50 protein-coding genes (1 of these 50 running past the window's edge) are annotated in these 57,671 nt (G+C 31.6%); 24 read left to right on the plus strand and 26 right to left on the minus strand.

What is annotated here, in order from left to right:
- Positions 1-27 precede the first annotated feature (27 nt).
- From ITB9_RS10660 to hemH, 6 genes are read right to left on the minus strand one after another with little or no spacing between them, the layout of a single operon-like run.
- Positions 28-810, minus strand: a complete 783-nt coding sequence (locus tag ITB9_RS10660) for an enoyl-CoA hydratase/isomerase family protein (RefSeq protein ID WP_054852210.1) — start codon at positions 808-810, stop codon at positions 28-30.
- A gap of 46 nt (positions 811-856) precedes the next feature.
- A complete protein-coding gene (locus ITB9_RS10665; protein WP_082396170.1) occupies positions 857-2,308 on the minus strand; it encodes an ATP-binding protein in 1,452 nt (483 codons plus the stop codon).
- Positions 2,309-2,365: 57 nt separating this feature from the next.
- Positions 2,366-2,914: a CopD family protein gene (locus tag ITB9_RS10670; protein ID WP_054852211.1), complete on the minus strand. Its 549-nt coding sequence runs from the start codon at positions 2,912-2,914 to the stop codon at positions 2,366-2,368.
- A complete protein-coding gene (locus tag ITB9_RS10675; protein ID WP_054852212.1) occupies positions 2,914-6,003 on the minus strand; it encodes an exo-alpha-sialidase in 3,090 nt (1,029 codons plus the stop codon). The genes ITB9_RS10670 and ITB9_RS10675 overlap by 1 nt, the downstream gene beginning before the upstream one ends.
- Before the next feature lie 41 nt (positions 6,004-6,044).
- Complete coding sequence (locus tag ITB9_RS10680; RefSeq protein ID WP_028606720.1) at positions 6,045-7,403, minus strand: MATE family efflux transporter; 1,359 nt, start codon at positions 7,401-7,403, stop codon at positions 6,045-6,047.
- Entirely contained in the window at positions 7,403-8,434 is a 1,032-nt protein-coding gene (gene hemH, locus ITB9_RS10685) for a ferrochelatase (RefSeq protein WP_054852213.1), read from the minus strand. Before hemH ends, ITB9_RS10680 begins: the two co-directional genes overlap by 1 nt.
- 154 nt (positions 8,435-8,588) lie before the next feature.
- On the opposite strand from hemH, the gene ITB9_RS10690 reads away from it, so the two are divergent.
- A complete protein-coding gene (locus ITB9_RS10690; RefSeq protein ID WP_054852214.1) occupies positions 8,589-12,071 on the plus strand; it encodes a TraB/GumN family protein in 3,483 nt (1,160 codons plus the stop codon).
- 36 nt (positions 12,072-12,107) lie between these two features.
- Here ITB9_RS10690 and ITB9_RS10695 read toward each other — a convergent pair whose 3' ends face one another.
- Positions 12,108-13,001 (minus strand): helix-turn-helix transcriptional regulator, encoded by an 894-nt coding sequence (locus ITB9_RS10695; protein WP_054852215.1) that lies wholly within the window; start codon positions 12,999-13,001, stop codon positions 12,108-12,110.
- A 195-nt stretch (positions 13,002-13,196) separates the two neighbouring features.
- On the opposite strand from ITB9_RS10695, the gene hemA reads away from it, so the two are divergent.
- The 9 genes from hemA to hemB all read left to right on the plus strand — a co-directional run bounded on the left by hemA (position 13,197) and on the right by hemB (position 21,104).
- The gene (gene hemA, locus ITB9_RS10700) at positions 13,197-14,459 is read left to right on the plus strand and encodes a glutamyl-tRNA reductase (protein ID WP_028288750.1); all 1,263 of its coding nucleotides are present in this window, start codon (positions 13,197-13,199) and stop codon (positions 14,457-14,459) included.
- Complete coding sequence (hemC, locus tag ITB9_RS10705; protein WP_054852216.1) at positions 14,452-16,026, plus strand: hydroxymethylbilane synthase; 1,575 nt, start codon at positions 14,452-14,454, stop codon at positions 16,024-16,026. The genes hemA and hemC overlap by 8 nt, the downstream gene beginning before the upstream one ends.
- Before the next feature lie 89 nt (positions 16,027-16,115).
- Positions 16,116-17,141 carry a uroporphyrinogen decarboxylase gene (gene hemE, locus ITB9_RS10710; RefSeq protein WP_054852217.1) on the plus strand — a complete coding sequence of 342 codons (1,026 nt, stop codon included), beginning with the start codon at positions 16,116-16,118 and terminating at the stop codon, positions 17,139-17,141.
- A gap of 30 nt (positions 17,142-17,171) precedes the next feature.
- Positions 17,172-17,924: an EI24 domain-containing protein gene (locus ITB9_RS10715; protein ID WP_054852218.1), complete on the plus strand. Its 753-nt coding sequence runs from the start codon at positions 17,172-17,174 to the stop codon at positions 17,922-17,924.
- Positions 17,924-18,457, plus strand: a complete 534-nt coding sequence (locus ITB9_RS10720) for a GNAT family N-acetyltransferase (RefSeq protein WP_054852219.1) — start codon at positions 17,924-17,926, stop codon at positions 18,455-18,457. Before ITB9_RS10715 ends, ITB9_RS10720 begins: the two co-directional genes overlap by 1 nt.
- Positions 18,458-18,463: 6 nt before the next feature.
- Positions 18,464-18,811, plus strand: a complete 348-nt coding sequence (locus ITB9_RS10725) for a 5-carboxymethyl-2-hydroxymuconate Delta-isomerase (RefSeq protein ID WP_054852220.1) — start codon at positions 18,464-18,466, stop codon at positions 18,809-18,811.
- Positions 18,812-18,813: 2 nt separating this feature from the next.
- Entirely contained in the window at positions 18,814-19,716 is a 903-nt protein-coding gene (hemF, locus tag ITB9_RS10730; RefSeq protein ID WP_054852221.1) for an oxygen-dependent coproporphyrinogen oxidase, read from the plus strand.
- A 1-nt stretch (position 19,717) separates the two neighbouring features.
- Positions 19,718-20,107, plus strand: coding sequence for a YchJ family protein (locus ITB9_RS10735; protein ID WP_054852222.1), 390 nt, complete (start codon positions 19,718-19,720; stop codon positions 20,105-20,107).
- A 7-nt stretch (positions 20,108-20,114) separates the two neighbouring features.
- Complete coding sequence (gene hemB / locus ITB9_RS10740) at positions 20,115-21,104, plus strand: porphobilinogen synthase (protein WP_054852294.1); 990 nt, start codon at positions 20,115-20,117, stop codon at positions 21,102-21,104.
- 39 nt (positions 21,105-21,143) lie between these two features.
- On the opposite strand, the gene ITB9_RS10745 is transcribed toward hemB, so the two are convergent.
- Together ITB9_RS10745 and ITB9_RS10750 are read right to left on the minus strand one after the other, a co-directional pair.
- Positions 21,144-22,415, minus strand: coding sequence for a hypothetical protein (locus ITB9_RS10745; protein WP_054852223.1), 1,272 nt, complete (start codon positions 22,413-22,415; stop codon positions 21,144-21,146).
- A 17-nt stretch (positions 22,416-22,432) separates the two neighbouring features.
- The gene (locus ITB9_RS10750; protein WP_054852224.1) at positions 22,433-22,855 is read right to left on the minus strand and encodes a hypothetical protein; all 423 of its coding nucleotides are present in this window, start codon (positions 22,853-22,855) and stop codon (positions 22,433-22,435) included.
- Positions 22,856-22,963: 108 nt separating this feature from the next.
- Between ITB9_RS10750 and ITB9_RS10755 the strand changes: the two genes are divergently transcribed.
- From ITB9_RS10755 to ITB9_RS10775, 5 genes are read left to right on the plus strand one after another with little or no spacing between them, the layout of a single operon-like run.
- Positions 22,964-24,037, plus strand: coding sequence for a CNNM domain-containing protein (locus tag ITB9_RS10755; protein WP_054852225.1), 1,074 nt, complete (start codon positions 22,964-22,966; stop codon positions 24,035-24,037).
- Between the two features lie 2 nt (positions 24,038-24,039).
- Positions 24,040-24,513, plus strand: a complete 474-nt coding sequence (locus ITB9_RS10760) for a methylated-DNA--[protein]-cysteine S-methyltransferase (RefSeq protein ID WP_054852226.1) — start codon at positions 24,040-24,042, stop codon at positions 24,511-24,513.
- Positions 24,513-25,031 carry a DUF4442 domain-containing protein gene (locus tag ITB9_RS10765; protein ID WP_054852227.1) on the plus strand — a complete coding sequence of 173 codons (519 nt, stop codon included), beginning with the start codon at positions 24,513-24,515 and terminating at the stop codon, positions 25,029-25,031. Before ITB9_RS10760 ends, ITB9_RS10765 begins: the two co-directional genes overlap by 1 nt.
- A 52-nt stretch (positions 25,032-25,083) precedes the next feature.
- The gene (locus tag ITB9_RS10770) at positions 25,084-26,247 is read left to right on the plus strand and encodes a serine hydrolase (protein WP_054852228.1); all 1,164 of its coding nucleotides are present in this window, start codon (positions 25,084-25,086) and stop codon (positions 26,245-26,247) included.
- Between the two features lie 5 nt (positions 26,248-26,252).
- Entirely contained in the window at positions 26,253-26,966 is a 714-nt protein-coding gene (locus ITB9_RS10775; RefSeq protein ID WP_028606704.1) for a 3'-5' exonuclease, read from the plus strand.
- A 76-nt stretch (positions 26,967-27,042) separates the two neighbouring features.
- Here the strand turns inward: ITB9_RS10775 and ITB9_RS10780 are convergent, their stop codons facing one another.
- Positions 27,043-29,580, minus strand: a complete 2,538-nt coding sequence (locus tag ITB9_RS10780) for an immunoglobulin-like domain-containing protein (protein WP_054852229.1) — start codon at positions 29,578-29,580, stop codon at positions 27,043-27,045.
- A 182-nt stretch (positions 29,581-29,762) separates the two neighbouring features.
- Between ITB9_RS10780 and ITB9_RS10785 the strand changes: the two genes are divergently transcribed.
- Positions 29,763-31,451, plus strand: coding sequence for an ABC transporter ATP-binding protein (locus tag ITB9_RS10785; RefSeq protein ID WP_054852230.1), 1,689 nt, complete (start codon positions 29,763-29,765; stop codon positions 31,449-31,451).
- Between the two features lie 263 nt (positions 31,452-31,714).
- Here the strand turns inward: ITB9_RS10785 and ITB9_RS10790 are convergent, their stop codons facing one another.
- From ITB9_RS10790 to ITB9_RS10820, 7 genes are all read right to left on the minus strand, one after another.
- Positions 31,715-32,338 carry a hypothetical protein gene (locus ITB9_RS10790; RefSeq protein ID WP_028288768.1) on the minus strand — a complete coding sequence of 208 codons (624 nt, stop codon included), beginning with the start codon at positions 32,336-32,338 and terminating at the stop codon, positions 31,715-31,717.
- A 3-nt stretch (positions 32,339-32,341) separates the two neighbouring features.
- A complete protein-coding gene (locus ITB9_RS10795) occupies positions 32,342-32,995 on the minus strand; it encodes a CoA transferase subunit B (protein WP_028288769.1) in 654 nt (217 codons plus the stop codon).
- A 41-nt stretch (positions 32,996-33,036) separates the two neighbouring features.
- Positions 33,037-33,738 carry a CoA transferase subunit A gene (locus ITB9_RS10800; RefSeq protein WP_028606700.1) on the minus strand — a complete coding sequence of 234 codons (702 nt, stop codon included), beginning with the start codon at positions 33,736-33,738 and terminating at the stop codon, positions 33,037-33,039.
- A gap of 91 nt (positions 33,739-33,829) precedes the next feature.
- Positions 33,830-36,181, minus strand: coding sequence for a penicillin-binding protein 1A (locus ITB9_RS10805; protein WP_054852231.1), 2,352 nt, complete (start codon positions 36,179-36,181; stop codon positions 33,830-33,832).
- A 59-nt stretch (positions 36,182-36,240) separates the two neighbouring features.
- The gene (locus tag ITB9_RS10810) at positions 36,241-36,723 is read right to left on the minus strand and encodes a gliding motility lipoprotein GldH (protein WP_054852232.1); all 483 of its coding nucleotides are present in this window, start codon (positions 36,721-36,723) and stop codon (positions 36,241-36,243) included.
- Entirely contained in the window at positions 36,710-38,053 is a 1,344-nt protein-coding gene (locus tag ITB9_RS10815; protein WP_054852233.1) for a regulatory iron-sulfur-containing complex subunit RicT, read from the minus strand. Before ITB9_RS10815 ends, ITB9_RS10810 begins: the two co-directional genes overlap by 14 nt.
- Before the next feature lie 189 nt (positions 38,054-38,242).
- A complete protein-coding gene (locus tag ITB9_RS10820) occupies positions 38,243-39,307 on the minus strand; it encodes a rhodanese-related sulfurtransferase (protein ID WP_054852234.1) in 1,065 nt (354 codons plus the stop codon).
- A 465-nt stretch (positions 39,308-39,772) separates the two neighbouring features.
- Here ITB9_RS10820 and recA point away from each other — a divergent pair, with 465 nt between their 5' ends.
- The 5 genes from recA to ITB9_RS10845 all read left to right on the plus strand — a co-directional run bounded on the left by recA (position 39,773) and on the right by ITB9_RS10845 (position 45,977).
- Positions 39,773-40,777 (plus strand): recombinase RecA, encoded by a 1,005-nt coding sequence (gene recA / locus ITB9_RS10825; RefSeq protein WP_028288775.1) that lies wholly within the window; start codon positions 39,773-39,775, stop codon positions 40,775-40,777.
- Positions 40,778-40,872: 95 nt separating this feature from the next.
- Positions 40,873-41,295: a hypothetical protein gene (locus tag ITB9_RS10830; protein ID WP_054852235.1), complete on the plus strand. Its 423-nt coding sequence runs from the start codon at positions 40,873-40,875 to the stop codon at positions 41,293-41,295.
- A 31-nt stretch (positions 41,296-41,326) separates the two neighbouring features.
- On the plus strand, positions 41,327-41,869 hold the full coding sequence (locus ITB9_RS10835) for an RNA polymerase sigma factor (RefSeq protein ID WP_028288777.1): 543 nt from the start codon (positions 41,327-41,329) through the stop codon (positions 41,867-41,869).
- Positions 41,869-43,422 carry a hypothetical protein gene (locus ITB9_RS10840; RefSeq protein WP_054852236.1) on the plus strand — a complete coding sequence of 518 codons (1,554 nt, stop codon included), beginning with the start codon at positions 41,869-41,871 and terminating at the stop codon, positions 43,420-43,422. The genes ITB9_RS10835 and ITB9_RS10840 overlap by 1 nt, the downstream gene beginning before the upstream one ends.
- Before the next feature lie 116 nt (positions 43,423-43,538).
- Positions 43,539-45,977 carry a hypothetical protein gene (locus tag ITB9_RS10845; protein ID WP_148638432.1) on the plus strand — a complete coding sequence of 813 codons (2,439 nt, stop codon included), beginning with the start codon at positions 43,539-43,541 and terminating at the stop codon, positions 45,975-45,977.
- 155 nt (positions 45,978-46,132) lie between these two features.
- On the opposite strand, the gene ITB9_RS10850 is transcribed toward ITB9_RS10845, so the two are convergent.
- Complete coding sequence (locus tag ITB9_RS10850; protein WP_054852238.1) at positions 46,133-46,873, minus strand: 1-acyl-sn-glycerol-3-phosphate acyltransferase; 741 nt, start codon at positions 46,871-46,873, stop codon at positions 46,133-46,135.
- A gap of 78 nt (positions 46,874-46,951) precedes the next feature.
- Between ITB9_RS10850 and trpS the strand changes: the two genes are divergently transcribed.
- The gene (trpS, locus tag ITB9_RS10855; protein ID WP_054852239.1) at positions 46,952-47,920 is read left to right on the plus strand and encodes a tryptophan--tRNA ligase; all 969 of its coding nucleotides are present in this window, start codon (positions 46,952-46,954) and stop codon (positions 47,918-47,920) included.
- Between the two features lie 8 nt (positions 47,921-47,928).
- On the opposite strand, the gene dprA is transcribed toward trpS, so the two are convergent.
- Positions 47,929-49,032: a DNA-processing protein DprA gene (dprA, locus tag ITB9_RS10860; protein WP_054852240.1), complete on the minus strand. Its 1,104-nt coding sequence runs from the start codon at positions 49,030-49,032 to the stop codon at positions 47,929-47,931.
- 104 nt (positions 49,033-49,136) lie between these two features.
- Between dprA and ITB9_RS10865 the strand changes: the two genes are divergently transcribed.
- Both ITB9_RS10865 and ITB9_RS10870 read left to right on the plus strand, forming a co-directional pair.
- Positions 49,137-50,087, plus strand: coding sequence for an SPOR domain-containing protein (locus ITB9_RS10865; RefSeq protein ID WP_054852241.1), 951 nt, complete (start codon positions 49,137-49,139; stop codon positions 50,085-50,087).
- A gap of 133 nt (positions 50,088-50,220) precedes the next feature.
- Complete coding sequence (locus tag ITB9_RS10870; RefSeq protein WP_028288783.1) at positions 50,221-50,730, plus strand: acyl-CoA thioesterase; 510 nt, start codon at positions 50,221-50,223, stop codon at positions 50,728-50,730.
- Positions 50,731-50,796: 66 nt separating this feature from the next.
- On the opposite strand, the gene ITB9_RS10875 is transcribed toward ITB9_RS10870, so the two are convergent.
- The 7 genes in view from ITB9_RS10875 to ITB9_RS10905 are tightly spaced (at most 59 nt apart) and all read right to left on the minus strand, a layout consistent with a single transcriptional unit that may run on beyond the window.
- Complete coding sequence (locus ITB9_RS10875) at positions 50,797-52,029, minus strand: murein hydrolase activator EnvC (protein WP_054852242.1); 1,233 nt, start codon at positions 52,027-52,029, stop codon at positions 50,797-50,799.
- A 3-nt stretch (positions 52,030-52,032) separates the two neighbouring features.
- A complete protein-coding gene (locus ITB9_RS10880) occupies positions 52,033-52,812 on the minus strand; it encodes a DUF4292 domain-containing protein (RefSeq protein WP_054852243.1) in 780 nt (259 codons plus the stop codon).
- Positions 52,812-54,176, minus strand: a complete 1,365-nt coding sequence (locus ITB9_RS10885) for a lipopolysaccharide assembly protein LapB (RefSeq protein WP_054852244.1) — start codon at positions 54,174-54,176, stop codon at positions 52,812-52,814. The genes ITB9_RS10880 and ITB9_RS10885 overlap by 1 nt, the downstream gene beginning before the upstream one ends.
- A 59-nt stretch (positions 54,177-54,235) precedes the next feature.
- Entirely contained in the window at positions 54,236-55,255 is a 1,020-nt protein-coding gene (locus ITB9_RS10890; RefSeq protein ID WP_054852245.1) for a sugar phosphate nucleotidyltransferase, read from the minus strand.
- A 2-nt stretch (positions 55,256-55,257) separates the two neighbouring features.
- Positions 55,258-56,208 (minus strand): tetratricopeptide repeat protein, encoded by a 951-nt coding sequence (locus ITB9_RS10895; RefSeq protein ID WP_054852246.1) that lies wholly within the window; start codon positions 56,206-56,208, stop codon positions 55,258-55,260.
- A gap of 6 nt (positions 56,209-56,214) precedes the next feature.
- Entirely contained in the window at positions 56,215-56,649 is a 435-nt protein-coding gene (gene dut, locus ITB9_RS10900) for a dUTP diphosphatase (protein ID WP_028288788.1), read from the minus strand.
- A 40-nt stretch (positions 56,650-56,689) separates the two neighbouring features.
- On the minus strand, positions 56,690-57,671 hold the 3' portion of the coding sequence (locus tag ITB9_RS10905; RefSeq protein WP_054852247.1) for a polysaccharide biosynthesis C-terminal domain-containing protein. It continues 446 nt past the right edge of the window; only the last 982 of its 1,428 coding nucleotides appear in the window; its start codon lies off the right edge, out of view; its stop codon occupies positions 56,690-56,692.

A 57,671-nucleotide genomic window follows, 5' to 3' on the forward strand; every position in this document is an offset into this window, starting at 1 on the left:
TTTTTATATAATATATTTTAGTAAATATTATTTACCAGGAAAATCAGCTTTACGCTTTTCTAAAAAAGCTGTCGTACCTTCTTTAAAATCTTGTGTACCAAAACAAGCACCAAATTGCTCTATTTCGGTTTCAAAACCATTAACACCATCTGTATAATTTGCGTTAACAGCTTGGATTGCTTTACTTATAGCTACAGATGAGTTTCTCATAATTTTACTTGCTAATTTTTGAGCAAGAGGTAATAATTCTTCTTGAGAAACCACATGGTTTACTAAACCATAACTTAATGCTGTTGCTGCATCAATCATACCTGCTGTCATAACCATTTCCATAGCACGTCCTTTACCAACTAATTGTGGCAAACGTTGTGTACCACCATAACCAGGAATCACGCCTAAACTAACTTCTGGTAATCCCATTTTTGCATTATCACTAGCTATTCTAAAATGTGCTGCCATAGCCAACTCTAATCCTCCTCCTAATGCAAAACCGTTTACAGCTGCAATTACTGGTGTATTAAGGTTTTGAACAAAATCGAATAAAATCTCTTGACCTTTGGCTGCCAATTTACCTCCATTTTCAACACTAAAGTTAGCAAATTCGCTAATATCTGCTCCTGCAACAAAAGCTTTTTCTCCGCTTCCGGTTACAATAATAACTTTAGTTTCTGCTGCTTTGTTAGCTGCATCAAATGCTTGGTGCAACTCTTCGATAGTTGCTTTATTTAATGCATTTAATTTAGAAGGCCTATTAATTGTAATAGTTGTTATTCCGTTTTCTGAACTGCTTAAGATGTTTTCAAAATTCATTGTAAGTATGTTTAGTTATTTCCGCGAAAGCGAAAATGATTTATTATTATTCTTTAGGAAATCTAACCGTAAAGGTTGTCCCAATATTTTTTTGTGTTACAAAGGTAATTGTTCCTTTATAAGTTTCGACAATATTTTTAACCATTGCTAGACCAAGACCCATTCCGCTAGATTTAGTGGTAAATTTAGGTTCAAAAACTTTAATTTTATTTTCTTCTGAAATACCTATTCCATTGTCAGAAATTGCTAAAACAACATGTTCATCTTTTTCTGAAACACTAACTATTATCTTAGGTGTTTTCTCGTCTGGTATTGCCTGAATCCCATTTTTTACTAGATTAGTCAACACTCTTATTAACTGAGTACGATCAAATTTGGCAATAATTTCTTCCTTTTCTGCTTCAAAATGAATGTAATCTTCATTAAAAATATCTAATGCTAAATCTACAATTTTGACAACATTTAGCATTTCGTTTTGTTGTGCTGGCATTTTAGCAAAGTTAGAAAATGCACCAGCAATAGAACTCATGGTGTCTATTTGTTGAATTAACGTTTTACTATACTCGTCTAATTTAGAGATTATTTCTGGGTCTTTGGGGTCAAACTTGCGCTGAAAACTCTGGACAGTCAATCGCATTGGTGTTAATGGATTTTTAATCTCGTGTGCCACTTGTTTTGCCATTTCTCGCCAAGCTTGCTCACGCTCGCTTTTAGCAAGTTTTACAGCACTTTCCTCTATTTGATCAATCATACTATTATATGATTTTACAAGTGTTGAAATTTCTTGAGTTGTACTTTTTATTTCAATTTTTTCGTTACGTTTTTCTAAACGTGTTTGATTCATTTTATCACTAATTGTCTTTAGTGTTTTTGTAATGTATTTAGATAAAAAATAAGCTAATGCAATTGCAGTAATTAACATTAAAAGGTAGGTATAACCTAGACGTTCAAAAAACTCGTTTAACTCTCTAGAAAGAAAGTCGTCGTTTTCTAAATACGGAAGGTTTAAAATGGCTAATGGTTTATATTTTTGGTCTGTAATGTACGTGTAGGATGATCTAAAATTTTCGCCTTTTTCCTCTCTAATATCAACATATTTATGACCTGAAGTATTAGATAAATTATTAAGTATTTCTGCTTGTATACAAGACTCAACATCATCAAGAGGTAGACTGGCTTTAGAAGAAATTAGTAATGATCCTTCTAAATCATATAGATTAACTTTAAGCCCATGGATGTCAGCAATTTTGTAGATTTCATCTTTAAATATTAAAGGTAATTTTTCAGGAATGACCTCAAAAGTCGTTTCTCTAATTACAAAATCTAAGTGACGTTTAATATTTTTTTCTTTACGCTCTAAACGTTGCTCATGGTAATCTTGAGTCTCTTCAGAATATTGGTATGCTGCTACTAATGCAATTAAAATGGATGCTAATAGCACCAAAAAAATCATAGCAAAAAATATACGAAGTCGTAATGAGAGTTTTGTTATTTTCATTGTTTAAATATAGCAATAATCAAACCAAAAAATAGACTGGATAAGCTACTGCTTGAATTATGCCTCGGGATTTTTATCTCTAATACGCTTATACGCCTTAAAACCTAACATTAAAAGGACTCCTAAAACAAAAATACCTACAACTCCAAATACCCAATTTATAGCACTTTTAAGTATTACTAAAAAGACAACTGCAAACAGTATAAATGTTGCACCTTCATTATACATACGCATAAAGTTAGATGTTTTTTTAACGACATCGTTTTGCAATTGTTTAAAGTAAATATGGGTTTGGATTTGGTATAAAAACAATAAACCTACAAAGGTTAATTTAACATGCATCCAAGGTTGTTGCAACCAAAAGGGCTGAAGTATTAACAACCAAATAGCAAAAATGGTTGCTAATATTGCACTTGGCCACGTTATGATAAACCATAAACGTTTGGTCATTAGTTTTAATTGTTTACCAAGAATTTCTTTATCAGGAGAGGGTTTGTGAAACGCCTCAATTTGATACACAAATAATCTAGGTATATAAAACAAGCCTGCAAACCAGGTAACCACAAAAATTAAGTGCAAAGCTTTTATATAATTATAATATTCCATTAGTCTTGAACAAATAAATAGTTAAGTTGTTTAGCGTTAAAGGCTGCATTAAAAGCTGTAACCTCATCATTTATAAGCCTATTAAAGGATTCTAATTGCTTATTAATTTTTGTGGTTAATTCATCTTTTACAGCAAGATCTTGTTCGGTTGGTGCAAAATCTCCCATTCTAACTAATGCATTTAAATGCCCTAATTTATTTGTTAATCGAATAGGAAAATTTAAAGGATCTTGACCACTTTTATTTTTAGTTTGGTATAAGGCTTCTTCAATTTTAGTAAACTTTTCTTTTAATGCTTTAGCCTTATCTAATAAGGCTTTTAAGTTTTTATCATCTTTATATTGCTTTTCAAAAGCTGATAATTGCTGACTTACTTTACGCATACTTTTAATCGCTTGATGTGCATTATCAATAGTTTTATTTACATCTTTTATAAACAAAAATTGTTGATCCATGTCTTTTTGGGTGCTTTCGGCATTTGGATTAGCTACAATAGTAAAAGGTTGAGATGTACTAACACCATTTACATTTAAAGTCACTTTATAAGTGCCTGGAGTTGCTTTAGGACCTTCTAAACTTGCCCACCATAAAATCATTCCATCTAATTTTTCGGCACCTTTATAAGTCATATTCCAAACAAACTGGTTTAAACCTTTTTTAACTTCTAACTTATCCTCTTTTTTATTTTTAGTGGAAACCGTCTTAATGGTATCGCCTTGTTTATCAAAATAAGTCAAACTTACCTCATCATTATCTTTATAGTTTTTTAAATTGAAATAAGTTATCACTCCATTAGGATGATTAGTTCCGTTAGTTTTACTGTTTTTAGCAAAACCGCCTCGCATTCTGTAAGTGGGTTTAGGCTGAAACAATTGCACGTCATTTAAATTAGATAAAGACATTTGATGAATTACTGACAAATCATCCAAAATCCACAAACTACGTCCTTGTGTTGCAACTATTAAATTATTGTTTTTTATAGTTAAATCTGTTATTGGAACAATTGGCAAATTAAGCTGAAACGATTGCCAGTTTTTACCATCGTTAAATGATACATACAGTCCAGTTTCTGTTCCTGCATAAAGCAATCCTTTTTGTTTTGGATCTTCACGAAGCACTCTTGTAAAATGTTCGTTTGGAATACCGTTTGTTATTTTTTTCCAAGTCTTACCATAGTCAGTGGTTTTATATAAATAAGGTGTAAAATCACCTGTTTTATATTTTGTTCCTGCTACATAACAAGTTCCTGCATCAAAATTACTTGGCTCGATACTGTTTATCATCATCCAATCAGGCATTCCTTTTGGTGTTACATTTGTCCAGTTTTTACCACCATCTTTAGTAACATGTATTAATCCGTCATCACTACCAACCCATAATAGCCCTTCTTTTATTGGCGATTCTTGTGTTGCAAAAATGGTGCAATAATACTCTACAGATGTATTGTCTTGTGTAATTGGCCCTCCTGATGACTTTAATTTATCAGGATCATTTCTAGTTAAATCAGGACTAACTATTTGCCAAGATTGACCTTCGTTTTCAGTTACGTGTACATGTTGTGAAAATGTATATAATCTATTTGGATTATGCTTAGAGAATATAATAGGAAAATTCCATTGAAAACGGTATTTCATACCTTCTGCTCCATGACCCATTGGATTATCAGGCCAAACATTAATAGCTCTAACAGTTCCGGTTCTGTGGTTTTTTCTGGTTAAAAACCCATCATAACTTCCTCCATAAACAATATCATTATCTTCAGGATCTACAGCGATATGTGCAGATTCTCCTCCAGCTGTACTTTCCCAATCGTCTTCAGTAATGGATCTTCCTTCTGTACGATGCGGAATTCGGACTGTTGAATTATCTTGCTGTGCTGCATAAATACGATATGGAAAGTGATTATCTGTTGTTACTCTATAAAACTGTGATGTTGGTTGGTTGTGATAGGTGCTCCAAGTTTCTCCACCATCATAAGTGACTTGAGCTCCACCATCATCACCAATTATCATTCTATTTGGATCTTCTGGAGCTATCCATAAATCATGATGATCTCCATGTGGTGCATTATAAGTGCCAAAGGTTTTTCCTCCATCTGTACTTTTATGATATCTAACATTTAAGACATAAACCGCATCAACATCTTTAGTATCTGCGTAAACACGTGTGTAATACCAAGCGCGTTGACGTAATTTACGTTGACTATTGACTTGTTTCCAGGTAGCTCCACCATCATCACTTCTATACAAACCACCATTGTCTTTATTTTCTATAATTGCCCAAACACGTTGGTTATTTAATGGAGAAACTGTAACTCCAATAATACCCAAAGTCCCTTCTGGAAACCCATTGTTTTTAGAAATTTCTGTCCAAGTTTCGCCATTATCAGTACTTTTCCATAAAGCACTTCCTGCTCCTCCAGAACTTAAGCTATAAGGTGTACGTTGTACACGCCAAGTTGAAGCATATAATATTCTAGAATTTGTTGGATCTATTAAAAGATCTACAACTCCTGCTTGATTATTAACAAACAAGGTTTTTTTCCATGTTTTTCCTCCATCTATGCTTTTATAAACACCACGATCTTGGGTTGGTTTATAAATATTACCCAATACTCCAGCGTAAACTATATTGTGGTCTGTAGGATCTATGGCAAGTCTAGGAATATGCCTAGAATTTTTTAATCCGGAAGCTATCCATGTTTTTCCTGCATCAACACTTTTAAAAACTCCATAACCTGAAGACACATTACCACGAACGGTTTTTTCTCCTCCACCAACATAAATAACATTAGGATCACTTTTTGAAACAGAAATAGAACCTATACTTCCTCCAAAAAAGCCATCAGAAATATTATCCCAATGACGTCCACCATCTAAAGTTTTCCATACTCCTCCTCCTGTTGACCCAAAATAATATAAATTAGGTTTATTAGCGACTCCTGTTACAGCTGCGCTTCTTCCGCCACGAAAAGGACCTAACAATCTATATTCTAAACCAGAATAATCAGAAGGGTTAACATTTTGTGCGTTTGATGTGGTAGAAATTCCTATTAAAAAAAGAAATAATAGTGATTTTAAAGTATTCATTTTAATACTGGATTGGTTGCGAATAGTAAAAATAAGGATTATTACGCGTCTTCTAATCTCTTATTTAAATTTAACTTTACTTCTCGTCTTAAAAAGTAGGCTGTAATAATTGTTGATAAAACATCCGAAATTGGAAATGACATCCAAACTCCAAACTCTCCAAAATAGATTGGTAAAATAAAAAGTAATGGTATAAAGAAAATAGCCTGTCTAGTTAACGTTAGTAATAACGCTGGCAAAGCCTTTCCTACTGCTTGAAAATAAGCTGCTCCAATCAACTGTATTGCTAATATTGGAATTGCAGCAAAAGCCCAACGCATATTGTTTGGCGTGACATTTATGACTTCTAAATCTGTTGTAAACAATCTGGTTATTACTTCTGGAAAAATCATTAAACTTACAAAGACTAAAATTGCTAATACTGTAGCATATTTTATAGCTGTGTAAATAACCTCTTTTACACGATTATACTGCTTTGATCCATAATTATAACCAGCAATTGGTATAAATCCTTGAGTAATACCAAAAACAGGAAATAAAGCAAACATGCTCATGCGTCCTACAATTGCGTATGCAGTTACTGAGGTTTCACCTCCAAAATCAAACAACACATTATTAACCAATAAAAAGGTTACACTAACTACAGCTTGTCTTGCTAAGGTTACAAAACCAAGCGAGCCTATCTCTGCAACTATATTGCTTTGAAGTTTAAAATGAGATACGTTAATTTTTAATTCGGAATGTTTAGACAGAAAATACCATAAAATGAATAAGAAAGCTGCAATATAAGATCCAGTTGTAGCCCAAGCTGCTCCTGCCATTCCTAAGTCCATAACACCAATAAAAATGTAATCTAAAAGCAAATTACCAATAGACGGAATTAACATAGCATACATGGCAAATTTCGGTTTTCCTTCTGCCCTAATAACATTATTACCCATCATGACAAAACCTAAAATAGGCACACCATAAAGTATAATTTCATAGTAGATTTTTGCAGGATCAAAAATGACTCCTTTACCACCAAAAGCTGGAATTAATTGATCTACAAAAAACAACCCAAATGCAGCAAAAGTAACAGTAAACATTAACGTTAATGCCACTTGATTACCAAATGTTTTTAATGCTTTAGGCTTATTATCTGCACCTAAAGCACGAGAGATAATAGAAGATCCTCCAACACCAATACTCATACCTAAAGCAGCAATAAAAAACGATACAGGTAGCACAACATTTATAGCTGCAATTGCGGTTGAGCCAATCCATTGACCAACAAAAATAGTATCCACCAATATGTTTAGTGACATCACTAAAATACCAATAGATGCAGGAACTGCTTGTTTTATCAAGAGTTTGCTTATGGGTTGACTACCTAAATCTGAAGATGCGCTTTTTTGCATTAAGCTTCAACAGGAGTTACTGACCAATCATTAATCCAGTCCGCTAGTAATTTTACCCAATTTTTATCTGTATTTAAACATGGTACAGTTGTAAAATCTTTACCACCAACTTCATGAAAAATTTCTTCTCCTTCCATTGCTATTTCTTCTAAAGTCTCTAAGCAATCACTAACAAAAGCAGGTGTTACAATTGCCATGTTTTTGACTCCTTTTTTACCTAATCTTTCAATAGTACGATCTGTATATGGTTGTAACCATGGATCAAACCCTAATCTTGATTGAAATGAAGTAGAAAAACTATTTTCTTCTAAACCTAAATACTCTCCTACTAATCTTGTAACCTCTTTACATTGGTGTCTATAGCAAAATTCATGAGCTTTACTTGCGGTTGCACAGCAACTACCATCTATCTTACAGTGACCATTTGTAATATCACTTTTTCTAATATGACGCTCTGGCACACCATGATAAGAAAACAATAAATGTTCATAGTTTTTACCTTCTAAGTGCCCTTTTATAGACTCAGCCAAAACCTTGATATATTCTGATTTATTATAAAATGCTGGTAAACTGTCAATTTTTAAATCAGGGAAATTAGCTTGTCTAACTTCTTCGGCTAAAACTAAAATTGTTTCGGTAGTAGCCATTGCAAATTGTGGATATAAAGGAATTAAAAATACTTCTTCTACACCTTTATCTACTAATTCTTGTAATCCTTTTTTAATAGTCATGCTACCATAACGCATAGCTAATGCAATTGGTAAATCAGTATGCTGTTGTACTTGTTCTTGCAATTGTTCTGACAATACAATTAATGGTGACCCATTGTCCCACCATATTTTTTTGTAAGCTTTAGCGCTTTGTTTTGGTCTTGTATTTAATATAATACCTTTTACTAATAGGGTTCTAGCCCAAAGCGGAACGTCAATAACGCGTTCGTCCATTAAAAACTCACCTAAATATTTCTTAACATCTTTAGGTTCTGGACTCTCTGGAGAACCTAAATTAACTAGCAGTACACCTTTTTTCATATTTATTCTTTTTCAAAAACAAAAATACAATTCTAATTTTTATTATGACCAAAAATTGATAATCTGGTTATACTAATCCTCTATTATTATATAGTCAAACTCTTTTATATATAGTTAAGTTTAATATATTTACAAGAAGATACACTTACAATTTATGAAAAAACTCATTTTAGCACTTTGCTGTGTGCTGTCTTTTAATTCGTTTTCACAACATCAAAAACCAGAACAAAGTTTACTTTGGGAAATCTCTGGAAACAACCTAGAAAAATCATCTTACATATATGGTACAATGCATGTAAGTGCTAAAGTTGCTTTTAGGCTAGATGATGTGTTTTTTGAAGCTTTAGACAAAAGTGAAAGTATTGCTTTAGAGTCTGACCCATCTACATGGTTAGCTTTTAATTACAAAACAACTTCTTTAACACCACAAAATTACTCGCAGTCTTACGACAAAAATTTTTACTCAACACTTTTTGGTTTAGAACACCCAGAAGAAGTAGCAATTAGAGGAAGTATACGATCTGACAACCGAATGATAAATGGGTATTTATACAGAAAAGATGGTTATGCAGATAATTTTGAAGAAGAAACTTACCTGGATATGTTTATTTACCAAGCTGGTAAAAAAAGAAAAAAAAACATTTACAGTTTAGAGGATATTGAAGAGTCTAGGTTTTTAGTTGCTAAGGCACAGCGTAATGCACGAAAAAACAAAATAGACCCTTGGCTGACCAAATTATACGAAAAAGAAAATCCATATTTAGTACAAGAAAACACATACAGAGACCGTAATTTAACTTTATTAGACTCTATTGGAGCAGCATCTAACACTGAGTTTTTTAGAGAAAACATGTTGTACATACGCAACGAAAACATGGTACATGTATTAGATAGTTTAATGCAAACACAATCTGTATTTGCTGGTGTTGGTGCAGCGCATTTACCTGGCAAAAAAGGAATGCTTAAAATGCTTGAAAACAAAGGTTATACCGTTAAACCTTTAACCTCTAAACAAACTAAAGTTGCACAAGCTAAAAAAGAAACCATTGAAGATTACATTGCTAGCCCAACTTTGAAAACTGCTAGTACTCCGGATGATTTTATTAGCTTAAAAGCATTTACCAACTTATACGAATTTTATTATAGTGGTCAAAAATATTACATCTCACCAGATATGACCAATGGTGCTTATTTAACCATTAGCAGATTTAATACATACAAACATTTACCATATGAAAAAGAAACCACATTAGATCGTTTAGACAACTTTTTGTTTGAAGACATTCCTGGAGATATCATAAAAAAAGACGTTATCTATAAACCCTATCCAGGAATTAGTATTTTAAACAAAACTAAAAAAGGAGACTATCAAAAATACCATATTTACGAAACACCCTTAGAACTTATTGTTATAAAATTTGCTGGACAAAAGGATTATGTTTTACAAAATGAAGCTCCTATATTTAACTCTATTTTATTTAAAAAACCAAGCGTAGATTTTAAAAAATTTACTTCTGCTTACAATAAATATGAAGTTAATTTTCCTGAATACCTAACCACTGATAACATCAAAAACGTTGGGCAAAAACTAATTCAAGGACAGGTTAATGACGATTATTATTTTTTAAAAGAAGTTGCTTTTAATGATGTCTTTTATATAGAAGAAGATAAATTTGAAGCTAAATTTATAGTTACCAACTTTTTTAAAGATTTTGACATTGAAACGTCAGAAGGTAAATACAATAACAATAATTATTATAGTTATGAAGGAGTTGCTAAAAAAGATTCGACTTCAAACACAAACATTCATTTAAAAAGCATTGTTAAAGACGGAAGCTATTTTTTATTAGGCTATGTTGGCCAAGATCAAACCAAAGCCAAACAATACTTTAACAGTTTCAAACTTAAAGAAGTTAAACATGATGGCTTTGAAAAAACCATAGATACATCCTTACATTTTTCGGTATTAACCAACACCAAACCATCTCCTAGAAACGATTATTACAGTTACCGTAAACCTAAAGATTACGAAGAAAAAACAAAACGTACCACTTACTACTCTAAAGCCAACGAGCAAATTTTTGTTACACGTCTTAAATTTCATGATTTACAGATGTACAGAAATGAAGATAGTTTATGGAACGAAATTGATGACCAGGTCAAAACCATGAAACATATTGATGGTTTTAAAAGTTACATCATCTCTAACAAAAACAAATACAAAAAAGACGATCAATATATTTATGAATTTCACCTAAAAGACTCATTAAGCGCTAAAGCAATCGTCACAAAAAACATTCTTAAAAAAGGAACTCTTTTTACTATTAAAAGCCTTACAGATACTATTTCTAAACCTTCAAGTTTTATTACTAATTTTTATGATAGTTTTCAGCCATTAGATACACTATTAGGCGAGTCTGTTTTTAGTGACAAAACCGATCGTTTTTTTACTGCATTACGTGACAACGATAGCATCGTATTTAGGGCTAAAAATAAAATTAAGTTTAAAAAATCTAACGCAAGTAAGATGATAGACTTAATTCAAAATTTTGAATTTCCAGAAAACAAAGAAGACTTTAAAACCTTTTTAATTTCAGAATTAACAGAATTAGAAGACCCTAGAACAGACGCATTTTTAAATACGTTATATGAAGATTCTTATTCTAAACCAGATATTCAAAACACTGTTTTAAGATCTTTATTGGACACAAAAACTAAAAAATCTTATAACACTTTTTTAAAGTTAATGGACAAAGATTTACCTTTAAGTGGGTCAATAAGTTCAATGTTTTACAATTACAAAGACTCTTTGCAGCTTAAAAAAACTTTATTCCCAGATTTAATGGAATACACCACCATTGAAGAATACAAAGAACCTATTTACGAATTGTTATCCAGATTAAAAGACAGTAGCCTTATTAGAACCAAGGACTATAAAAAATTTAAAAAACAGATTATAAAAGATGGTAAAATTGAGGTAAAACGTAGCTTAGGCTCTAAAAACAGCTATAGATATAGATCATATAGCAGCTCTCTTTATGCTTATGTAAAATTAATTTTTCCGTTTAGAAATGAAGCAGATGCTAAAAACTTTTTTAACAAATTACTAGATAGTGATAATATAACCGCATTAAGTACCTACTACATTTTACTTGAAGAAGCAGAAGAACCTATACCTGATAAACTAAAAGAAAAAACATTAAACGACTTTAAAAATCAAGCCATTTTAGTAGATAGAATGTATCGCAAAAAACTTTACAAGCCCTACATTACAAAAGCAATAACCCAAGAGATGTACGCTAAATCTTCATTGTTTAGCAATACAACCATCGAGAAAGAACGAGACTCCATTCACTTTTTAGGCAAAAAGTCTTTTAAAACAGACGATGACAAAACTGGAGACATGTATTTTTATATGCTTGTTCAAAAAGAAGGTAAAGACGAAACAAAAAGATTTTATTTTACTGGATTTTTAAAACCCAAACACAAAAACAGATTACAAACAGAGGTGTATTATGACTCTGGTTATAATGGTGAGTATATAGATGAAAATAAAGAAGAAGAACAACTCATAGAAGATGTTTTAGAACTAGTCATCCATAAAAACCGAATGCGACTAAATGAAAACAGCTACTAAATAAAAAAGTGCGCTTAAAAATTTAAGCGCATTTTTTTATATTGATTGGACATATTTTTTAGGTGTAATACCATACTTTTTCTTAAAAGCGGCAATAAAGTGGCTAGAAGTACTGTAACCCACTTTTAAACCGACTTCATTTACATTGTTATTACCTGTCTCTAAAAGTTTTCTAGCAACTTCCATTTTATAATCTAACAAAAAACTAAAAACAGAATCTCCATAAATCTGCTTAAAACCTTCTTTTAACTTTTTAAGTGGCAAATTAATTTCTTCTGATAACTCCTGTAATGTTGGAGGCTCAGACATTCTAGCTATAATAATATCTTTAGCTTTTTTAATTTTAGCAACATTAGTTTCATCTACTAAAAAAGGACATTGATCAATATCAGCATCTTCACCTCTATTAAAATATAAACTCAGTAATTCATAAGCCTTACCTTTAAAATACAGTGTTTTTATAGACGAGTTTAAATTATAATTCACAATTTGGTTTAATGCTATTGCCATAGATGGCGAAATTTTTCCGTCTTTGTAATATTTTTTATCCTTGTTATCACTACTTAAAAAAGTTATATAATCTGCTTCTTGACTAAATAAACCATGAAATTTTTTAATCGAAATCAACACAGATACCAGCCAACAATCCGGTTTCACTTTTAAATGTATTGGTAAATCTCTCTGAGGATTATATAGCAGTAAAGATGTTTCTTCTGCGATATTTAAAACATAACTTCCGTTATTAAAAATAAAGTCACTATTACCTTTTAAACAAAAATGAAACTGAATAAAGCTACTATCAATAAAGCGTTCAACAACCTGATTTGTAGTAGTTTCATTTTGATAAGTTAAGACATAAACATCTTGATCAACCTGTGTTTCGTTAAAGGAACTTTTAACGACATTTTTTTCATTAGAAATTTCAGCCATAATAATTTCTTATTTAGATTGGTTCTAAACAATAAAGCCTTAAACCGTTGTATTCACTACAAAAATATGACAATTATCATAGTTTGGTCATTTTTACCAATAAAAAACCACAAACGTTATTAAAAGTTCTTTTAGCGTTACTTTTTAAAAAAGATACATCATAAATTTGCTCACAATAAAGTCCCAGTCAGGTAAATGGAGCACTATCACATGTCAACAGGCACATATTTTTACGCCTTAGGTTTAAGTTATAAAAAAGCAGATGCAGAAATAAGAGGTCATTTTAGTTTAGATGAAACCTCTAAACTTGCGCTTTTATCTCAAGCACAATCCAGCGGAATCCAGAGTCTTATCGTTACATCTACATGTAATCGTACAGAAATCTATGGTTTTGCAGAACATCCTTATCAATTAATCCAATTATTGTGTGACAACACAAAAGGAACCGTTGACGAGTTTCAAAAATATGCTTACATCTACAAAGGTAACGAAGCTATTTCTCATTTATTTAGAGTTGGTTCTGGATTAGATAGTCAGATATTAGGTGATTTTGAAATTATTGGACAACTTAAAAAAAGCACATCAATCTCTAAAGAGCATGGATTACTTAATCCTTTTATAGAGCGTTTAGTGAACTCGGTTATACAGGCTAGCAAACGTATTAAAACTGAAACCGAAATCTCATCAGGTGCAACTAGTGTTTCATTTGCATCAGTTCAATACATATTAAATACAATAGAAAACGTAACGGATAAAAACATTTTATTATTCGGAACAGGTAAAATAGGTAGAAATACTTGTGAAAACCTAGTAAAACATACCAAAAACGAACAAATAACACTAATTAACAGAACCAAAGGTAAAGCAGAAGCTGTTGCTGGAAAGTTTAATTTAGTCGTTAAAGATTACGCTAATCTGCAAGAAGAAATTAATGAAGCAGATATATTAATTGTTGCAACAGGAGCACAAAACCCAACGGTTGACAAACAATTAATTCAATCTAAAAAAGACCTTTTAATTTTAGATTTATCAATACCTAAAAACGTAGACGAAAATGTAACAGATTTACCTAACGTCAAGCGTATACATTTAGACGATTTATCACAAATTACAGACGAAACTTTAGAGCGTAGAAAAAAACATATTCCGTTAGCAGAAAGCATTATAGAAGATATTAAAGCCGAATTTATCGGATGGTTAGAAACAAGAAAATTTGCACCTACAATTAAAGCGTTAAAACACAAACTTCAAAGTTTTAAAAATGCTGAATTAGATACGCAACGAAAAAAAATGGCTAACTTTAATGAAGAGCAAGCCGAAGTTATAAGTAATAAAATTATTCAAAAAATAACCAATCATTTCGCACATCATTTAAAAGATGATGCCTTCTCAACTGACGAAAGTTTGGAATTAATTAAAAAAGTGTTTCAATTAGAAAACACCTCAAAGCATGTCTAAAATAATTAGAATAGGAACTCGTGATAGCGAGTTAGCACTATACCAAGCAAAAGCAGTACAAAGTCAACTAGAACATTTAGGTCATCAAACACAATTAGTACCTGTAAAATCTACAGGAGACTTAGTTTTAGACAAACCATTGTACGAATTAGGAATCACAGGAATTTTTACTCGTACTTTAGATATTGCCATGTTAAATGGAGATATTGATATTGCAGTGCATAGTCTAAAAGATGTACCAACATTATTACCAAAAGGAATCGTTCAAGCTGCTGTTTTAAAACGTGGTAATGTTAGAGATACCTTATTATTTAAACATAACGAAGAGTTTTTAGGTGCTAGAGAAGCAACAATAGCAACCGGAAGTTTACGTCGTCGTGCACAATGGTTAAATCGTTACCCAACACATACTGTTGTAGACATTAGAGGTAATGTAAACACAAGGTTACAAAAACTAGAAGATAGTGACTGGAATGGAGCCATATTTGCAGCTGCAGGTATTGGTCGACTTGACCTTAGACCAGAAGATGCAGTAAATTTAGAATGGATGATTCCTGCTCCTGCTCAAGGTGCAATTATGATTGCTGCACTTGAAGAAGACGAGGAAACACTTGCTATTTTAAAAGAAATAAACCACGAAGAAACAGAAATTTGTACGACAATTGAGCGCGAATTTTTAAATAAACTTGAAGGTGGTTGTACAGCTCCAATTGGAGGACTTGCATTTATAAAAGACGAAGAAGTCACTTTTGAAGGCATACTTTTAAGTAAAGACGGAACCAAAAAAATACATGTTAAACGTGTCAAAGCTTTAGGCGAACACCATGATATTGCACAATGGTGTGCAGACTACATTTTAGAACGTGGTGGAAACCGTTTAATGGACGAGTTAAAAGAGTCTCATGTTCCAACAAACATATACTCAACTAAATCATTAACAGATGATCAACGTTTTTTACTAAACGATAAGGTAAAGGTCGAGAGTTCTGACTTTGTAAAAATCAGCTTAAACCGTATACATCCAAGATTTCTTAAAAATGAAATCCAAAATGTTGTTATCACAAGTCAAAATGCTGTAGAAGCTTTATTGACTAACTATTCAGCGGTAGAGCTTCAGTTTAAAAACATTTACTGCGTTGGAAGACGTACTAAAAAAATGATTGAGAACCGAATAGGTAAAGTAACACATACAGCTAAAAACGCTAAAAAACTGGCAGAATATCTTGTAGATAATATCGAAGGTACTGAGGTAACCTACTTCTGTAGCGACCTAAGATTAGATGATTTACCAACAATATTAACAGACAACAACATTATAGTTAATGAAGTTGAAGCCTATCAAACAAAATTAGATAGCGTGAAATTACCAGAATCTGTTGAAGGTGTTATGTTTTACAGTCCGTCAACAATACAGAGTTACAAAAAAGAAAACGAAGTAAAAGGTATCGCATTTTGTATTGGAGAAACCACTGCAAAAGAGGCTAAAAAGCACTTTAAAGATGTACGCGTAGCTAAAGTACCAACAGTAGAAAGTGTTATAGAATTAGTTAACCAACATTACGTATAAACATCATATTAACTAATTTAGTTAATAACAGTACAATCAATATAAATTTAAGTTGAATTAAAAACATTCCGTTTTAACGGAAAACTAAGATGATAAAAAACGATTTATTTTTAAGAGCATTAAAAGGAGAAACCGTAGAACGTCCACCAGTTTGGATGATGCGTCAAGCAGGACGTTATCTTCCTGAATTCATGGAAATAAAAGCTAAATACGACTTTTTTACACGTTGCCAAACTCCAGAATTAGCTAGTGAGATTACTGTACAACCAATACGTCGTTACGGTATGGATGCTGCAATATTATTTAGTGACATCTTAGTTATACCTCAAGCCATGAATATTGAGGTGCAAATGAAGCCTAATTTTGGACCATATTTACCAAATCCAATACGTACACAAAAAGATGTAGACAATGTTATCGTACCTGATGTAAAAGAAGCATTAGACTATGTTTACCAAGCTATAAAAGCAACTAAAGAAAAACTAAACAACGAAATTCCGTTAATAGGTTTTGCAGGTTCACCATGGACCATTTTATGCTATTGTGTGCAAGGTCAAGGATCTAAAAACTTTGACAAAGCAAAAGAGTTTTGTTTTACAAATCCTGTAGCTGCACACCAATTATTACAAAAAATTACAGATACAACTATTGCATATTTAAAAGAAAAAGTAAAAGCAGGTTGTAATGCTGTTCAAGTATTTGATTCTTGGGGAGGCATGTTGTCACCAGTAGATTATCAAGAATTTTCTTGGCAATATATCCAACAAATTATTGACGCATTAAAAGATGACGCTCCTGTTATTGCTTTCGGGAAAGGATGCTGGTTTGCTTTAGACCAAATGGCTAAATCTGGTGCAGCAGCATTAGGTGTAGACTGGACGTGTTCTGCTAGAAATGCACGTTATTTAACTGGAGGAAACATCACACTTCAAGGTAATTTTGATCCAACAAGATTATTTTCTCCACCAGCAGAAATTAAAAAAATGGTAACTCAAATGATTAACGACTTTGGTAAAGACAAATACATCGTTAATTTAGGTCATGGTATTTTACCAAACATACCTCTAGAAAACGCAAAAGCATTTATTGATGCAGTAAAAGAATATAAAGCGTAACAAAACGTTACACATGACGTCTTATTAGTTATGATACAAAACATAATAAAAGGAATAAATGGATACTCAGGTGCTCTTGCACTAATTTCAAGACTTAAACTTTGGAAGTATTTTTTTATTCCTATTATTATTAGCATTATAACAGCTGCTATTATTGGCGTTACAGCTTACGGACTTTCTGATAATATCGGACAATTTATTGCAAAAATCTGGTTTTGGGATTGGGGAAAACAAACCTTTACAACAATCTCTACAATAATTGGAGGCATCATTATAATTGCAATTGGCTTAATATTATACAAACACATAATAATGGCTTTATCTGCTCCATTTATGAGTCCAGTTTCAGAAAAAATCGAAACTCATATAACAGGAATTGTTAAACACAATCACAGAAAAACCTCTTTTCAAGAACAACTTTGGCGAGGCATAAGAATAAATATTAGAAATCTTGGACGCGAGCTTTTAATAACTATTCCTATATTACTACTTAAATTTATACCTGTAGTTAATATCTTTTCTACAGCTTTATTAATTATGGTACAATCCTATTATGCTGGTTTTGGTAATATGGATTACACTTTAGAACGTCATTTAAATTACAAAGACAGCGTTAAATTTATTAAACAAAATCGCGGATTAGCAATAGGTAACGGACTTGTTTTTATTCTATGCCTATTCATACCATTTATAGGTGTAATACTTGTTTTGCCACTTAGTGTAACTGCTGGAACTTTAACAACCGTCAAAAAACTAAAAACAAGTAATCAAACTTTAATGTAATGATTGCACAATTTGACACATTTGAAATCAACCCCATCCACAGTGGAGACGCTTGGAAACTATGTGATTTTATAATTGCCAATCAAGACAGATTACAACGTTATTTTCCAAAAACTATAGCGCAAAACCTAACACCTACGCTATCGGAAATATTCGTAAATAAAAAAGCTAAACAATTTAAAAATAAAGAGGAATTTTTATTCACTTTAAAACATATTCAAACCAGAGAAATATCAGGAATAATCTACATTAAAGACTTAAACTGGTCTACAAACCAAGGTGAGTTTGCTTATTGCATAGGTTACACTTATAAAGGTAAAGGCGTTACCACCAAAGCCATTAAATTTTTAATAGAATATGCTTTTACAGAATTACATTTAAAGACACTTAAAATTATAGTCCACAACACTAATAAAAGCAGTATAAAAGTTGCTGAAACAAATGGTTTTAAATGGATTAAAACTTTAAAAAACGAATTTACTCCTATTGGTGAAGATCCATTAAATATGGAGTTGTATAAATTATTTAAATAGCAACTAATGCCACACTTTGTAATAGACTGTTCCAAAAACATTTTAGATTTAAACAGTCCTGAAAACACACTTTTAACTGTACATAATGCTGCTGTAGAGACTAAATTATTTGACGAAGCAGATATTAAAGTCCGTCTAAATCCATTTGCAGACAATTATATGGTTGGCGGAAAAAAAACAGATTTCATTCATGTTTTTGCTAATATCATGGAAGGCAGAACGATTGAGCAAAAAGCTGAATTATCAAAAAACATAGTCACAGAATTAAAAAAATTGTTTCCTAACATTCCTTTTATAGCAATTAATATAAGAGATTTTGAAAAAGCAACATATTGTAACAAATCAATGGTATAAAAATGAAAGATAAATTTTTTGAATACATACACCAATTACAAGACAGCATAACAGCTGGATTAGAAAAAATAGATGGTAAAGCAACCTTTCAAGAAGACATTTGGAAACGACCAGAAGGTGGTGGTGGACGCACAAGAGTTATAGAGAACGGAAATGTTTTTGAAAAAGGTGGCGTTAATATTTCTGGTGTACACGGTAAATTACCTGATAGTATGCAAAAATATTTTGGTGTTGAAGATGCCGACTTTTTTGCTTGTGGCTTAAGCTTAGTATTACATCCAAAAAACCCAATGGTACCAACTGTACACGCAAATTGGCGTTATTTTGAGATGTACGATAAAGACGGAAATATTGTAGACCAATGGTTTGGAGGAGGACAAGATCTTACACCTTATTACCTATTTGATGAGGATGCAAAACACTTCCATCAAACTTGCAAAACCGCTTGTGATAAACACAATCCTAAGTTTTATCCAAAATACAAAGCACGTTGTGACGAGTACTTTTATAACGCACATCGTAATGAAGGACGTGGTTTAGGAGGATTATTTTTTGATTATTGTAAAGCCTCAGAAGATATGAGTATGCAAAACTGGTATGATTTTGTTACTGAAGTTGGTGATAGTTTTCTTGAGGCCTATCTTCCTATAGTTGAAAAAAGAAAAGATTTAGACTACATCAAAGCACAACGCGATTGGCAAGAAATACGTCGTGGACGCTATGTTGAGTTCAACTTAGTCCATGATAAAGGAACCCTTTTCGGTTTAAAAACCAATGGTAGAATAGAGAGTATTTTAATGAGCTTACCACCTCATGTACAATGGATTTACGACCATCATCCAGAACCAGGAAGTGAAGAAGAACGTTTAATAAACGTTTTAAAAAACCCAATAGATTGGGTATAATATGACTTGTTACTGCGGAAATACCAAAACCTACAAACAATGCTGTGAAGTGTTTCATTTAAATAATGGAAAAACCGAAACTGCAGAACAGTTAATGCGCTCAAGATATAGTGCTTTTGTGTTAGCAAAAGGTGATTATTTAATGCAAACACATCATGCCACAACTAGACCAGTTTCAGAAAAAAAAGCGATTGTAAAATGGGCGAAATCTGTAGAGTGGATAAAACTAGAGGTATTGGAAACTACCAAAGGTTTAAGTAAAAATGATAAAGGCACAGTAACATTTAATGCTTATTTTTATGACAAAGACAACATGGATGTCATTCATGAAAAGTCTGCTTTTATAAAAGAAAACAACAAATGGTATTACTTAGGTTATGCCAAAAATTAATAAAATTATGTATCCGATTAAAAGAAATAGAAGACTAAGAACAAACGAAGCTATTAGAAGCTTAGTAAGAGAAACTATAATATCTCCAAACGATTTTTTAGTACCACTTTTTATTGTGGAAGGACATGGTGTTAAAGAAGAAATTGCTTCAATGCCAAATTATTATCGTTACAGCTTGGATTTATTACAAGCCGAAGTTAAAGAGCTTTGGAAACTTGGACTAAAATCGGTATTACTATTTGTAAAAGTTCCTGATAATTTAAAAGATAACAAAGGTACTGAAGCATTAAATCCTGAAGGGTTAATGCAACGCGCAATTAAAACGGTTAAAAACGCATGTCCAGATATGTTAGTAATGACTGATGTTGCTTTAGATCCATATTCCATATATGGTCACGATGGAATAATTGAAAATGGAAAAGTAATGAACGATGACACAGTTGAAGTTTTAGCTGATATGAGTTTATCGCATGCGGAAGCTGGAGCAGATTTTGTAGCTCCAAGTGATATGATGGATGGTCGTATTTTGGCAATCCGTGAAGCCTTAGAAGACGATGGCTTTACAGATACTGGTATTATGAGCTATTCTGCCAAATATGCATCTGCTTTTTATGGACCGTTTAGAGATGCGTTGGACTCTGCTCCTGTAGATGCTCAAGAAATCCCAAAAGACAAAAAAACATACCAAATGGATTACGCTAACCGTTTTGAAGCCATACGTGAAACAGAAATGGATATAGACGAAGGAGCAGATATTGTTATGATAAAACCAGGCTTATGTTATTTGGATATTGTTAGAGAAATTAAAAACGAAGTTGACGTACCAGTAGCTGTGTATCAAGTATCAGGTGAATATGCGATGCTTAAGGCTGCTGCCGAAAAAGGTTGGCTAGACCATGATGCTGTTATGATGGAACAAATTACAGCAATCAAACGTGCAGGAGCAGATGTTATAGCAAGTTACTTTGCAAAAGATGTGGTAAAATTATTATTATAACTTAAAAAAGGTTTAACAACTATGTGTTGTTAAACCTTTTTAATTAAATATAGAGTTAATACCTCCATCTAAACCCCAACTTATACCTAAAACCGTTACTAAATTATCTGTAACAGGAAAATCTTTACCAAAACCTCCAATTAGGCTTAAACTAGTGTTTAATTGGTAGCTAATATTACCTACAGATCTATACAAATCCTCATTTAAAGAGCGTTTTAGATATTCGTAAGAAAATTTAATTTTTTTCAGTTCTAACTCTAATTTTCCACCATAGTCCCAAAAATGTTCTTTTGTATAAAGACCTGATTCATTAATATTAAATTCGTCATCAACATATTTACCAATACCATAAAAATGCAAGTAGGTTTCAGTGTTAAACTGTACAGCAAAATCTGCAGTTAACCAAGCACCAAATCTGTTAGCTGTATCAGTACTTATTTCGTTTTCTTTAAATAACAAACTATAAGCAACTGCTCCATCTAATCTAAAAATAGGTTTTATGGTTTTAGGGTTATTTACAAAGCTTTTTATATTACTACAACGGTCTTTAAAATAATTAGCAACTAATACTTCTTTTGTAATCGTTAACTTATCTAAAGCAGATAAAACTGCATGTGCACGAGTTGCCAAAGGGTCTGGATCGTCAGGATCTTGCTGATCTAAAACTCTAAACAAAAAATCATCCGCTAAAGTTTCGTATTTAGACTTTAATTCCAGATCAGTAGCTAATGCATTACAACTACCACTACCAGGAAAGTTAACACCTTCACCAGCTAAAAATTCTTCAAACAACTTATGTATTGGATCTGTAACACCATTATCTATTTGTTGTATTGCAGATTTAATATTCTCAATTCTATTAGCGTTATAAAACTGTAGAATAGTCGTTCTGTAACCAATAGCAATGGTTTTTTTATCGGTTTCAAAACCTTCAAACTGCTTTTCTAAATACCCAATTGATAAAGATGAGTTAGTTTTTAAGCCAATAAAAGGGTCTATATAACTCTTATTATTTTGGTTGTTTTTTAAGCCTCTGTAATCCTGATATGTTCTTTTAATTTTAAAATCTATAAGCCAATAGGGATTGACCTCTAATGCAATATTAGTGTTAGAAAAACCATTAGAAAGATATAAACCTAGTGCTTTTAAATTATCAGGTGTATTGATTTGTGTTGGTGTTTCGTCTAATAAAGTAAAGGCAGGATTAGTTGTACTTTCAAAATTAAAATCGTTGATAGAAGTAGTTTCTTGAGCCAATCCAATGACACAAAACAGTAAAGGAATGAATTGTAAAAATTTAATAATTTTCATAGCGATTAATTTAAATATTAAGTCAATTCAATATGTATTTTTTTGGAAATACTAAAGGTCTCATCGTCTGATTTACCTAGATCAAACTCGTTTTCATTATCTTGATAGTTTGAAGTAAAACTTGCTTCATTCAATTCATCTTTTAACAAGTAATTGCAAGTAGACATTTTTACAATAGCGTCTTTTAAGTCAATAGTATCGACAATAAAATTAGTTCTAATTTTTAAAATTGGACGTTTACTTAATCTAGATTTTTCAATGCTAGCAGAAAACACATTATTATCATCTTGAAAGGCATCAATTTTTCGCCAACGTCGTGGATGGTCTTCATGATAAATGGTTATAAATATTTTACTAGAACCATCCATAAGTGCATCACTGGACACAGTCACACTAATGTCTAGGGTTTGATTATCTAATTTGGTTTTAAATTCATCCATAATTAACTATTTTTTAAATCAAACTTTATATTAGACAAATTAGGTTACATTTATACTTACCAAGTTAAAAAAAATATGGTTATTTTTACAAAAACTTATACTTAATTAATGGCTTTACTAATATTTTACGGAGTAATATCGATCTTTTTCTCATTTTTATGTTCAATACTGGAAGCAGTGCTTTTAAGTGTAACACCAACTTTTATTAATGTTAAAAAACAAGAAGGTAGGGCTTTCGCCGAAAACTTAGAAGAACTAAAAAAAGATGTAGACAGACCATTAATTGCTATTTTAACATTAAATACAATAGCACATACGGTTGGTGCAATTTTAGTTGGTAAAGAAGCTGAAGGACTTTACGGAAGTGAAGGTGGTTACGGAGTGTTTATTGTGTCTGCAGTAATGACTATTTTAATATTAGTTGCTTCAGAAATTATACCTAAAACCATTGGTGCAACCTATTGGAAAGGTTTAGCTGGTTTTACAACAACAGCTCTAAACATTTTAATTTTCCCTTTAAAATGGACTGGTTTATTATGGCTAATGCAACTAACTACAAAGCTAATTGGTGGTAAAGGTCACGGAAGTGTTTTAAGTCGTGAAGGCTTTTTGGTTATGGCAGACATGGCACACGAAGAAGGTGTTTTTGAAGGTAACGAAAGTAAGATTATTAAAAACCTTTTAACTTTTAAAGAAGTTTTTGCAAAAAACGTAATGACACCTCGTACTGTCATGAAATCTGAAAACGAAACGACTACTGTTGAAGATTTTTTTAACAGAAATATGAACCTAAGATTTTCTAGAATACCTGTATATGCTGAAACTGAAGACAACATTAAAGGCTTAGTTTTAAAAGACGAAATTTTTAAAGAAATGGCTTTAGGTAATGGTAGTAAACAATTATCAGAACTAAAAAGAGATATCATTATTGTTAATCGTGATTTAGCAATACCTACTTTATTTGAACAATTAGTAGAGACTAGAAACCACATGGCTTTGGTGGTTGACGAGTATGGAAGCGTTAGTGGTATTGTTACCATGGAAGACGTTATTGAAACACTTTTAGGAATGGAAATCATGGATGAAAGCGATAATGTTAGCGACTTACAAAGTCTGGCTAGAAAAAGTTGGGAAGCTAGAGCTAAAAAACTTGGCATTATAGAAGAAAAAAATCCGGAATAACAATGGAAGAATGCATTATCAATTCGCCTTTAGGCTTTACTAAAATAACGGGTGATTTAGATGGTATTGCATCAGTAGTTGTATTAAATACAGAAGAAAAAACAACCACTATTATACCCAAAGTTTTAGAGGATTGTGTCCTTCAATTAAACCAATATTTTAAAGGTTTACGTCAACAATTCAGCGTAAAGCTAAACCCAAAAGGCACAGATTTTCAAAATAAGGTTTGGAATGCTTTACAAACTATTCCTCATGGCAAAACAACGTCCTATCTTCAGCTTTCAAAACAATTAGGAGACCCAAAAGCTATCAGAGCAGTTGCTAATGCCAATGGTAAAAATCCGTTATGGATTATAATACCTTGTCACAGAGTTATAGGTAGTGATGGTAGTTTAACAGGTTATGCTGGAGGATTACATCGCAAACAATGGCTACTTAATCACGAAAGTCCAAACAAACAACAATCTTTATTTTAATGTATAAAATTGCAACCGAATTTTTAACACGATTTGTAAAACCATCAACCATCTACAAATATGGTTTTAACTGGTCACCAATGTACAAACGTACCACTGCCAAAATAACAGAAGTTAGCGACGATTTACATTACGTAAAAATCCGATTAAAACTAAATTGGAAAAACCGTAATTATGCTGGATCAATTTTTGGTGGCAGTATGTTATCTGCAACAGACCCAATTTACATGATACAATTAATACAAATACTAGGTAAAGACTATGTGGTTTGGGACAAAGCAGTAACTGCAAAGTATAAACGTCCAGGAAAAAGCACTATTTATGGTGAGTTTATTTTTACAGAAGAAGAAATTGAAGCCTTAAAGACTAAGTTAAAAACTAAACAGCAAGTTGATATTATCAAAACCATGAATTTGGTTAATGACAAAAAGGAAGTGATAGCCGAATTTACTAAGACTTTATACATAGCAAAAAAAGACTACTACAAACAAAAACTAGCTGCAAGAAAAGCAAAATAACTAGCATTAATTTATTATTTCATTATATTTAAGTTCTAAACTAATTAAATCAATGAAATTTTTAAAAAAGCTATTAAAAGTACTTGTGGTACTTTTTGCATTATTAATTGCAACACTTTACATAACAGACACAGACTATTTAATAAAAGCAGTACGTACAATTTACATGCGTGGTCACACGACTGCTTTTTTAGATGATTACCAAAAGTTTGACAACCAAGTTATAGAAAATGGTACACCTCAACCTTGGCCAAATCACAAGGATTATAATTCGGTTAAAGAAACCTCAACACTAGACAAAGCAAACAAAGATTGGGGAACTATAGCTTATGTTATAATAAAAAACGATAGTATTTGGTTTGAAAACTACTATGATGGTTACAATAAAGACTCTAAAACCAACTCATTTTCGATGGCTAAAAGTTATGTTTCCGGATTAATGGGTAAAGCATTAATGGAAGGTCACATTAAAAGTTTAGACCAACCCGTTTGTGACTTTTTACCAGCCTTTTGTGATGGTGATGCAGCAAAAATGACTGTTGGTGATTTAAGTAGTATGGCCTCAGGTACTAATTGGGACGAAGCTTACTATTCGCCTTTATCTATTACTACACGTGCCTATTTTGATGACGATTTACAAAAAGTAATGAATGGCTTGAAAGTGGTAACACAACCAGGACAAGCTTTTAAATACTCTAGTGGAGACACACAAATGCTAGCTATGGTTATTGAAAAAGCTACAGGTAAAAAAATGTATAACTATTTAGAAGAAAGCTTCTGGAAACCTTTAGGAAGCGAAAACTCAACTTTATGGCAATTAGATAGTGAAGAAGACGATTTGGTAAAAGCGTACTGCTGTATAGCTAGTAACGCTAAAGATTTTGCGCGTTACGGAAAATTATATAAAGACCATGGAAAATGGAATGGTAAACAAATTTTAGACTCTGCTTTTGTTGCAAAATCCTTAAAACCTCGTTTTGCTGCTAGTCCAGAGTATGGTTATGGATGGTGGAGAAAAAACCAAAACGGAAAAGACTTTGTCATGATGCGTGGACACCTTGGACAATACGTAATTGTACAGCCAGAAGACAATGTGATTATTGTGCGTTTAGGACATCAAAAATCACCAGATGCTGGTGTTGGAATTTTCACAAATGATATTGCTTTATATATTGATGAAGCTTATAAAATGATGGAAACTAACTCTACAAAATAAGCATAATGATTACCAAACTCAACCTTGAAAACATCTTGTTTTTAGACATTGAAACTGTTCCTGAAACCGAGAATTTTTCGGATTTAGATAAAACCAAACAAGACCTTTGGGAAGCCAAATCACGTTACCAACGTAAGGAAGAGTTTACAGCTGAAGAATTTTATGATCGTGCTGGGATTTGGGCTGAATTTGGAAAAATAATATGTATTTCGGTTGGCTATTTTACTATTCAAGGAGACACACGTTTATTTAGAACCACCTCTTTTTATGGTGAAGAACGTAAACTTTTAGTCGAATTTAAAAACCTTTTAATTTCTCATTTTAGCCAAGCTAAACATTTACTTTGTGCACATAATGGTAAAGAATTTGATTTTCCGTACATAGCAAGACGTATGATTATCCATAACATAGAGCTACCTTATAAATTAAATTTATTTGGTAAAAAACCATGGGAAGTCCCACATTTAGACACCATGGAATTATGGAAATTTGGCGATTACAAAACCTACACTTCTTTAAAATTAATGACCAATGTTCTTGGTATACCATCGCCTAAAGATGATATAGACGGAAGCGAAGTCTACAGTGTATATTACCAAACTAATGATATAGATAGAATCATTACTTATTGTGAAAAAGACACCATAGCAGTCGCTCAAATATTTTTGAGACTACGTGGTGATTCAATTTTAAATGATGATGAAATCATACATGTTTAAAAATTATGATATATAAAAAGCCTCAACATAAGTTGAGGCTTTTTTTTTTGGTTGATTAATTTACTACCAACAAGATTTATTCTTTTACAAACTTTCTTGTCTCAATAGTGTCGTTAACTTCAAATTGAATTAAGTATAAACCAGCTTCTAATTTACTGACGTTTATTCCGTTTGAAGTTGTGATACCTTTTGCAACTTGTTGTCCAAGCATATTAACTACCGTAAATGGTAAGTTTTCAATATTAGCTTTTACAAATAACATATTGCCTTTAACAGGGTTTGGATAAATAGAAATATCTACACCTAGATATTGAACAAAACCATCATTAGACAATCTTGCTGTACCACAAGACCCTAAGTTGGTCCATCCACTAGCTGTTCTTTCATATAATGTATCAAGGTAGACTACCTGATCTCCAACTACGTAAGTTTGAGTACTAACGTATTCTGGAACTCCAGCACATTTATCTGCAGATCCATTAGTTAAACTAATTGCATCTACTGCCATATCACCTTGCCATGTTGTACCTGTAGTACCATCAAACCTTAACTGAATAGAGTCTCCAGAATAAGATGATAAATCTACACTACCATCTAACCAAGCATTACCTTGATTACCTGATTGCGACCAAACAGTAGACCATGAAGATCCATTATTTGTACTTATAGCTAAACTTAAACTTCCCATAGCAGTTGCTCCATACATATGGTATTTAAAATTAAAAGTACCGTTTGACACTCCAGATAAGTCAAAGCAAGGAGAGACTAATATAGCACGTTTAGTGGAATAATTTGGTGCTGAAGATTCCATGAATGCGTATTGAGAACCAGAGCTTGCGCTTGATGGTCCTGTATTGCTAGAAGGAGTTGCTCCACTAGTAGTTGTCCAATTAAAATCATCTCCAGAACCTTGTGTCCAAGCCCCAAATCCTGATTCAAATCCTTCACTATACGGAAACGAAGTTATAGCTCCAGAACATCCTGATGTATTTGCAGGACTAACTACAACACTTCTTGATATTTGATTAGCCGCATTACCAGCAGCATCAGTTACATTATAGTTTCTAGTGTAAGTTCCTGCTGTATTTGTATTTACAGTACCAGAAATTACAATGCTAGACGTAATATTACCATCTATATTATCTGTAGCTGTAGCACCTAATTCAGTATAAGTATCTCCAACAGTTAAATTAATGGTTGATGCACCAACTAATGTTATTACTGGCTTAACTGTATCTGCTACACTTCCTAAACAAAAATTAGTAGAATCAGAGTTAGTAAATGATCCTCCAGAAGCTAACGTTGTAGATCCATTAGTTACACTGTAAGAACCGTTACCATAAGAGCAACATATACCATCTCCATAAACATCAGTTATAACAAAGTCATAACATCCATTTGGTAAACAATAACTTTCGTTAACTGTTGATCCATCAGCATTAGCAGAAGAGTATGCTCCAGAAGCAACTGTAGTTCCGCTTGCGTTTACTAAAGTCCAAGCTGTTTCTTCAGGATAACTATCAAAAGTAATAGACACATTAATTTCATTATCATTACAAGCTGTTTGACATGGCGCACAAGATGATCCACCACAATCTACACCAGTTTCATCTCCATTCTGTACACCATCTGTACAAGTTGGAGTGGTTCCACCTCCTCCACATTTATCAGATAAAGCTAAAGAGCGTCTTACTCCTCCAGCTTCTAAAACAGCACGCATACGTGCTTTTTGACCTTGAGTAAATAAGTTCATACAAGAGTCATTAGTATAGTCCATGTAGTTTTGTACCATATCTGTGGATCCACAAGATACTTGTCCTATTGGACAACCACCATTTGAAGTTTGATGTGTTGGTGTATCACTTACAAAGTCATTACCGCAATTAGAGTCTCCCCAAATATGTCTTAGGTTTAAATAATGCCCAACTTCATGCGTCGTTGTACGTCCTCCATCAAAAGGCGCGCTAACATTACCTACACGTCCAAAATAATTGTAACCCATAACAACTCCATCAGTAGCAGCACTACCGCCTGGAAATTGAGCGTAACCTAATATTGTTCCTCCTTGACTAGTCATTAAAGGCACAATCCACATATTTAGATATTCTGAAGTGTCCCAAGGGTTGACACCTCCTGTTGAAGATCTTTTCATGTCATCTGAAGTTCCCCAATCTTGACGGGTTACTTGTTTTCTAGTAATACCTGTTGTCGCATTTCCGTTAGGATCTACAGTCGACAAACAAAACTGAATTTCGGTATCTGCTGCTTGTGACCATGCATTGTCTGCATCTGGATTTGTACGTCTAAAATCTTCGTTTAAAACATCTAATTGTGACTGGATTTGAGCCTCACTAATGTTTTCTGTACTATTTCTATACAATACATGTATTACAACAGGTATAGTAATTATGCTTCCGTCAACTCTGGCACTTTCTGGTTGTGCCATTTTTTGCTGTGTAAAAGCTTCAATTTGGTTCATCCTATGTTCAAGGGTAGGATCCAATTGTTTTCGATATTCTAAGTTTTCCATAGTGCTACAATTTCTGTCTTGCTGAGCAAACACAGAACAAGCAAAAAAGAAACTTAGAAAAGTTAATGTAATTGTTTTTTTCATGTTAAATGGTTAATTAATTAATACTATTAATAAATATTATTCAAGAAAAGTATTAATATTTTAACAAAAAATTAATTTATTTTGATTTTTTTTCGATTAAAAACACAATATTTTAAAACATTCGACAAATTGTGTGGTTTTAACCACAACAAAAACTATTAAATTAGCTATTTTTACTATATATGAGCGACCTTTTACTTGACATAAAAAACCTATCAATTAGTTTCAAAAGCAACGCTTCTGAAAAACAAATAATACACGATATTTCATACTCAGTTTTTAAAAATGAAATTGTCGGAATTGTTGGCGAATCTGGTTCTGGTAAATCCGTTTCGTCTTTAGCTATTTTAGGATTGCTACCAAACACAATTTCGACTATAAACTCAGGCTCTATTCAATTTGGATCTCAAGATTTAACACAAATAAGCAATAAAACGTTTCAAACTATTAGAGGACGCAAAATAGCTATGATATTTCAAGAACCCATGAGTTCTCTTAATCCATCAATGACCTGTGGAAAACAAGTAGAAGAAATATTGCAGCAACACACTAATCTCAATAAAAAAGAGATCAAAACGGAAACCTTACTTTTATTTGAAAAAGTAAAATTACCAAACCCAAAACGTGTTTATAAAACTTATCCTCATGAAATATCAGGAGGTCAAAAACAACGCGTAATGATAGCTATGGCTATTGCTTGCAAACCAGAGTTACTTATAGCAGATGAGCCCACTACAGCATTAGATGTTACCGTACAAAAAGATATTATTAACTTACTTAAAGACTTACAAACAGAAACTAAAATGAGTATTATTTTTATTACTCATGATTTAAGTCTAATATCCGAAATTGCTAATCGAGTATTAGTCATGTACAAAGGACAAATAGTTGAGCAAAATGACGTACAATCCATATTTAATAATCCTCAACACAGTTATACAAAAGCACTAATACAATCTAGACCTGCTTTAGATGTTAGGCTTAAAACGCTTCCAACCATCGCTGATGTTTTAAATAATGAAGTTTCATCAGAAGTCGTAACACAAAACATGCGTCAAAAAAAGCATGAAAAATTGTATGCTAATCCACCTTTGCTTGAAGTTAATAATCTTGAAAAAGAATACCTTTCAAAATCAGGTTTTTTCGCTAAAGCGGAAACCTTTAGAGCAGTAAAGAATGTAAGTTTTAAGTTATATAAAGGCGAAACAATAGGACTAGTAGGTGAGTCTGGTTGTGGTAAATCAACCTTAGGTAACGCAATATTATTATTAGACAAAGCCACCAAAGGACAAATATTATATAACGGAAAAGACATAACAGATTTAAGTAAAGCAGAAACTATTGCTATAAGAAAAGATATTCAGATAATTTTTCAAGATCCTTATGCCTCATTAAACCCAAGACTAACAATTGGTAATGCCATTATGGAACCTATGAAAGTCCATAATCTATATAAAACAAATATAGAAAGACAACAGAAAACACTTGAAATTTTAAATCGAGTTGGATTAGACGCATCAGTTTTTAATAAATATCCTCATGAATTTTCTGGTGGACAAAGACAACGTGTTGGTATTGCACGCACAATAGCTTTGCAGCCTAAGTTAATCGTTTGTGATGAGTCTGTATCTGCTTTAGACATCTCTGTCCAAGCACAGGTTTTAAACCTTTTAAATGAATTAAAAGAAAACTTTGGATTTACCTATATATTCATCTCACATGACTTAGCAGTAGTTAAATACATGAGTGACCAGCTATTGGTTATGAATAAAGGAGAAGTTGAAGAATTAGACGACGCAGATACCATCTACAATACGCCAAAAAAAGACTATACTAAAAAATTAATTGAAGCTATTCCGAAAGGATTATAACATAAATACTTTTTTAGTTAAGTATATAATGTTACCAATTAAGCTAGTAGTGGTTTTTATTTTTCTTATTAAATTTTTAAAAAACATAGTTAGGTCAAGTTTTTGATAAATTTGAGACAAAAAAGTATAACATTTAGGCTAAGTCATGGTAAACTTAGATTAGTGTTATTGGTTAGGTTTGGGATTGTAAACATACAAAGCATTTTTAAACAAAGAAGTTTAAAAGCACTATAATTCGACGAAATACATGTTTTTTTAACATTTTAAGTCTTTTTTGCTCTTTTAATGCTCAAAACACCACGTGTAGGATAATAACTTCTACCATAATTAGATCGTCTATCCTCACCTAATCTAGAAGCAACTTGATTAGTCATTTTAATAACAAACACTTCTTCTGCATTAGGAAACGATAAATCACGACCATCAGCATCAATTTTTCTACCTTTTGAGGCATGATTTCTTTTTCTTTCTAAATAATCTTCAGTATCGTACAACTCATTATAGCAATGTATTAACTCATGCGATAATAAGGATACAGGAGAATTGTATCCTTTATTACTTCTAAACCATTTCTTTTTATGATTTTTCCTAAACACAATACCATGTGTATCATAAAATAAAATGGTATTGTACTTAGGACTGTATGCATTTTTATTACTAGGAATTATTGTAATATCATTGTCAACATCTGAAACCAAAATATCAATAATGTCTGTTTTTTTCTCAACACCATCCTCTTTAAAGGCAATAGTAAGCGCGCTACTTTTGACCAAAAAATCTAAAGCAATAGTTGTATTTCTTACAAATCTGTCTTGAATTGATTCATGATTTCTACTAACATCATAGACATATTCTACATATTGATTAGCAAGAGTCTTAATTCGCATCGACTAAATATTCATTTCAGGAATATCTCCTTCAATAATTAAAGTCCCTTCTGTAGCATTTTTTACATCTTCAACAGTAACACCTGGAGCAGTTTCTAAAAGCTTAAAACCTTTATCTGTAACTTCTAAGACAGCCAGATTAGTAACAATTTTTTTAACACAGCCAACACCAGTCAAAGGGAGACTACATTTACTTAGTAATTTAGAAGCTCCTGCTCTATTAGTATGCATCATAGCAACTATTATATTTTCGGCACTTGCAACCAAATCCATTGCTCCACCCATACCTTTTACCATTTTGCCTGGTATTTTCCAGTTGGCAATATCACCATTTTCTGCAACTTCCATTGCACCTAAAATAGTAAGATCTACGTGTTGCCCACGTATCATTGCAAAGCTTGTTGCACTATCAAAAAAACTAGCTCCTGGTAAAGTGGTTATGGTTTGTTTACCTGCATTAATTATATCGGCATCTTCTTCTCCTTCAAAAGGAAAAGGTCCCATTCCTAAAACACCATTTTCAGACTGAAATTCTACTTCTATATCTTCTCTAACGTAATTTGCAACAAGTGTCGGTATTCCTATCCCTAAATTAACATAATAGCCATCTTGGACTTCTTGTGCGATACGTTTTGCTATTCCTGTTTTGTCAAGCATGTTATTTTATTTTTTTTCTGCTTAAGCAGAAATTTATTAAATTATTGTTTTGTTCTAACGGTTCTTTGTTCAATTCTCTTTTCATAGGTTTCGCCTTGAAAAATACGTTGTACAAATATTCCAGGAATATGAATTTGATTTGGATCTAATTCTCCCACAGGAACTAAGTGCTCTACCTCAGCAACAGTAATTTTTGCTGCTCCAGCCATACATGGATTAAAATTTCTTGCTGTTCCTTTAAAAATTAAATTACCAGCAGTATCGCCTTTCCAAGCTTTAACAAAAGCAAAATCGGCTTTAAAAGCATGTTCTAAAACATACATTTTACCATCAAACTCTCTAGTTTCTTTTCCTTCTGCAACTTCTGTTCCGTATCCAGCAGGAGTAAATATAGCAGGAAAACCAGCTTGGGCTGCACGACAACGCTCTGCTAAAGTCCCTTGCGGAATTAACTCGACATCCAATTCTCCTGACAACATTTGTCTTTCAAACTCATCATTTTCTCCAACATAAGAAGATATCATTTTTTTGATTTGTTTTTTTTGTAACAATAAGCCCAAACCAAAATCGTCTACTCCAGCATTATTAGAAATACAGGTTACACCTTTTACATTACGTTTTACAAGTTCTGCAATAGCTTTTTCTGGAATACCACTAAGACCAAAACCACCTAACATAAAGGTCATATTATCTTGTACACCTTGCAGTGCATCTTCTACAGATTTTACTGTTTTTAGAATCATTATTTTATGAATTTTTGTGGTTTAAATTTAAGAAATAAAAAAACCATTCTGTTATGAATGGCTTTTTTATTTTTATTGAAAATAAAGTCTATTACATTTCTAATTCATCTGGAACATCCTCTTCTGGCACGTCTAATCCATCTGACCCACTATCATCTTGTTGATAATTGCTACAATCAACCTCAATACTTAAATTTGAAGGCTTTTTAAAATGACCTTTTGATATGTTTAATGTTTCATCTTCATAACAGCTTTTCATGTACATACCCCAAATTGGTAATGCCATAGCTGCTCCTTGACCATATCTAACACTACTAAAATGTACTGATCTATCTTCTGCTCCAACCCAAACACCAGTTACTAAATTAGGCACCATACCCATAAACCAACCATCTGATTGGTTTTGTGTTGTACCTGTTTTTCCTGCTATAGGATTTGTAAACTCATAAGGATAACCTGTAATAATTTCTCTGTAATCTGCTCTCCATTTATCACGTCCTTTACCTCTAAGTCTACCTCCAGAACCACTTTGAGTAACTCCTTCCATTAGTTTTACTGTAACATAGGCTGTTTCATCACTTAAAACATCTTTAGTTTCTGGAACAAACTGATATAACACAGTATCATTTTTATCCACAATTGTAGTAATCATTACTGGTTTAGTATAAACCCCTTGATTTGCAAACGCAGAATAAGCACCTACCATTTCATACACACTAATGTCTGGAGTACCTAGTGCTATAGATGGCACTAAAGGAATCTCTGAAGTAATACCTAAATTCTTAGCTAATTCAGCAACAGGCTGTGGTCCAACCTTATCCATTAATCTAGCTGTTATAGTGTTAACCGAATTTGCTAAAGCATCTTTCAAGGTCTTTTCTCCATCATAATCACCTCCATCATTAGTTGGTGTCCAAGGTTCTGGATTACCGAATTTATTAGCTTCAATAGTAATTGGTGCTAATGGAAGTTTATCACATGGTGACATATGTAACTGGTTTATAGCTGTAGCATAAACAAACGGTTTAAAAGTAGAACCCACTTGACGCTTACCCTGTTTAACCATATCATATTTGAAATGCCTATAATCCATACCTCCAACCCATGCTTTTACATGACCTGTTTGAGGATCCATACTCATCATCCCTGGATGCAAGAAAGATTTGTAATAACGCATAGAATCTATTGGCTTCATTATTGTATCAACCTGACTTGCTTTACCATCTTTCCATTTAAATACAGACATTTTAGTTGGCTTATGGAAGGATGCTACTATTTCTTTATCCGATTTCCCTGCTTTCTTTAAAATTCTCCATCTTTCTCCACGTTTCATGTGAGAGTTAAGTAGTTTATTTATTTCACTTTTGTTTAAATCTCTAAAAGGCGCTGTTTGATTACGATCAGGTGTGTTTTGATTAAAAAATTCAGCTTGTAACCTAGGCATATGTCTAGAAACTGCTAACTCAGCGTATTTTTGCATACGTGAATCTATAGTTGTATAAATTTTTAAACCGTCGCTATTAATATTATATTTACTTCCGTCTGGTTTGCGATTTTTTGGATCATTCATCCAATCCTTCATCCAGCTTCTTAAATACTCTCTAAAATAAGTAGCCGATCCAGTGCTATGTGTTTGAGGAGAAAAATCTAAATCTAACTCTGTTTTTTGTAAAGAATCTTTTACTTTTTTAGAAATGTAGCCATAGTTTTCCATTTGATAAAGCACGACATTTCTTCTGTTTTTAACACCTACAGGATTTCTTGAAGGTATTGGGTTGTAAAATGATGAATTTTTAAACATACCAACCAACATTGCGGACTCTTTAATACTTAAATCTTTTGGCTCTTTGTTAAAATAAATATTAGATGCTGATCTAATACCATCTCCATTATTACCGAAATCGTAAATATTAAAATATTGAGCAATAATTTCTTCTTTAGTATATTGACGTTCTAAACGTATAGCAATAACCCATTCTTTAGCTTTTTGAATAACACGAGTAAAGATATTTGAAGACCCTTCACCATGTAATAATTGTTTAGCTAATTGCTGAGAAATTGTACTTGCACCACCACTTCCTGGTTTTAATATTGCACGTAATGTCCCACGACCATCAATACCGGAATGGTCATAATATCTGGCGTCCTCTGTTGCTATTAAGGCTTCTACCAGATGTTTAGGTAGTTCATTAAACGGTACAGGAGTACGGTTATCGTTAAAATAAAACTTAGCTAATGTTTTTCCGTCAGACGAAATAATTTCAGTAGCTAAATTAGTTTTTGGATTTTCTAATTGTGTGTGATCTGGTAACTCTCCAAAAGCTCCCCAAGACGCTAATAAGAAAAATAAGACTATTGAAAATACACCTACTAAAAATAATATCCAAAACCAACGAATATATTTTTCAAAACCTGACACTTCTTCTTTTTTTGTATTTGCCATTCTAACTCTAATATATCTTTTTTAATATACACTTCGACTATGCTTAGTGTGACCGCATTTTATTTTGTTTTTTCTATTCTAAAACCAACATCTGTGATACCTTCTAAATTTACAACTCCATTTACATCACCATTATTGCGCATGGCGTGTTGTATTGTAACGTCATATGTACCGTTTTCTTTAAAAACAACACCTTCTTTATACCACAACTTATTATCTTTTACAGAAGATAAACCTTGACCCAACCATGCTCCGTTTTTTTCTGTCATTTCGTATTGAAGTGTATCTGTAATTGTTTTTCCGTGCGGAAACTTCATTTGAACAATTAAATACAGATTACTAAACTTATAATCATTAGTATTTCTAACATTTACAAACAGATTGTAAGGATTTAATGAATCTGGCGCGTTAATTTTGAAGTTAACAACGTCTTCTTTATTCCAGGAAGTAGAGACACTTTGATATTTATCAAAAACCGCATTTGAGTCACAGGATAGGACTAAAAACAACATTAAAACAATTGCAATATTACTTAGTTTCATTAGGCTTATTGTTATTGTTTTGTGGTTTTTTGCGGTTTGGCTTACGTCTTGGCTTAGGCTTAGCATTAGGATTACCTTGCTGTGCTTTATTTGTTTGTTGAGACTTATTTTTTTGTTGAGGCTTATTGGCTTGTTTAGGTTTTGGCCTATTATTGTTATTATTGCTTTTAGCTTCTGTCTTAGCGTGTTGTGGTTTCTTTTTATTACGGTTTCTATTGTTTCTACGTTTTTTATTGCCTTTTGGACTATCAAAACGTGTTAAACTATCTTGACCAACAACGTTTTCAAACTCTGCTTTATCTTCAATTACAAGATCTGCTGCATACTCTTCTAAACTTGCAACCTTTTCTCTTTTTTTATTAATTGCTATAATTTCTCTTGCTTGATCTGTAGTAATTAAATGCCAATTCATCCATTCGCCTTCATAGGCATACCACATATGACCTTTAAAAATATCTGTTTTCTGGCAAACAGCAGTTCCTTTTTCTGTGTATAATTTTACGTCAGATTTAGGAAATGCTTTTAAGGCATCTAAATAAGAATCCAGTTCGTAATTTAAACAACATTTAAGCTTACCACATTGTCCTGCTAATTTTTGAGGATTTAAAGACAATTGTTGGTAACGTGCTGCACTAGTACTTACAGATCTAAAATCTGTTAACCAAGTTGAACAACATAACTCACGTCCACAAGATCCAATACCACCAAGTCTTGAAGCTTCTTGACGAAACCCAACTTGTTTCATTTCTATTCTAATTCTAAACTCTCTAGCATATAGTTTTATAAGCTCTCTAAAATCCACACGCTCTTCAGCTGTGTAGTAAAAAGTAGCTTTACTTGCATCGCCTTGAAACTCAATATCCGAAATTTTCATAGATAGCTTCAAGTCTATTGCAAACTGACGTGCTTTAACCTTCATTGGTTCTTCTTTATCGCGCGCTTCACTCCAGATATCTATATCTTTTTGAGAGGCTTTACGATATATTTTTAGAATATCGTTTTTGGTGTCTATTTTTTTTCGTTTGATTTGAACGCGAACCAATTCTCCCGTAAGGGTAACCATACCTATATCGTGACCAGATTGTGCTTGAGTAGCAACAATGTCACCAATACTTAGTGTTAAATTTTCTGAATTATGATAATAATGTTTTCGACCATTTTTAAATCTAACTTCTACCCAATCAAATGGTTTTTCTCCATTTGGAACAGACATATTTGCTAACCAATCAAAAACGGTTAATTTATTGCAACTATCTGTACCACATGTTCCGTTATTTTTGCAACCTTTTGGTTGTCCGTCTTTTCCTGTAGCGCAACTTTGACAAGCCATACTATTTATGTGTATATATTGAATCTTAAGGTGTTACCCTAAAGATGAAGATTAATAATTAGTTGTTTTTTGCGTAAGCGAATGTAACAACTCTTCTAATTTGTAAAGATAAGATTATTTAGGTGACTTTAAAATATAAAAAAAGCGTGATAAAATTTATCACGCTTTTTAATAATTAATGACTTGCATTTATTTTTTGAATGTCTCAAAAATGTTACGCAAATCTTTTTTGTATGGTAAGTGGTCTGCACGACCTTTTTTAAAGATATCATTACTGTTACCTTGTCCTTTACGTAATGCTTTTTGCTCTTCAAATGGTAATGCATGTATTTCTTTACAGGCTGTTGAGCAGCAATTATCCATTTCGGTTTTACAAGTTTCGCATTGTATGAATAATAAATGACAAGCATCGTTGGCGCAATTAACGTGTGTGTCGCATGAGGTACCACATTGGTGACATTTTGCAATCACGTGATCGCTTATTTTTTCTGATCTACGCTCGTCAAAAACAAAGTTTTTACCTATAAACTTGTTTTCAATACCTTCTTCATTAACCTGTCTTGTGTATTCAATAATTCCACCTTCTAACTGGTAAACATTTTTAAAACCTTTATGCTTGTAATAAGCACTTGCTTTTTCGCAACGGATTCCTCCAGTACAATACATTAGTAGATTTTTTTCTTCTTTATGTTCACGTAAATCGGCTTCAATAATATCTAAAGACTCTCTAAAAGTGTCAACATCTGGTGTTACAGCTCCATCAAAATGACCAATTTCACTTTCATAATGATTACGCATATCCACACAAACTGTATTTGGATTGGATAGCATATCATTAAAATCTTTTGCTGACAAATGCACACCTTTGTTAGTGACGTCAAAAGTATCATCATTAAGTCCGTCTGCTACTATTTTTTCTCGAACTTTTACTTTAAGCTTTAAAAAAGACATGTTGTCTTGCTCAACTGCAATGTTTAGCCTTACGTCTTTTAAAAAACTGATACCATCTAAATGGTTTTTAAAAGCTTCAAATTGATCTGCTGGAAGTGATAATTGTGCATTAATCCCTTCAGTAGCGACATAAATACGACCTAAGACATCTAAACTGTCCCATTTAATAAATAATTGGTCTCTTAATTGTTGTGGATTGCTAATCTGAGCATACTGATAAAAAGATAGTGTTAAACGATCTTTTCCAGCTTTTTCTATAAGTTCTGCTCTTTCGTTAGCGCTTAATTTGTTGTACAGTTGCATGCTATACCTAGTTTTAAGTGTTATTAAAAAGTTTATGCAAAGGTATTATTTTAAATTAATTAACAAAATTGAAGTGGTGTAAATCTAATTGTGTTTAATATTTATTAAAAAAAAGTCCCTAGCGCTTTGCAAAGGACTTTTAATAGACTAACTCGTTAATATATTTTAAATTTAATTAAAAAAATATTATTGAGTTAACCTCCATCGGCTTTACAGCTACTATTGAGTAAAACAGTAACTGAAACGCCTAATGATTTAATAAACACTATTTTTTTTAAATATTTCATACCTTTAATTTTAAAAGGATTAAACATTTCAAAAAGCAGATTAAATTTTCTTTTTCATAGCTTATCTTTTCCACTTCAATAAGTAGATGCAAAAACTTTAAAAAGGTTGCGTGAGAAAATTAAAATTATTTAAAAAAGTAGTATTTTAGCATAGAATTATTTTAATAAAAATTGACGTATGAGTAAAGAAAAAGACGCTAAACTTAAAGCACTGCAATTAACACTAGATAAGCTAGATAAAGCTTATGGTAAAGGAACCGTAATGAAAATGAGTGATGCTGCAGTTGTTGATGTAGAAGCTATCCCTTCTGGATCTTTAGGTTTAGATATCGCTTTAGGTGTTGGTGGATACCCTAGAGGTAGAGTCGTAGAGATTTATGGACCAGAATCTTCTGGTAAAACAACTTTAACGCTTCACGCTATTGCAGAGGCGCAAAAAGCAGGTGGTATTGCAGCTTTTATTGATGCAGAACATGCTTTTGATAGATTTTATGCTGAAAAATTAGGTGTTGATATTGACAACCTTATTATATCTCAACCAGATAATGGTGAGCAAGCTTTAGAAATTGCTGATAATTTAATTAGATCTGGTGCTATTGATATAGTTGTTGTGGATTCTGTAGCAGCATTAACTCCTAAAAGTGAAATTGAAGGAGAAATGGGAGATTCTAAAATGGGATTACACGCTAGATTAATGTCACAAGCTTTAAGAAAATTAACAGCCTCTATTAGCAAAACTAATTGTACAGTAATATTTATTAACCAATTACGTGAAAAAATTGGTGTCATGTTTGGTAACCCAGAAACAACAACTGGAGGAAATGCATTAAAATTTTACGCTTCTGTTAGGTTAGATATAAGACGATCTACACAAATAAAAGACAGTAATGGATCTGTTTTAGGTAACAAAACCAGAGTAAAAGTGGTGAAAAACAAAGTTGCACCTCCTTTTAGAATGGCTGAGTTTGATATCATGTATGGTGAAGGTGTTAGTAAAGTAGGTGAAATATTAGATGTGGCAGTAGAAAAAGAAATTGTCAAGAAAAGTGGATCTTGGTTTAGTTATCAAGACACAAAATTAGGACAAGGTCGTGATGCTGTAAAACTAATTATAAAAGATAATCCAGAACTATTTGATGAGCTGGAACAAAAAATTAAAACAGCTATTAAAGAAAGCGTTTAATATTAAAATCCCGATTATATCGGGATTTTTTTGGTTTAAGACGCAACCTTTTGTCAAAATCTGCATCTATTAAAAAACTATAGTTTATTTTAAAAATGAAAAAAATATTTTTTGTCTTACTTATACTGTTAAATTTATCTTGTAGTCTTGATGATAGCACCCCAAACTTAACTGCTTATGTAGAAGTGTTACCTATTGAAAGTGTGACCATGCCAGAGTATTTCCAAGTTGGACAAACCTATCAAATAGATTTAACATATATTAGACCTACAAGTTGTTATTTTTTTCAAGATATTTTTTATGATGTAGAAGGTAACACCAGTAAAATAGCTATTTTAAACTCGGTAATTACAACCGACAACTGTAGCATACTTGATGAAGAAGTGGAAGCTTCTTTTAATTTTACTGCTTCAGAAACTGGAGTACATGTATTTAAATTTTTAAGAGAGGACGAACCAGCAGTAAACACAGGAGCTGATGGGACGTATATGACCTATGAAATTGAAGTTGTTGACTAAGTATTTTCATTAATTAATACCTTTATATAAATTGAGTTTAGACCAACTCATACATAAATGTAAATCTAATGATACCAAAGCCCAAAGTGAGTTATATCAGCTTTTTTCAAGCAAGTTATTCTCAGTAAGCTTGAAGTATTCGAGAAGTTATGCCGAAGCTGAAGATAATTTACAAGATGCTTTTTTAACCATATTTGACAAAATAAAGCAATATAAAAACAAAGGCAGTTTTGAAGGTTGGTTAAAACGAATCACCATAAATATTGCCTTACAACGTTACAGAAATCAAAAGGTATTTGACATTGTAAACGAAGATGCTTTAGTAGATGACACAATAGAAATTGATGATGACGAAGTTGACATCGATTTTTTATTGCAATGCATACAAGAGTTACCAGATAGATACCGATTGGTATTTAACCTTTACGCATTGGATGGCTACTCTCACAAAGAAATAGCCCAAGCATTAGCTATTACAACAGGAACAACAAAATCCAATTTAGCTAGAGCAAGAAAATTGTTAAAAGAAAAAATATTAGACTATAAAAAGAGTTTAAACGCTCAATCATTATAATGAGTAACAAAAAGAACATAGACCGTCTTTTTCAAGAAAAATTTAAAGATTTTGAAGCTAAACCAGACCCTAAAAACTGGCAGCAAATTCAATCTAAGTTAAAAGAAAAAGACAATGACAGAACCGTTTTAATTTTACCTATATGGCTAAAAGTTGCAGGTGTTGCTGCTTCGTTTGTATTGCTATTGTTTTTAGGTCAAACCATTTTCAATACTAAAGATCAATTAAACACACCTAATGTCGTTAATACAAATGGTGATAATCCGACTAAAAATAACTTAACACCACAATCACCCAACTCTGAGACTAAAGATAATTCAGTCTTAATACCTAGCTCAAAACCTGTAGTTACAACACCTAAAACAAGTCAAACATCAACGGTAACAAACACTTTCAAAAACAAAACAAATACAAATATCGTATCTAACAAAACTACTTCTGAAACAAAAAGCACTAACAACAGTAACTTAGTAAATAAAAACAACTCTAAAAAAACAATAGCTTCAATTAAAAACAAAGCAACAAGCTATACAAAAAACAAAGTGTCGAATAGTATCGCTTCAACAAAAAACAAAAAAAATAGCTTTAACACAAATCGCTCGATTTCTTCTAAAGATAAAAGAAACACAGTTGCAGAAAACAATATAAAAAAGCAATCTAATACGGTCAATACATTTTTTGTAAATAAAACTGAAAACAAAAATAAACCTAACAACACCGTTCTACTTGCTGAAAACAAAACAGCAGAAGAAAAGTCCATTAATGATAAAGAAAACATAGAGGACGCTATTGCTAAAAACGAAGTGTCGGAAGAGGACATTAAAGACACTACGGAAAACAGCAAAAAATGGAAGGTTAATGCGAATGTAGCTCCTGTATACTATAATACATTTGGTGAAGGGTCTCACATTGCGGAAGAGTTTAATACTAATAATAAATCTGGTGAAATTAACACAAGCTATGGTGTAAAAGTTGGTTATGCACTTAATGATAAACTTACACTTAGATCTGGTGTTAACCGACTTGATTTAAGTTATGATACAGATAATGTTATTGTCTACGAAAACGTAAGTACTATACCTAACCCTAAAGAAATGCGTAACGTAAATTTTAACGCAATTAACAATCATACGATGAACATTATTAGTAGTAGTAATCTTGTGTTAGAAACCACAAATATTGGACTGTTAAAAAATGTAGCTTTAAGTCAACGTATTTCTTATTTTGAAATTCCTGTAGAGGTTGAATATGCTGTAATAAATAAAAAATTTAATTTAAATATTATTGGTGGGTTTAGCTCGTTTGTACTAGATGATAATGCATTGGTGTCAGAGTATGATGGTTTTAAAACCGAAATTGGACAAGCCAACAATATTAACGATTTAAGTTTTAGTGCTAATTTTGGGTTAGGATTAAATTACAATTTTTCTAAATCTGTAATTTTAAATATCGAACCTACTTTTAAGTATCAACTCAATGCATTTAGTGATACTTCTGGAAACTTTAACCCTTACATTATTGGTGTGTACACTGGGTTAAATTATAAATTTTAATTTTTAAGTGACCTTTTATTAGGTGATTTTTATATCAAGCTACTCTGTGCCAAGGGTAGCTTTTTTTTATATATTTACATAACAAAACAATAATTATCAAACAATAAAACGCTATAATGTTCATTATACTCTTGCAGCTAGTTAATAAACTTTTAATAAAAAAAACATCAATCACTTTATTTTTAATAACGTTATTTTCAACACCATTAAAAGCGCAAAATATAGACAGTTTATATACAAATTATTTTCAAGACACCCGAGAACTACCTTATCTTCATTTAAATAAGACTACCTTCATAAAAGGTGAAGAAATTTGGTTTCAAGCCTACGTTACAGAACAAAATTCTAATACACTCCATAAAACCACCTCTAACCTTTATGTTTCTATTTTTGATGAAAATGGAAAACAAAAAGAACAACACCTAATTCATATTAAAAACGGTATTGGACATGGAAATATACTTATAGATTCTACATTTACAAAAAATGCATATTACCTAAAAGCCTCTACAAATTGGATGAAAAATTTTAATGAAGATCATTCATTCATTCAAAAAATAACAGTCCTATCGGATCGAGAAAGAGACAATAAAATTTCAATTAACGAAAAAAAGTTCTATGAATTTAAAATTTTCCCAGAAGGTGGTCACCTAATTTCTAATACAATCAACAACATTGGAATATTAATCAAAGATGTTAATAATAGAGGGGTAAAAATATCTAAAGGAAAAATTAAAAATAGGTCAGGAACAGTTATTGGCCAATTTAATACTAATCATTTAGGCTTAGGAAGTGTAAGTTTCTTTACAAAAGAAAATGAAATTTACACTTTTGAAGCAACATTAACTAATGGAACAGTGATACACAAAAAAACTAATTCACCAGAGTTAATAGGTATAACACTTAACACTAATGTTATTGACGATTATTTTATTTTAAACATTTTGACAAATGATGTCTCTTTAACAAAGCTTAAAAATAAAAAATATAGGATACTAACTCATAACACTAGAAGCTTTAAAAACATTTATTTTAATTTTAATAATACCGATAAGACATATACTTTAATTTTAAAAAAGAATGAACTCCCTAAAGGAATAAATATCGTAACAATTTTTAATGAAAATAATATCCCAGTTATTGAAAGATTAATCTTTAATGATTTTGAAGAATTTCAGAATCAATTAAACATATCAAACTCTAAAATTAAAAGTGATTCAATAACGACTATATTAACAAACAATTCTAGTGAAAAACTCTTTTTAAGCGCCTCTTTTTTACCAACAGAAACTAAAGCTTACAAACCGACTAATACCATTAAATCACAGATAGCATTAAAACCCTATGTGAAAGGACATATAGAAAACCCACAATACTATTTTAATAATAATTATAAGGATTTAGATTTATTGCTTTTAACTCAAGGTTGGAGCAAATATAATTGGGATGATATTTTTAATAACGCGACAGACAGTTATTTTGATTTTGAAACAGGTATAGATATTACAGCAACTTTTAATAAAAAAATAAAATCTAATCAATCGGTATTGATCTTTTCCAAAGCAAACAAATTAATTAGAGAAATTAGTAACGATCAAAATCCTTTAGTTTTAAAAAACACATTTATTAAAAAGAATAGTACCGTAGATTTTGGTTTAAAAATCAACGATAACATATATAAAATAACACCCTACTTGCAATATAGCAATAGTTATTTAAAGGACACATTCAATAAAAACTACTTAATAACTAACAAGGATATTGAATTAGAGACATCTGATTTTGGAGATTTATCTAAAGATATAACAATATTAGATGAAGTAATTCTTTCAGGAAATAAAAGAAAACTGGACAATAAACCTTATGGTGGTGTAACAATGCTAAGAAATATTAAAATGAAGGATTTAATGAATCCTACCGGTGAAACTATAATTCAATTTTTAACCTTTAAAGGCTACCAATATGATGGAGACGGATTTTCACCTAAAGGAATTGACACAAAACGTGATGAACAAAATTCTTCCTCAGAATCTGAAGGTATCGAATTAGACTCTGAAGGACTCGAACCAGACTCTGAAGAACTTGGATCAGTTTCTAATGTAGATGACGATAAATTTAATCGACCACTAGTTAGAGTTTATTTAAATGATAAAGAAGTAACTTTTAATATTTGGGTAATTGAAAATATAAACACAAATATGGTAAAAGAGATATTTTATGGTAAGGTTCCTGGTCGTTTTGCACAAGTTATACATATATATACATTTTCACCTCACGAATATTACTCTAAAAAAACAAGACTTACAAAACTTAAGCTTCCGGTAGGTTTTACAACAGAAAAAGAGTATTATTCACCTCTATATCCTTCTTTTTCAAATTCAACTTTTAGAGAATTTGGTGCAATTTATTGGCAACCAAACATAACTATAGAAGCTAACTCTTCCCTTAATATTACTGTCCCAATCTACTATCAAAAAGAACTTAAAATATTTGTTGAAGGGACCTCTGAAATTGGCACGTTAATTTCTAAAACACAATTAATTAATATAGATTAAACGCTAAATTAATTCTAATGAAATTGAATAAAAGCTCTTCAAGTATTTACTATTAATAAAACACTGTTGGAGGGGTAATTCTTCTCTTAAAGTTAATATAAAATCTGCTTTAAAAGAATTTAAAGTATTTTTTGAAGAGATTTCTGAAACAAAGTTTATTGAATACTGAATAATTGTAATTGCTGTAAAATAACTTGTCTTGATTGTTGGTTTAATACTTTAGTATCATCTGTAGTTAAACCTTCCGTAGGAATAAATTGATGCATTTTAGCTCTTAAAATTCCTGGTCCACCACTAAAAAAGGTATATGAAAAACGTTTTTTATTATCGGCAAACGTAATAGGCACAATTGGTGTTTTGTGATTAATAGCTAATCTAAAAGCACCATCTTTAAATTGGTCCAAAAGCACATGCTCTTCAGGTACCAATCCTTCAGGAAAAATACAAATACTTAACCCTTGTTTAAGTCTTCTTTGCGCTCTTAAAAAAACAGCTTGCCTACTTTTAGCACTACTACGATCCACTAAAATACAGGTGCGTTTATAGAAAAAACCAAATAAAGGAATTTTTGACAACTCAGCTTTTCCAACAAAAACAAAAGGATTTTTAACAGTAACTAACATTAACATAATGTCAATCATAGACGTATGATTAGCTATAAACATGTAACTTTTATTGGCTTCAGGTTTTTGCTGGTATTCTGTTTTGGTTGGTAAACCCATACCAATTAATATAAATCTAGCCCAAATGCGTGCTAATTTAAAAAAATAGGGATACCAAGATTCTTTTAAAATAGAAAGAATTAAAAGCGGAAATAAAATTATGATTGGTAAAGCAACCATAACATAAAACCAAATACGGTAAAATGTCCAAAAAATATATCTAAATACAATCATTATCTGTCAAAACTAACTAAATTAATTGAGGTATTCTACTAAAAAAATTACCTTTGCTTTTACAACAGATTTATTATTATGTCAAGAATACTTACAGGAATACAAAGTACAGGAACACCACATTTTGGAAACATTATGGGAGCATTACGTCCTGCAATTGCGTTATCTAATGATGACAAAAACGAATCGTTTTTATTTATTGCAGACATGCATTCTTTGACTCAAATCAAAGATGCTGAGACACTTAAAAACAACACCTACTCTACAGCAGCAACGTGGCTTGCATTAGGTTTAGATATTGAAAAAACCGTGTTTTATAGACAATCTGATATACCACAATGTACAGAGTTATCATGGTATTTAAGCTGTTTTTTTCCGTATCAACGTTTAACGTTAGCTCACAGTTTTAAAGATAAAGCAGACCGTTTGGAGGATGTTAATGCTGGATTATTTACTTATCCAATGTTAATGGCTGCAGATATTTTATTGTACGACGCAGATATTATACCTGTTGGAAAAGACCAATTACAACATATTGAAATGACACGTGATGTGGCTTCTAGATTTCATGCCAAATTAGGCGAAACTTTTGTTATACCACAAGGTAAAATTCAAGAAAGCAATATGCTAATTCCTGGAACTGATGGTGCAAAAATGAGTAAAAGCAAGGGTAATACGATCAATATTTTTTTACCAGAAAAAAAATTACGTAAACAAATTATGTCTATTGCTACAGATAGTACACCTCTTGAAGAACCAAAAGATTGGTCTACATGTAACTGTTTTGCTTTATATAAATTATTGGCTAATGATGAGCAACTAGCTACAATGAAAGCTAATTACGAAAACGGTAATTACGGTTATGGTCATGCTAAACAAGCGCTTTTTGAATTAATCCTAGCTACTTTTGAAACCGAACGTGAACGCTATAACCATTACATGGCTAACCTTGATGAAGTTGATGCAGCTTTAGAAAAAGGTGCCGAAAAAGCTAAAAAAGTTGCTAATGAGGTATTAGCAAGAGTTAGAGCTAAAGTTGGATATTAATATAATATCTAAATAACCTCAAACAATTTTCCAGGTAGAGGTCTAACCACTCCTTTTAATTCCATATTAAGCAATATGCCAGCTAGTTTATAAGTTGGCATATTGCAATTTATAGCAATACTGTCTAATAATTGCTTGTCATTTTGCTTCAAAAAGTTATAAATTGTTTTTTCGTTATCATCAAGCTGCACAAATAATTGCTTTTGTACTACTGGTTTTTTCAAATCCTCTAATTGCCAATTTAAAATATAAGGTACATCTAATGGTGTAGATAGTAAATGTGCTTTTTGTTGTTTTATTAAATTATTGCAACCAACACTTTGACTATCTGTAACTCGACCAGGAACAGCAAAAACATCTCTGTTATATGAATTTGCAATATCTGCTGTAACCAGACTACCACCTTTTTCGGCAGACTCAATAACAATAGTGGCTTGGCTTATGCCTGCAATTATACGGTTACGTTTTAAAAAATTATTACGATCAAAACTATCACTGCTCCAAAAATCTGAGAAAAAACCTCCATTATTTTCAACCTCAGCAACATATTTTTTATGGACCTTTGGATAAATTTGATTTAATCCATGTGCTAAACAACCAATAGTTTGTAAGTTGTTTTTTACTGCTGCTTTGTGTGCAGTAATATCTGTACCATAAGCAAAACCAGAAACTATAATTGGTTTGTAAATAGCTAATTCTTCGACTAATTTCTCACAAAAAGCAATACCTGAAGTCGTTATTTTTCTAGCTCCTACAATACTTATAATATGTTTATTGTTTAAATTTATGTTTCCGCTTTCAAATAGTAAAATTGGACTATCAATACAATGTTTTAAATTTTGAGGATAAGTGTCATCAGTAAAATGATGGTATTTTATGTTTTCATCTTTAATAAATCTCAACTCATCTTCAGCAGCATCAAGGTGATTGGTTAGAAATAATTCGTTTAAAATAATTTGACCAATACCATCAATTTTTAATAGGTTTTCTTTTTTCTCTTTAAAAACCGCTTCAGCACTTCCACAATGTTTAATTAACTTTTTTGCAGTTGTATCACCTATTTTTGAGACATGTTGTAAAGCTAAAGTGTATTTTAAATGGTCTTCGTTCATTTTTATTATACTGATTTTGAAACTACAAGAAAAGAAATTTAAATCTGTTAATAAATAATTAGCCCTAAATTTTATTGGTTTTCAAAAAATTCTAACTTTGTTTTATGCAATTAGAACAATATATAAGCGATTTATTATACAGATATGATTGTGTTACAGTACCAGAATTTGGTTCTTTTTTAACACAACGTCAATCTGCACAAGTACACGATAGTACTAATGCATTTTATGCACCTACAAAAAGTTTAGCTTTTAACGAGCAAATCCAAACTAATGATGGGTTACTTGCTAGATATATAGCTGATGTAGAAAAAATATCTTTTGAAACTGCATTACAAAATTTATCAAAACATGTTAAGTCTTTAAGATCTTATTTGTCTGAAGGTAAAACTTTAAATTTTGAAAATATTGGTGACCTTGTTTACAACCAAGAAGGTAAAATAGAATTTAGTCCATCTTATCACATCAATTATTTGACTGATGCTTTTGGATTATCTCAATTTGTATCACCAGCTATCACAAGAGACGTTATACAACCTAAAGAAGAGGTTATTACAGAGGAAGCTATTGAAAAAGTTATTCCTATAACTGAAACTATAGAAGAACGCAATAGCAAACCGTATTTAAAATATGCTGCTGTAGCTGTTATTGCTTTAGGAATATCTGGTTTAGGTTTTAATAACTACCTTAACACTGTAAACCAACATAATCAAATAGCGCAAGAAGAAGCTAACACAAAATTAGATAGCCAAATCCAAGAAGCAACCTTTGTAATAAACAACCCTTTACCTGCTATAACTTTACAAGTTAACAAGCAATCTGGACAATATCACATTGTTGCTGGTGCTTTTAGAGAAGAAAAAAACTCTGACAAAAAAGTAGCTCAATTACAAGACGAAGGATTTAAAGCGCGTAAAATTGGTAAAAACAGACATGGTTTACACCAAGTAGCTTATGCAAGTTATACGTCAAGAGAAGACGCATTTGAAGCTTTAAACACCATTAGAGCAGAACAAAATAAAGACGCTTGGTTGCTTATTAAAGCTATAGACTAAACTAAGTACTAAATAGATTATAAAAACCTTAAAGTAGATAACGCTTTAAGGTTTTTTTATTCTTAATAAATTGTAAAATCTACTCTCAAAATATTTAAATCAGCTTACCTTTGCGCTTGAAAAGAAAAAAACCATGAACTCAAGAACAGCAGAAGACTCTAGAACCATATTAACAGATTTGGTTTTACCTAGTGAAACTAATCCATTAAACAACCTTTTTGGTGGCGAATTGCTAGCTAGAATGGATCGTGCTGCAAGTATTAGTGCACGACGTCACTCTAGACGTATTGTTGTAACAGCATCTGTAAATCATGTTGCTTTTAATAAAGCAGTTCCTTTAGGAAGTGTTGTTACTGTTGAAGCAAAAGTTTCAAGAGCATTTAAAACCTCAATGGAAATTTATATTGATGTTTGGGTAGAAGACAGAGAGTCTGGAAGCAGATCTAAAGCTAATGAAGCTATTTATACGTTTGTTGCAGTAGACGAAACAGGAACACCTGTTACTGTACCAGAATTAGTGCCAGAATCTGATTTAGAAAAATCTAGATTTGACGCAGCTTTAAGACGAAAACAATTAAGTTTAGTATTAGCAGGAAAAATGAAACCTAATGATGCTACTGAACTAAAAGCATTATTTGAATAATATAAAAACCCACTGTATAAGCAGTGGGTTTTTAATTTTTATTTCTTTTTTATAAAATTATAAATTTTACATTTTATAAATCCACTCGGCTGGATTGATTGAGCTATTGTTTTTATACAAACTAAACCATAAAAGGGTTTCACCAGTACCATCAGTAAACACTTCACCAATCTGTTGTTTAGTAGCCACCTTATCTCCAGTTTTTACATAAATCTTTTTAAGGTTGTGGTAAGCTGTAATATAATTACCATGCTTTATTAAAACTGTTGGATTACCACGTTTTTGAACAATAATTTTTAAAACTTCTCCTTTAAAAACGGTTCTTACAATAGCATTCTCTTCGGTAGCAATACGCACACCTCTACTGTTTATAGATAATGAGGCATCTGTTGGATGACGTTGTATACCATACTTTACCTTAACCAAACCTTTTTCGACTGGCCAGATTAGTTTTCCTTTATTACTCAAAAAATCTGCTGCTAATAGTTTAGCTTCGGGTGTTAAGGCAAATGTGGTTGACGAGTTAGCTTTGGTATTAGTTTTACCAGCTTTTTTATTAGAATTAGCAATAGCTTCCTTGATTATTCTATCAATCTCTCGATCAATTGCTTTAGCTTCTTTCTGCTTTTGTTTAACCTGAGCAGTATATTTTTTAAGGTCTTTTTTAATAGATGCCATGATTTGCTCATGTTGTTTCATATCTACCTCTAAAGCTTTTTGTACTTCTCTATTTTCTGCAATAAGTTTGTCTTTATCTGCTTTTTGCTTACTTAATTCTAAATTTAAACTTTGCAGTTTAGCTGCTTTTACTTTAATATTCTCTCCTTGTTGCTTTTGGTATTTAGAGTACTGATTCATGTACTGTAAACGCTTATAAGCTTGTCTAAAGTCATTAGAGGACAATAAAAACATGACGCGACTTTGACTACTTTTATTTTTGTAGGTATTACGTATAGTTTTAGCGTAATTATCTTTTAAAATGGCTAATTCTTCTCTAAGATTAGAAATCTTTTTTTGATTAGTATTAATAGACCTAGTTATTAAATTAGCTTGTTGATTGGTTACTTTAATTAAGTTACGTCTAACATTTAATTTATAATTTAAATCCTCTATTAAAGAGGTTTGACTTTTATGTTTAGATTGATTTTTAAACAACAAATTATTAATTTGTTTAATCTGATTTTTAATCTCTAAACGCTGAGCTTCTAATTGGTCTATTTTATTTTTTTGCGCTAAAGCGGAAGTATTGCCCATCAATACTAAAAATGTAATACTTAAAAGTAGTAAACGAAGCTTCATATATTACAATTCAATTTTTGTAAAACCAGATGGAATTTTAAACGGAAAACGAATGTTTTCGTTTAATTTAACAGATTTTAATTCTAGATTAATCTCTAATTCGTCTTCGTCCTCAACAGCCAAAATTTTAGTCTGTTCTGGTATTGTTTTATTATCTACTTCTTGATAAGTTAAATAATCAATATGTAAAATACGTTTGTTTTTAGGTTGAGATATTTCTTGAGAATCCATTTTAAAATGACTAGGATTTACAAACAAAAACAACTCGAATAAATCACGTTGTTTTTTAGGTTCTAAAATATAAGATTTATCGTTTGCAGATAATTGATACTTGTCGTCGTTTAAATTAAATAACGATTGACCCAATAACATGTTTTGAACTTTATCAAAATCTAAATCAGTCCCTAAAAGATTACTTAAATAGTCAAAATCACCATCAAAATAAGTGTTATCCCATTTATTATAAAAAGCGACTCTAGTTGGTGTTATTAACGCTCTAACTATTGATACAGGAGTGGATGTAATTAGTATTTGCTTATCTTTTTCTATTTTAAGACTAACGGTATAGTTTTGAGAGCTACCTTTTTGAGCTGTTCCTATTTTAAGTCTAGCAATTAAAGTGGTAAAATCTATATTAGCATTTATACTGTTTTTAATAAGTTGTTTAACTTTTAAACCAGAATCAACTTGGCCATCAGACACTAATGTTTTGGATCCCTTGCATCCAGAAGCTATTATTATTAAAAGTAATACAGTTACTGCTATGTGTGTTTTAAATTTCATTAATTGGTATCTTCTAATTTTTTAGCTTTATCTGTAAACGCCTTAGCTTTAGATAAATTGTTAGTTATTGTGTATGCTTTAGCTAATTGATTATAAAAATCAATTTCCATTTTAGTGTCATCTATAATATAATCTAATCCTGTTTCTAGACTATTTATAGCCTCTTTTGGACGATTTAAATAGTTTAACGCAACACCATTTGCTAAATATAATACAGGTTGTGCAGGAAAAACTTCTAAACCTTCATTACTTCGTGCTTCGGCTAAATCAAATTGTTTTAAGTCTATATGTAATAAGATTATGTTTCGTAAAATACCAAAATTTTCCTCTTCTTTTTGTAAAGCTTCTTCATAAAAATTTAGTGCTTTTTGTTTTTCGCCTTTAAGCAAATAATATTGTGCTAACTCTACTAAGGTTTTACCAGAAGATTCAATTTTAGTTAACATAGAGGTGACCTCTACCAAATCCTGCTCATACTGTTGATTTTTACTAACAAATTTGACAAAATCTGCCAATACTTTTATTTTAGATTCTGGGTTAATTTTAGAACTTTGTAAAGCCACTTTCATAGACGCAATAGCTTTATCATTACTACCTTCTTCTAAATAAAATTTATATAAAGCCAAATGTACAAGCTCTGACTTTGGGTTTACTTCAAGTAATTTTTTAGCAGTTTCAAATGCTTTTTTAAGGTCACCACTTTCACTGTAACGATAAATTAAACGTAGGTAGGTGTCTTCTGATTCTGGGTTTTTATCTACACGATCTTCTAAGTTTGCAATTTGGTCTTTTTTACGTCCTGTTGCGTTGTAAATTCTATTGCGTAAAATGTCTCGCTCTTTGTTGATACCTAGCTCGTCATCTAGCTCGTCTAAAATTTTAAGCGCTTCTTTAAAATCGCCTGTTTGCATATAGATGTTGGCTAAATCCTCCTTATAATCTGGATGATATTTAACCAATTGCTTAACCGTTTTTATGGCTTTTTTGTATTCTTTTTGCTGAATGTATGTGCTATACAATTCATCTAAAAACCATTCGTTATCTGGTACTTTAGCAACTGCTTTTTTTAATGCATCTTCTGCTGCACCAAAGTTTTTTAAACTATTGTAGTTTTTACCTAATTCAAAATATAAAATAGCATCACTATCGTCCAAAGCAATACATTTTAAGAGGTTGTCCACTGCACGTTGGTAATTTTCTATCCCTTTTTGTTTTAGAGCTTCAAAAAAATGCTCTTGAAAAGCATCAGAAACATCACCTAAATCATCATTAGGTTTAGCGTCAAAATCCACTTGTGCAAAATTAACCTTTGGTACTAAAAACAAACTGAAGGTAATAAGTACTATGTAAAACTGTTTTTTCATGTTTTTGAATGCTGCGCTAAACACTAACTGATTTATATTTATAACAAAAAAAGGGTAAACTATTCTAAAACCGAATAATCACCTATACTAATTTTGGTGAATTTACCATCATACTTGACATGGTTACCAATCATTGCTTCGTCTAAATTAGCATTTTTTATAGACGTATGATTTTGTATTAAGCTATTTTTAACTGTTGAATTTTCTATAACACAATTATTTCCAACTGAAACGTAAGGTCCAATGGTCGTGTTTTTTAGCACCACGTTTTCACCAATATAACAAGGCTCTATAATTGTTGAGTTTTCATTTTTTACGGTAGATGCTACTAATTGCTCTTCTCCATCTGCTGTTAAAAAGCCTAGCATGCGTTGGTTAGTTTGAAGTGTAATGTTTTTGTTTCCGCAGTCCATCCACTCGCTTACTTCACCAGTTTTAAAAACTTTACCGTCTGCCATCATCCCTTTAATACCATCGTTAATTTGGTATTCTCCACCATTAATAATATTATTATCTAAAACGGTTTGAAGTTGGTCTTTTAGTTGGCTAACTTCTTTAAAATAGTATATACCAATAACTGCTAAATCACTAACAAATTGTTCTGGTTTTTCAACAAGCTCAACAATCTCTTTATTATCGTTTAATTTAACCACACCATAGGCTTCCGGCTGTTCTACTTGTTTTACCCAAATAACAGCATCTGCCTCTGGATCTAGATTAAAATCTGCACGTATTAAAGTATCTGCATAAGCAATAACTGCTGGTCCAGATAGACTCTCTTTAGCACACATGATTGCATGTCCTGTACCCAAGGGTTTATCTTGTCTGTATATAGATGCTTTGGCACCCAAACTGGTTGCTAAATCTTTCAAACTAGCAACAACATCATCACCAAACCAAGCTGGATCACCTAATACAAAAGCAACTTCTGTAATTGGTTGGTCTAATACTTTTGCTATATCTTTTACTAATCTATGGACAATAGGTTGTCCTGCTACAGGAATTAATGGTTTTGGTACTGTTAAACTGTGTGGTCTTAAACGAGAACCTCGTCCTGCCATAGGTACTATTATTTTCATATTTAATTGTCTGTAATTTGAATATTATATTTTTTTGCTATTGTATTGAATACGTCTTGTTTACCTTGATTTTCTAGCTCTTGATACAATATTGCAATAAATTTTTCGGCATCGTTTTTATAAGGTGATTGCATTTCAATATATAACACGTAAGCTTGCATCATATTATCTAAAGCATTTTCAAAATCGTTATCCAAAGCATAAATACGTCCTAAACCATAATAAGTTTCTGGGTCATTTTTAAAAACTTTGCCATATTGCCTGTATGCTTTCTTAGCTTTATCAAATTGTTCTAGATAACCATAAGTAACTGCAATATTCATTAAAGGCATTCCTCCTTTTGGATCTATTTTTAGTGATTTTTTATAACACTTAATTGATTCTTTATAATCACCTAACTCTTTATAAGTACGTCCCAAATTGTCCCAAGCAAATGCAAAATTTTTATCTTCTTTTATTGCTTTTTTATAAAATGAAAGTGCTTTTTTAAACTCTTGATTATCATAAGCGATTAAACCTTTATTGTAGTATTCTGTAGCTTTTTCTTTATTTGAATATGAGTTTTCTAAAGCTTCATCTTCTGTAAAATAAATGGTTTCCATATCACCACAAGTATCTACAAGATAGGTTTCTATTTCTTGATAATCTGCATCAGATATTACAATATTTAGTTTGTCTGAAGCAACAGTTAAAGTGTCTGTTTTAGTTAAAGACTCATTGACTTTATCCGAAACAGCAACCATAGACTTGTTAATTTGCCAAGCCATATTTGCAGAGGTTATGCAAGCTTTAATCTCTTCGCTTTTTTGAACTTTACTTAAATTTGTTTCAATTTTACCAATACAATCACATGCATCATAAGCGACATCAACAATTTTTTCTGAATTGTCTTGGGCTAATAAAGCTGTATTACTAATTAATAACAGAGTAATTACTGTGATGATTGATTTCATGGTTTTTTATTTAGTTCCTGTACTACCAAATCCTCCTTCTCCTCTAGAGGTTTCAGATAATGTTTCTACCTCTATCCATTCTGCACGCTCATGCTTAGCAATTACTAATTGTGCTATACGCTCGCCATTTTCAATTGTAAACTCTTGGTTAGATAAGTTAACAAGAATGACACCTATTTCGCCTCTATAATCTGCATCAACAGTACCAGGTGCATTTAATACTGTAATTCCTTTTTTTGCAGCCAAACCACTTCTTGGTCTAACTTGAGCTTCAAAACCTATCGGTAACTCTATAAATAAGCCTGTTTTAACGATTGTACGCTCTAAAGGCTGAAGTACTATAGGATTTGTTATATTAGCTCTTAAATCAAGTCCAGCTGATGCTGACGTTTCATAATGTGGCAATGCGTGACTAGATTTATTTATAATTTTAATTTTCATGTATAAACTTGCTTCATTTTAACCTGAGTTACAGATTAATTTAATTTCTTTTTAATAAATGTTTTATTTCTTTCTTTTCAAAAAGAACTATTAATCCCAAAAATAATAAAACTAAAATAGTATTAATATAATAGTTGGCTTCTGTACTTAAAGCTGCAATAGATAATACTATAGCTATAAATAAGTAGCCTAAGATTTGTTTTAAATTGTAAGGTACTGGATAATGTTTTTGTCCTAATAAATAAGATAATGTCATCATGATTCCGTAAGCTGCTAAAGTTGTCCAAGCTGCAGCTATAAAACCAAACTTTGGTATTAAAGTAATATTTAGACCAATTGTAACAATTGCGCCAACAATGGACAAGTACATACCGTATCTAGTTTTGTCTGTAAGTTTATACCAAATAGCAAGGTTAAAATAAATGCCTAAACATAAATTAGCTAATAATACTATTGGTACGATTTGTATGGCTTGCCAATAACTAGAATCTGTAACCAACAAGGCTTTAAAAACATCTAAATAAGCAATTATAAAGACAAGCATTAAGCTACCAGCTATTACAAAATACTTCATTATTAAAGCATAGGTTTGTTTTGCATTTTTTTCTTTTGCATGAGAAAAGAAAAAAGGCTCTGCTCCTAACCTAAAGGCTTGAATAAAAATAGTCATAAACATGGCTATTTTATAACAACCACTATAAGCACCATTAATATCTTTGTTTAATAAATTAGGAATAATCCATTTATCAAAATTCTCATTAACAACATAGGCTAAACCAGCAACCATAATTGGCCAACCGTAATTAATTAATTGTTTAAAAATGGGCTTACTAAACTGAAGTTTGGTTTTAAAAAAATAAGGTAGTAACAATATTAATGTCATTGCACTTGCAGCCAGATTTGCAATAAAAATATATTGAACTAAATCTGAAGTATCATACCAAGAAAAAGACAGGTTAAATTTAGGAATAAACCAAAGGAAAAAATAATTAAGTAACACATAAATTAATATGTTGCTAATT

It is taken from the genome of Olleya sp. ITB9, from assembly GCF_001315805.1.
GTDB lineage: Bacteria > Bacteroidota > Bacteroidia > Flavobacteriales > Flavobacteriaceae > Olleya > Olleya sediminilitoris.

Coding starts and splice junctions, on each gene's coding strand:
- ITB9_RS10815 (WP_054852233.1), bottom strand. CDS start 38,053: ATGGCTTGTCAAAGTTGCGCTACAGGAAAAGACGGACAACCAAAAGGT.
- ITB9_RS10745 (WP_054852223.1), bottom strand. CDS start 22,415: ATGAAAATTATTAAATTTTTACAATTCATTCCTTTACTGTTTTGTGTC.
- ITB9_RS10750 (WP_054852224.1), bottom strand. CDS start 22,855: ATGGATGAATTTAAAACCAAATTAGATAATCAAACCCTAGACATTAGT.
- ITB9_RS10890 (WP_054852245.1), bottom strand. CDS start 55,255: ATGAAAATAATAGTACCTATGGCAGGACGAGGTTCTCGTTTAAGACCA.
- ITB9_RS10790 (WP_028288768.1), bottom strand. CDS start 32,338: ATGCGAATTAAGACTCTTGCTAATCAATATGTAGAATATGTCTATGAT.
- ITB9_RS10785 (WP_054852230.1), top strand. CDS start 29,763: ATGAGCGACCTTTTACTTGACATAAAAAACCTATCAATTAGTTTCAAA.
- ITB9_RS10805 (WP_054852231.1), bottom strand. CDS start 36,181: ATGGCAAATACAAAAAAAGAAGAAGTGTCAGGTTTTGAAAAATATATT.
- ITB9_RS10775 (WP_028606704.1), top strand. CDS start 26,253: ATGATTACCAAACTCAACCTTGAAAACATCTTGTTTTTAGACATTGAA.
- ITB9_RS10865 (WP_054852241.1), top strand. CDS start 49,137: ATGCAATTAGAACAATATATAAGCGATTTATTATACAGATATGATTGT.
- ITB9_RS10895 (WP_054852246.1), bottom strand. CDS start 56,208: ATGAAATCAATCATCACAGTAATTACTCTGTTATTAATTAGTAATACA.
- hemB (WP_054852294.1), top strand. CDS start 20,115: ATGTATCCGATTAAAAGAAATAGAAGACTAAGAACAAACGAAGCTATT.
- dut (WP_028288788.1), bottom strand. CDS start 56,649: ATGAAAATTAAAATTATAAATAAATCTAGTCACGCATTGCCACATTAT.
- ITB9_RS10840 (WP_054852236.1), top strand. CDS start 41,869: ATGAGTAACAAAAAGAACATAGACCGTCTTTTTCAAGAAAAATTTAAA.
- ITB9_RS10830 (WP_054852235.1), top strand. CDS start 40,873: ATGAAAAAAATATTTTTTGTCTTACTTATACTGTTAAATTTATCTTGT.
- hemC (WP_054852216.1), top strand. CDS start 14,452: ATGTCTAAAATAATTAGAATAGGAACTCGTGATAGCGAGTTAGCACTA.
- ITB9_RS10675 (WP_054852212.1), bottom strand. CDS start 6,003: ATGAATACTTTAAAATCACTATTATTTCTTTTTTTAATAGGAATTTCT.
- ITB9_RS10810 (WP_054852232.1), bottom strand. CDS start 36,723: ATGAAACTAAGTAATATTGCAATTGTTTTAATGTTGTTTTTAGTCCTA.
- ITB9_RS10695 (WP_054852215.1), bottom strand. CDS start 13,001: ATGGCTGAAATTTCTAATGAAAAAAATGTCGTTAAAAGTTCCTTTAAC.
- ITB9_RS10885 (WP_054852244.1), bottom strand. CDS start 54,176: ATGAAAAAACAGTTTTACATAGTACTTATTACCTTCAGTTTGTTTTTA.
- ITB9_RS10680 (WP_028606720.1), bottom strand. CDS start 7,403: ATGCAAAAAAGCGCATCTTCAGATTTAGGTAGTCAACCCATAAGCAAA.
- recA (WP_028288775.1), top strand. CDS start 39,773: ATGAGTAAAGAAAAAGACGCTAAACTTAAAGCACTGCAATTAACACTA.
- ITB9_RS10735 (WP_054852222.1), top strand. CDS start 19,718: ATGACTTGTTACTGCGGAAATACCAAAACCTACAAACAATGCTGTGAA.
- ITB9_RS10760 (WP_054852226.1), top strand. CDS start 24,040: ATGGAAGAATGCATTATCAATTCGCCTTTAGGCTTTACTAAAATAACG.
- hemA (WP_028288750.1), top strand. CDS start 13,197: ATGGAGCACTATCACATGTCAACAGGCACATATTTTTACGCCTTAGGT.
- ITB9_RS10870 (WP_028288783.1), top strand. CDS start 50,221: ATGAACTCAAGAACAGCAGAAGACTCTAGAACCATATTAACAGATTTG.
- ITB9_RS10800 (WP_028606700.1), bottom strand. CDS start 33,738: ATGATTCTAAAAACAGTAAAATCTGTAGAAGATGCACTGCAAGGTGTA.
- ITB9_RS10715 (WP_054852218.1), top strand. CDS start 17,172: ATGATACAAAACATAATAAAAGGAATAAATGGATACTCAGGTGCTCTT.
- ITB9_RS10720 (WP_054852219.1), top strand. CDS start 17,924: ATGATTGCACAATTTGACACATTTGAAATCAACCCCATCCACAGTGGA.
- ITB9_RS10755 (WP_054852225.1), top strand. CDS start 22,964: ATGGCTTTACTAATATTTTACGGAGTAATATCGATCTTTTTCTCATTT.
- ITB9_RS10875 (WP_054852242.1), bottom strand. CDS start 52,029: ATGAAGCTTCGTTTACTACTTTTAAGTATTACATTTTTAGTATTGATG.
- ITB9_RS10765 (WP_054852227.1), top strand. CDS start 24,513: ATGTATAAAATTGCAACCGAATTTTTAACACGATTTGTAAAACCATCA.
- ITB9_RS10670 (WP_054852211.1), bottom strand. CDS start 2,914: ATGGAATATTATAATTATATAAAAGCTTTGCACTTAATTTTTGTGGTT.
- ITB9_RS10780 (WP_054852229.1), bottom strand. CDS start 29,580: ATGAAAAAAACAATTACATTAACTTTTCTAAGTTTCTTTTTTGCTTGT.
- dprA (WP_054852240.1), bottom strand. CDS start 49,032: ATGAACGAAGACCATTTAAAATACACTTTAGCTTTACAACATGTCTCA.
- ITB9_RS10725 (WP_054852220.1), top strand. CDS start 18,464: ATGCCACACTTTGTAATAGACTGTTCCAAAAACATTTTAGATTTAAAC.
- hemF (WP_054852221.1), top strand. CDS start 18,814: ATGAAAGATAAATTTTTTGAATACATACACCAATTACAAGACAGCATA.
- hemH (WP_054852213.1), bottom strand. CDS start 8,434: ATGAAAAAAGGTGTACTGCTAGTTAATTTAGGTTCTCCAGAGAGTCCA.
- hemE (WP_054852217.1), top strand. CDS start 16,116: ATGATAAAAAACGATTTATTTTTAAGAGCATTAAAAGGAGAAACCGTA.
- ITB9_RS10795 (WP_028288769.1), bottom strand. CDS start 32,995: ATGCTTGACAAAACAGGAATAGCAAAACGTATCGCACAAGAAGTCCAA.
- ITB9_RS10880 (WP_054852243.1), bottom strand. CDS start 52,812: ATGAAATTTAAAACACACATAGCAGTAACTGTATTACTTTTAATAATA.
- ITB9_RS10665 (WP_082396170.1), bottom strand. CDS start 2,308: ATGAAAATAACAAAACTCTCATTACGACTTCGTATATTTTTTGCTATG.
- ITB9_RS10845 (WP_148638432.1), top strand. CDS start 43,539: ATGTTCATTATACTCTTGCAGCTAGTTAATAAACTTTTAATAAAAAAA.
- ITB9_RS10690 (WP_054852214.1), top strand. CDS start 8,589: ATGAAAAAACTCATTTTAGCACTTTGCTGTGTGCTGTCTTTTAATTCG.
- ITB9_RS10850 (WP_054852238.1), bottom strand. CDS start 46,873: ATGATTGTATTTAGATATATTTTTTGGACATTTTACCGTATTTGGTTT.
- ITB9_RS10770 (WP_054852228.1), top strand. CDS start 25,084: ATGAAATTTTTAAAAAAGCTATTAAAAGTACTTGTGGTACTTTTTGCA.
- ITB9_RS10660 (WP_054852210.1), bottom strand. CDS start 810: ATGAATTTTGAAAACATCTTAAGCAGTTCAGAAAACGGAATAACAACT.
- trpS (WP_054852239.1), top strand. CDS start 46,952: ATGTCAAGAATACTTACAGGAATACAAAGTACAGGAACACCACATTTT.
- ITB9_RS10820 (WP_054852234.1), bottom strand. CDS start 39,307: ATGCAACTGTACAACAAATTAAGCGCTAACGAAAGAGCAGAACTTATA.